Source organism: Mesorhizobium sp. WSM4830 (assembly GCF_055811495.1).
In genome coordinates this window covers 1-56,790 of record NZ_JBVVQI010000010.1, presented here as the reverse complement: position 1 = coordinate 56,790, position 56,790 = coordinate 1, and the positions used below count along the sequence as shown (strand labels likewise).

The following is a 56,790-nucleotide window of genomic DNA, read 5'->3' as shown; positions in this document are numbered from 1 at the left end:
TTCCCGCCGCCAGCCAGCGGCCGATGATCGCTTTCTGCTGGTTGCCGCCGCTGAACAGCCGAATTGGCCGATCGAGCAGGAACGGCCTGAGATTGACGCGTTTCATTTTCTCGGCAGCCACGCGCTTCAGCCGGCGATGATCGATGACGCCGCGCGGCGCGAACACGCCCATCGAGGCCAGCGCCATGTTGCTGGAGATCGACCGCAACGGCACGATGCCTTCGCGCTTGCGCTCCTCCGGCACCAGGCCGATGCCGGCCGCAATCGCGTCGCGCGGACTGGAAAGCTTTACCGCCTTGCCGTCGATCTCTATTGCGCCTGATGAGGCCCGGTCGGCACCGGCCAGCAGCCGCAGCAGTTCGGTGCGGCCCGACCCGACCAGGCCGGCAATGCCCAACACCTCGCCGCGATGCAGCTCGAACGAAACGTCATGGACCTTGGTCGCCGAGGCAAGGCCACGCACACTCAGCCTGATCTCGGCGGAAGCATGCGAGCGGTGCTGTTCCTGGGCAAGCTCGCGGCCGACCATCATCGAAACGACGGATTTTTCCGAGACCTGTGCGAGATCGACGGACCCGACCACTGCGCCGTCGCGCATGATGGTGGCGCGCTGGCAGATGCCGAACACCTCGTCCAGCTTGTGCGAGACGTAAACGACGGCGACACCGTCGCGCGCCAGACCGGCAATCACCTCGGCCAGTCGTTCGAACTCGCTCGGCGTCAGGCTCGACGTCGGCTCGTCCATCGCCACGATCCTGGCGCGGTCGAGCAGCGCCCGGGCTATCTCGACGACCTGCCGCTGCGCCACCTTCAGGCTGCCGAGCGGGGCTGCCGGATCGATGGTCGGGTCGATGGCGGCCAGGGCTTCCGCAGCACGGCGTTCCTGCTCGCGCCGTGCGACGAAGACGCCGCCGCGCGTCAGCGGATGGCCGAGAAACATGTTCTGGGCGACGCTGAGGCGCGGCACCTGCTGTAATTCCTGATGGATCATCGCCACGCCGGCGGCGCGCGCCGCGACCGGGGTGTTCAGCATGGCCGGCTTTCCGTCGATGAGCACGCTTCCCGCCGTCGGCCGGTAGACGCCTGACAGGATGCGCAGCAGCGTCGACTTGCCGGCACCGTTTTCGCCAAGCAGGCCATGGATTTCGCCGGCGCCGACCGAAAAGGACACATCGCTCAGCGCCCGCACGGCCGGAAACAGCTTGGAAATGCCCTCGAATTGCAGCCGCGCTGACATTGCTTCAATTCTCCCGGCAAGGGTGCCGACCCAAGGCCGGCACCCGCCGCCCCTGCTCTATTGGCCCGCTGCCGCATCCTCGAGCAGCGCTTTGCGCACGGCATCGCCGACGCCGGAGTAACGGTCGGCATTGTCCTTGGTGATCAGCGCCTGCGGCGTGGCGACGACGCGCGGCAGCTTCTGCCCGGCCACCAGCCGCAGCGCCGATTCCAGCGCCACCTCGCCGGTCAGCACCGGGAACGAATCGACGGTACCGGTCAGCTCGCCGGCGCGGATCGAGGCATAGGCGTCGGAAATCCCGTCAGTGCCGAAGACGGCGACCTTGTCCTGCAGGCCGACGGCCTTGACCGCTTCGACGATGCCCAGCGCCATGCCGTCATTGTTGGCATAGAAGCCGATCAGGTCTGGGTGCTGCTGCAGGATGTTGGTGGCCGCGTCGTAGGAGGTCTGACGATCCCAGTTGCCGGGGACGCTGGCGACGACCTCGAACTTGCCGGCTTCGGTGATGGTGGTCTTGAAGCCGTCGGTGCGCTGGACGGCGGCGTAGACGCCGGCCTGGCCTTCGACGATGGCGACCTTGCCGCCATCCGGCCGGTTCTTGATGAACCATTTGGCGACACGCACGCCATTGTCGCGCTGGACATTACCAATATAGTGCTCGGCCTGCGGGATGACCGCGTCATTGACGTTGACCACCGGCACATTGGCTGCCTTGGCCTGTTCCATGATCGGCTGCAGGTTGGAGTCGGTCTGCGGCGAGACGAGAAGCACGTTGTAGCCTTGCGTGACCAGGCCTTCGGCGATGGTGAGCTGGCCGAGCTGGTCGCCCTCGCTTTGCGCCGCCTGGTAGACGACGGGCACGCCGGTGCGGTCGCCGAACGACTTGTAGCCCTCTCCCAGCGAGCGCCAGTATTCGTTGGTCAGCGTCTTGGAGACCGCACCCGCCTTGGTGCCCTCGGGCAGCTTGGGGAAAGCGCCGAATTTGGCCTCGAGCTGCGACCAGTCGATGCGATCCTTCTCGGTGTCGGAATTGAGCGGCGCGAGGTCCGCGGAAAACGACGACCCTATGGACAGCGCCATCAGGGCGGCGGTAGCGGTGGCAAGCAGAAATTTCATGGTCTTTCCTCCCTTGTTGAAAACAGTGATGGCCCCGGCCTCAGCTGTCCGGCCCGAGCATGGCTTCCTGGATGATGGCCTGCGAGGCAACCGCGTCCTGACGGTCGACGGCAATGGACAGGCGATTGTCCCTGTCCAGCCGATCGACGACGCGCAGCATGCGCTTGACGGTGGCGATGTTGACTTGGCATTCGTGGACCGGGTCGAGCCCGGTCATGTCGGGGAACGTGTCGAAGTAGATTGCCCCGGTATAGCCGTCGCGGCGGATCTGCCTGAGCAGCTCGATCGTCTGCAGCGTGTGCACTGCGCCAACCATCAGGCCGTCGTCGCGCTTGGCGTAGCCGTCGTTGAGATGCACGCCGAGCAGCTTGCTATGGCGCGCCACGAGTGCTGCGGCAAAGGCCGGCTGCTCGTCGGCATACAGCACATGCGCGAAATCGAGCGTCACGCCGAGATTGGGCAGGCCGATCTCGCGGATCGCCAGCAAAGTCGTCGCCGCATCGGGCATCAGGCTGTAGGAGCGCGGCTCGTTGGGTTTGTATTCAAGGCTGATCTGACAGCCCGGGTCATGCGCCGCTACTTCACGAATGCCATCGATTTCGTGTTGCCAGAGTGTTGCGTAGTTAGCCTGGAAGGCGTAGTCGAAGCCATCCTGCCCCAACCACAATGTCATCAGGCTAGCGCCGGCCTCGCGCGCGGCATCGATGCCGGCCTTGGTCAGGTCGATGGCCTCGCGACGAACGGAAGAATCCGGGTTGGTGAAGGCGCCGAGCTTGAAAGCCGGGTTAGAGTAGTAGCGCATGGCGAAGCCATTGATCGAAAGCCCGAAATCGCCGAGTTTGCGCGCCATTTCCGCAGGTTTTTCATCGACATGGTCGGGAAAGTTGAGGTCGAGATCGGTCAACTCCGCAACCTTCGCCGCACGTGCCGCCATTTGCAGCATGGACGGTTTGCCGACAAGATCGGGCCACTCGGACTGTGGCCGCGAGGCAAAGGAATTGAGGCGGGTGGCGAAACGATAGGCGGTCATCGGGGTCCTTTCATTGTCATAACTTTACACAAGAATGATTATTTGTAAAGTTGTTAATTGCTCGCTCGGCGACGGCGAATTCGCCATACCCAGGCCAGTTGCGACCACGGGGGGACAAGCAAGCGCGGCACTGTCACGCAAGTATCATGTTCGCGTCCTAGATCGCTTCTCCGAAGGCTTTCGCGGCATCCTTGATGCGACGCGACGCTTTTTCAGATCCCGGCAGCTTTGTCTCAAAGAGGATATCCATGAAAAACCTGCACCGAACCGCGTCCCTCGCCGTCGCGCTGGCGATGTTCACCGCCTTGACGCCGGCCTTGGCTGAAAACGCCGCGACCGTCGACGGCGTCAGCTTCGTCAACAAGGGCCTGGTCGGTGTCGGCCGCATCCCGGCCAGCCAGAAGGACAAGTTCGGCGAGACGTTTGGCTCCGGCTCGGGCATGGCGATCGACGCTGCCGGCTGGACGCATGGCGCCGATGGCTACAAGGGCTCGCTGTGGCTGCTGCCCGATCGCGGCTACAATGTCGTCGGCACCACCGATTACCGGCCGCGCCTGAACACGATCGCCCTCGAGTTCACCCCGATCGCGCCGGGTGCGGCACCGGCCACCGGCCAGGAACAGTCGGGCCTCAAGGCAACGCTAGCCGACACCATGCTTTTGACCGACGACAAGGGCGCCGACGCAACCGGCCTCGATCCGCTCAACGGCGTGCGCGCCGCGACCGACGACATGCCGATCCTGCCCGAAGCCAACGGCAAGCTCGCGCTCGACAACGAAGCGATCGCGCGGCTGCCCGACGGCACGATGTTCATCTCGGACGAATACGGTCCGAACATCTACCGCTTCTCCGCCGATGGGCGTCTGATGTCGGCAACGCAGCCGCCGGCGGCGCTTGTCCCGACGCGTCACGGGACGCCAAACTTTGCTTCCAACAATCCGGGACCTGGCGCGGCAGACCCAGATCCGAAGGATCCCGAAACCGGCCGCCAGAACAACCAGGGCCTCGAAGGCATGGCACTGACGCCCGACGGCAAGTTCCTGATCGCCGTGCTGCAGTCGGCACCCAGACAAGATGGCGGCGATTCGCCCTCGACGCGCCGGAACACGCGCGCGCTGGTCTACGATGCCTCGGATCCCGGCCAGCTCAAGCTCGCGCATGAATATGTCGTGCCGCTGCCCGTGTTCACCGATGCCAAGGGCAAAACCAAGATCGCCGCGCAGAGCGAAATCGTGGCGCTGTCGGACAAGACCTTCCTGATGCTGGCGCGCGACAGCGGCAACGGCCAAGGGCTGAAGGGCGACACTTCGCTCCATCGCGAGATCAGCGTCGTCGATGTGTCGGCGGCAACCGATATCGCCGGCACAGAGTTCGACAAGGACAAGCCGGTTGCGCCCAAGGGTGAGCTCGATGCATCGGTGACGCCGGCCAAGCTGACGCCGTTCATTGACATCAACGACAAGAGCGAGCTCGGCCGTTTCGGGCTGCACAATGGCGCGCCAAACGACCGCAACAACCTCTCGGAGAAGTGGGAGGCGATGTCGGTGGTGAGCGTCCTCGATCCAAAGCTGCCCGACGACTATTTCCTGTTCGTCGCCAATGACAACGACTTCCTCACGCAGGACGGCTTCCAGGTAGGCGCGGCCTACAAGGCCGAGGATGGCGCCGATGTCGAAACCATGTTCCTGGTCTATCAGGTCACGCTCCCAGGGCTCGCCAAGAAGTAGTGGCACCCATACAGGCGGACGCGCCGAACGCGTCCGCCTGAGCTGGCGCGATTGAACGGTCGCGTTTCTTCAGTTGCGGCGCGCCCGCGCAAGGGCGGTGCCCTAGTGTGCTGCAAAACCTGCGACTGACGATCCAGTCGAAGGCACTTACCTCAACATCTCCGCGTCCTTTGGGACGCCAGCATCGATCGGCTCGGCTGTCCTGCTCGAAACGGCGGCGATCTTCCCGGCGGCCGACAGGTTCGGGCGCACGAAGACCGGCGCGACGCCGTCGACGCGGCTGTAGAGGTCGATAATGTCCTGATTCATGAAGCGCACACAGCCGGATGAAGCGTTCTTCCCAATGGAATCCCACTCCGGTGTGCCGTGCAGCCGGTACATCGTGTCCTTGCCGTCGCGGAAGAGATACAGCGCGCGGGCACCAAGCGGGCTCTGCGGGCCGGGCGGCATGCCGTCCTTGTATTTCGCCAGTTCCGGCCGGCGCTGGATCATTTCCGGCGGCGGCGTCCACGCCGGCCACTTCTTTCTCGCCTGAACCACGGCACTGCCGGTCCATCCGAAACCGGCCTTGCCTAGGCTGACGCCGTAGCGAATTGCCTTGCCGCCGTCGCGCACCAGGTAGAGAAAGTGCTCGGAGGTATCGACGACGATCGTGCCGGGTTTCTCTCCGGTCGGGTCGGACACGATTTGGCGGACGAATTTAGGATCGATCTTGGCTACCGGGATTGCCGGCAGTTGATAGCCCTCGTCGACGCCCGCCGCATACATGCCTGCGGCATCGCCGAAAGCCGGCTCGCTTGGCGCCGCTGTCACCGGCGGCGCCGCCACGTCCGTCGTGGTGCACGCCGAAAGAGCCACGGAGGCCGCGCCCAGAGCCGATGCACCGAGAAAGGCGCGCCGGTTCAGGCGCTCAAAAAACAACGGAATATCGGACATGAGCACCCCGGCTTGCCCATGAGATCCAGGAAATGCGGCCCCACAAGGCCAGGATGAATATCCGATTCCGCCCGCTTTGAGAAATGATTAGATCAAGGCACGCCAGGCGGAATTTGCAGCACCGCATCGACCTGTTCCGTTAAATCGGCAATCATTGCGGACTCAAGACAAGCCTTCGCCGAGTTGCCTGCCATGGACGACAACATGCCCCCGCGCCGGCGGACCGGCGACCTCACCAGTGGGCCTATCCCGCGCACCCTTTTGCTGTTTGCCCTGCCGGTGCTCGGCTCCAATGTGCTGCAGTCGCTCAACGGCTCGATCAATGCCGTGTGGGTCGGCCGTTTCCTCGGTGAAGCGGCGCTGACCGCCACGTCCAATGCAAACCTCGTGCTGTTTCTCATCCTCGGCACGGTGTTCGGCATCGGCATGGCGGCGACCATCCTGGTCGCGCAATCCGTCGGCGCTCGTGACCTGCCCGAAGCCCGGCGCGTCGTCGGCACCAGCGCCACCTTCTTCTTCATCGTCTCGGTGGTGTTCGCGGTCTGCGGCTGGATCTGGGTCGATGCGATCCTCGATACGCTCGGCACGCCGGCCGATGCTTTGCCGCTGGCGCGCTCCTATCTGCGCATCATCTTCCTGGCCGTGCCGATGATGAACCTGCTGTCCTTCGTCATGACGGTGCTGCGCGGCGCCGGCGATTCGCGCACGCCTTTCCTTTTCATGGCGCTGGCCGTCGTGCTCGACGTCGTTTTGAACCCGTTGCTCATTCTCGGCATCGGGCCGTTCCCCGAACTTGGCATCGCCGGCTCGGCCGCCTCGACGCTGATCGGCCAGACGGTAAGCGTGGTTGCCATCCTGGTCGTGCTTTATGCGCGCAAGCACCCGCTGCGGCTGGCCGGCGCCAATCTTGCTCTGCTGCGGCCGGATCCGGCGCTGCTGCGCATCGTCGTCTTCAAGGGCGTGCCGATGGGCCTGCAGATGATCGTCGTCTCGGCCGCGGCGCTGACGGTGATGGGCATGGTCAACTCGTACGGCTCGCAGGTTGCGGCTGCCTACGGCATAGCCGCACAGCTCTGGACCTACATCCAGATGCCGGCGCTCGCCATCGGCGCCGCGGTGTCGTCCATGGCGGCGCAAAATGTCGGCGCCGGGCGCTGGGACCGGATCGGCCGCATCGCCGCCTCCGGCGTCGGCTTCAACCTTGTGCTCACCGGCGTGCTCGTCGCGCTGCTGTTCGTATTCGATCGCGCGGTGCTCAGCCTCTTCCTCGGCAGCGACAGTGCAGCAATCGACATCGCCACTCACATCAACAAGATCGCGTCGTGGTCCTTCATCCTGTTCGGCATCACCATCGTGCTCTTCGCCACCGTGCGTGCCACCGGCGCGGTGATGCCGCCGCTGATCATCCTGGTGATCTCGGTGCTGCTGGTGCGCACCAGCTTCGCCTATTTCTTCCGAAGCGTGATAGGCGAGGAAGCTCTGTGGTGGAGCTTTCCGGCCGGCTCGATAACCTCGCTCGTGCTGGCCGCGGCCTATTATCGCTTCGGCCGCTGGCGCAGCCTGCACATGATCGAGAGCCGGCCGGCTGCCGGCGAACCACCGGATACCGGCCTCGGCGTACCGCGCCAGCGCGCCCATCTTTCGCCCGAGACGTCGAACGGCTGAAAGGCCGGCTCAGCGCGCGTATTTCGCGCCAAAGCCGAGCGCCACCAGGGAAAAGACGACAATCATGCCGGCAAAGGCCAGGCTTGCCACGGTCGCGCTTGTCATGGTCGACAGGACGCCGATGCCGATCACCGGCAGCGCGTTGCCGCAAAAACAGCAGATGAAGAAGGCCGAGACGACTTCCGCGCGCCGGTCCGCCGGCGCGATCTCGTTCACCACTTGCAAGCCGCCGCGATAGCCAAGCGCTGCCGCCACGCCGCACAAGGCGGTCCCGGCAATCATTATGGCCATCGATGCGAAGACCTGCGCCGCAACAATCAGCGCGACGGTTGGGATCATCAGCGCAAGCGCCACGAACATCGCGGCTCGGCTCGAAAGTCGTGCCGTCGCTACAATGGTGGCGGCCGTCACGATCGCCAATTCAAAGAACAGAGCGCCGGCTTCGGCATGATTGGTTACCTGCAGCTGCTGCGCCAAAATGCTCGGTGCAAGTGCTGCATAAAAGCCGACCAGCGCCATTGCGCCGAAGCCGGTCACCGCCGGCGCAACGAAACCCGCGCGGATGTCATCGGGCACGGAAAGCCGCGGCCGCATCGAAACGTCAGCCAGTTTCCCCCGCCGCGAAACGGTTTCCCGCGTGCGCCAGACCAGCAGGGTTACAGTCGCGAGCATCGCAAGGTAGGCGACGAATGTCAGCCTGAGCGGCCAAGGCGCGTATTCGGCGAGCAACCCGGCTCCCAGCGCACCAAGGCCGAGGCCGAGAAAATTGGTGCTGGTGGCAATCGTCGCCGCCTGTGACTTGTCGTCGGTCGGGAGCAATTCGGCGAGCCAGGCGGTGCCGGTACCCGCGCCGACCCCGATTCCCAGTCCGCTCAGAATTCGGGCGACGTCGAGCCAGGCGACATTTTCGGCGAACAGGAAAACCACCGCGCTGACAACGGCCACCGCCATCCCGGCCAATGCCATTGGACGGCGCCCGATGACATCGGACACACGCCCCAACATCAGCAGCGCCGCCAGATTGCCGATGACATAGACGGCGTAGACCAGCGTCAAAGTGATCTGCGAGAAGCCGAAGACCTGCTTGTAGATGATGTAAAGCGGCGTCAGCGCCGTGCTGCCGGCGAAAAGAGCCGCGATCATGGCGGCCACGGCGGCCGCTGCAGCGCGGCCGCCGAGTTCGTGATCGCGCGTCATGACTCGAGCGTGAGCTGTCATTTTTTTCGACCTTTTGCTGTTCGGGATCTGACGTCCTAACGCCTTTTTCGCGTCAGCCGTTCCCCCTCCCCGGCTTGCTCCTGACAAGTTTGGCAGCTTTGCCGATGGCGCTGAGCGAAATCATCTTTTAACTTCAGCGGATTGTCAGGGGAGATTCATGGGCAAGGGACGGGTCGAGGCATTCACCGATGGCGTGGTCGCCATCATCATCACCATCATGGTGCTGGAATTGAAGGTGCCGCATGGCGAGGATTTTTCCGCGCTTGCACCACTCTGGCCGATATTCCTCAGCTATGTGCTGTCCTTCATCTATGTCGGCATCTACTGGAACAATTTGCACAACATGTTCCATGCCGTTCAGCGGGTCGACGGCCGCGTGCTGTGGGCGAACCTCAACCTGTTGTTCTGGCTGTCGCTGATGCCGGCGACGACAGCCTTCATGGGCGAGAACCATTTCGCGCCGGTGCCGGTCGCCGTCTATGGCATCGGCCTGGCGCTCTGCGCCGTCGGCTTCAACATCCTCACCATGGCCCTGCATCGGCTGCACGGCAGCGAGACCCTTTTCGCCAGGGCGTTGGGCAATGACCTCAAGGGAAAGATCTCGCTAGCCCTCTATATCTCCGGCGTCGCACTGACCTTCGTCAATCACTGGATCGGTGTCTCGATCTACGTTCTCGTGGCGCTGATCTGGTTAGTGCCGGACAGGCGCTTCGAGCGGCTAATCGAGAAATAGGACTCGTTTAGCCCCGCATTTCTTTCAGCTTTTCCGCTACTGATGCGGCAAGGTCGGCGTAGCGCTCCTCCAGCCGCTCGGCCGCCTTGATCACTGAAAAATCATGGCCGAATTTTTCCAGCGCCATACGCAGCTTTTCGACGAACTCCGCCTGTTTTTCGAGCGCCGAAAACAGCGTTTTCACTTGCGCTTCGCTGATGTCGGGATTGGCAAGCATTTGCGGCACTTCGCGGCTCATCTGGTCGCCGGTTGCGGTCTGTTCTTTCAGGATCTCGATCCAGTCGGTCAATCGTCAGTCTCCTTTTTCGATATCAGCATGCGCAGCGCCCGCCGACGCGGTCAACCCGAAGATGCCGGCATCGGCTTGCGCGAGCCTCGTTCCGCGCTAAGTTCGCCGCGGCCAGAACAGGAGAAATTCATGACCACCGACGCCGAGATCCAGACCGCCCTGCCCGCACTTGCCTCCGGTAATGTCGCCGTCATCACCGGCGCAGCCAGCGGCATCGGCCTTGCTGCGGCCAAACGGCTGGCGGCGATGGGCATGAAGATCGTGCTGGCCGATATCGGCGGCGCACGCCTCGATGAGGCCCGACACGCCATCGCCGCCATCGCCGGCGACAGCGCCGTGCTTGCCGTGGCCACCGATGTCTCGAAAGCCGACGACCTCGACCGGCTGGCCAAAAGGACATCCGCCACTTTCGGCGACGTGTCGCTGCTGATGAACAATGCCGGCGTCGGCAACAACCCCGGCAAGCCCTGGGAGAACCGCGACGCCTGGAAGCGGCTGCTGGAAATCAATTTCTGGGGTGTCGTGCATGGTGTCGAGGCCTTCGCGCCGCGCATGCTGGCGGCGGGAAGGCCGGGCCTGATCGTCAACACTGGCTCCAAGCAAGGTATCACCACGCCGCCCGGAAACCTCGCCTACAACGTCTCCAAGGCTGGCGTGAAGACCTATACCGAGGGTCTTGCACACGCTCTGCGCAACGAGCCCGGCGCCAACGTCGCGGCGCATTTGCTCATTCCGGGGTTCACTTTTACCGGCCTGACCGAAGGTGCGACCGAAAAGCCGGCCGGCGCCTGGACCGGCGAGCAGGTCATCGACTTCATGCTCGCCTCGCTGCGGCGCGGCGATTTCTACATCCTGTGTCCCGATAACGAGGCGACCCGGTCCATGGACGAAAAGCGCATGGCCTGGGCGATTGGCGACATCATCGAGAACCGCCCTGCCCTGTCGCGCTGGCACCCGGACTACAAGGAAGCCTTTGCGGCATTCATGAAATGATCCCGCGACCGTTCGCGTAAGCTCTGTTGGGAAGCCGAACAACAAGCTCGCTCACGCCGCCGTATGCTTCTTAGTGTTGCGCTTCTTAGCAACGGCTTTTGCTGCGGCCATGTCGGCGATCTGTTCGTCGTGCCGCTTCGCCGCTCGTTCACATTTGGCGCGGATTTCCTCGACTTCGGATTCGGTCAGGTGTTCGATGCCGATAAAGGTATTCTTGGCTTTGCTGACGCGGATCAACTCGTCGAGCTTGGCCTGGATCGCCGCACTGTCGCGGTTCTGGGTGTTCTGGATGAGAAACACCATCAGGAAGGTGACGATCGTGGTGCCGGTATTGATGACGAGCTGCCACGTGTCGGAAAAGCCGAAGACCGGACCGCTTACCGCCCAGACCACAATGATCAGGAAACAGACGGCAAACGTCGGTGGCAGACCGGCAAGATGGGCGACATAGTTGGCGATCCTGGTGAACAGCTTCTCGATCATGGCAGGGAGAAACAATCGGCAGCTGCCTCAAGTTCCCTGCGGGGGTGGAATTCACGGTCAAACCGCGGGCCGCGCTTGCAAAGATCAGGTGGCGTCGTTTTCCCAGCGGTCGAGGAAAGCTTCGATGGGCAAAACCTGCATGTCGGGGACTGCCCTGGCCAGTTTCTCGACCGGCCAGTCCCACCAGGCGAGACGTTCGATCCGGGCCGCAGTTTCCGCGCTGAAGCGCTGCCGCAATGGCCGGGCCGGAACGCTGGCGACGATTGCATAGGCCGGCACGTCTCGCGTCACCACCGCATTGGCACCGACGATCGCGCCATTGCCGATCACTACGCCAGGCATGATCACGGCGCCATGGCCGATCCAGACATCATGGCCGATGCTGACGGCTTTCGCCCGCCGCCGGTCGCGGAACGCCTGATCGACACCCAGCCAGCGGAAATATTCGTTGGGCCGATAGCTGATCTTGTGCTGCGTCAGCCGCTCGACCGGATGCTCCAGCGCATTGATGCGGCTGTTGGCGGCGATCGAGCAGAATTTGCCGATCGTCGTATAGATCGCCTCGGCCTGGCGCTCGAAGTAGGAGAAGTCGCCGACCGTCACCTCGCGCAGGATGACCCGCTCGCCGATCGACGCATAGCGTCCAAGCTTGCACGCCTTCAACTCCGCCGTCGGATGGATGCGCGGCTCGGGATCTTTCAGGACAAGGTGTTCGGGACGGTCCATGCGGACGCTTTACGCCCGCGCGCATAGTCTCGCAAGCCGAGTACAGCGCCGCGCATCCGTCTGGACGCGCCAAGGACCCTGTAGCACCTTCAGTCTCTATTTCGGCTTGCCGCTGGTCCACACCACGTTCTGGCCGTAGAGCGGCACGGTGGTGACCGACATTTTTGCCGAGCCATCCTGCACCTGGCGCGAATGCGAGAGGTAGATCAGCGTCTCGTTGGCCTTGTCGTAGATGCGGTTCACCACCTGCTTTTTCCAGATCAGGCTGATGCCTTGCTTGAACACCTCCTCGCCGGCCTCGCTCATGTCGATGTCGCCAATGGTGATCGGCCCGGTCTGGCGGCAGGAGATCGAGGAATCGGACGGGTCCTCGAACCAGTTGCCTTTCTGCAGGCGGTCGATCACGCCGCGGTCGAAATAGGAGACGTGGCAGGTCACGCCCTCGACCTTCGGATCCTTGATCGCCTCGACGATGATGTCGTTGCCGAGCCAATCGACGCCGACCTTGCCGACTTCCTCGGCGACGGCCGAGCCGGCACCAATGACCAGGCATGCGGCCAACGCGCCGCCAATCAGTTTTCGCAAAGAGGCCTCCTGCGGTTCGAATTTTGCCGACCTCAGGTGGGACGAACGGCAGCGCTTTGCAAGCAGATCGCCTCCCACAGCATTGCCGGTTGCGGCAACGCGACATCTTTGCGTCGGCGCGACCGAACCGCTAAGAGTGTTCGCCAAGCCAGGGCTTCGCGGCGCCAACCCGGCGCCCGATGGAAATAACGACGGACTTCACTGATGATGCGTTCAATTCTGGTCGGTATTCTCGTCCTGATGGCCGCAGGAATCGGTTGGCTCACCTTCGACTGGTACCGCGGACATTATGGCGGCGAGCCGTTCGGAGCACCTTTCACGCTGGTCGACCAGAAGGGCGCGCCGGTCACCGAAGCCGCCTTTCGCGGCCACCCCAGCGTCGTCTTCTTCGGCTTCACGCACTGTCCGGAAGTCTGCCCGACCACGCTTTTCGAGTTGGCCGGCTGGCTGAAGACGATGGGCGACGACGGCAAGAACCTGCGCGCCTATTTCGTTACGGTCGACCCCGAGCGCGACACGCCCGAAATCATGAACACCTATGTCAGCAATTTCTCCGATCGCATCCTCGGCATATCAGGCGATCCGGACAAGGTCCACGCCATGGCCAAGTCCTTCGGCATCTACTGGAAGAAAGTCGACACGAACGACGGCGACTATACGATGGACCACACCGCTTCGGTGCTGCTGCTCAATGCCAAGGGCGATTTTGCCGGCACCATTGCCTATGGCGAAAGCCCGGACGCCGCGATCGCCAAGCTCAAACGGCTGGCGGCGAAAGGTTGACATATCCGGTAATGACGCAGACGCGTTTGTATTTCACCGCGGGCAAGATCGAGGCTGATCGCATCTTCGCGGCGCTCGGTGCGGCGTTCGACGATGAGGGCCTGCCGATTGCGGTGCTCGAGGTCGACGAGGACCGCGACATCCACGAAGTATCGCTCTATGCCGACGACGACGTCGACGCGGTCGAGGCGCGGCTCAGGGACATCCTTGCCGGGCTGTCGCTGTCGAAACCGATAGCGCGCGAAGCGCTGCCCGACATCGACTGGGTGGCGCGCTCGCTGGAGGGATTGAAGCCGGTGCGGGCCGGGCGCTTCTTCGTCCATGGCGCGCATGACCGCAGGAAGCGCCACAGCGGCGAGCTCGCCATCGAGATCGAGGCCGGCCTTGCCTTCGGCACCGGCCATCACGGCACCACCGCCGGCTGCCTCGAAATGTTGGAGCAGGTCATACGGCGCGAGCATCCGCGCAACGCGCTCGACCTTGGCACCGGCAGCGCGGTGCTCGCCATCGCGGTGGCCAAGCTCGCGCATATTCGGGTGCTGGCGACCGACATCGACCCGGTCGCCGTCAAGGTGGCCGCCGCCAATGCGCGGCTGAACCAGGTCAAGGCGCTCGTCGAAACGGTGGCGGCGCCCGGTTTCCATCATCCGATCTTTGCCGCGCGCGCCCCCTTCGACCTGATCGTCGCCAATATATTGGCGCGGCCGCTGATGCGTCTGGCGCCGCAAATGGCCGGGCATATCGCGCTGGGTGGCTCGATCGTGTTGTCGGGCATCCTCGAGCGTCAGCGCGACGCGGTAATCGCGGCCTATGTCGGCCAGAAACTCCGGCACGTCCGCACCTTGCACCGCGAGGGCTGGGTGACGATTCACCTCAAGCGCTGAAGCGCGACGCTTTCAAGCGAAGCCGGAATTCGCCCAGATTTAGCGCGAGTTCGCCGCTTTCTTCAGCTCTTCGCGATCGTAGCCGTGAGCTTTCAGCGTTTCGTCATCAAAGCCAAGCAGAACGCCGCTCACATACCTGCTCGCCTCGCGCTGGCGAGCTTCGATCAGCGCGTTCACAGCGTTTCTGAAAAATCCGCGTCTGGCTGAAATCGTGGACATGACAGTCTCCTTTGCAGAGCAATAGGACTCTTCCTCCACGTGAAGAAGGTAAGCCCTGCTGACGCTTTTTGAAATCGCCGATTCTGCATGGCGTCCATGCGCAAAGAGACACGCAGCAACCGGGAATGATCGTTCCGAAAATCGATTCCGATTTTCGAAGTCATGCGCTACGGTCGCGCCAGCATTCGAGGAGAGCCGACATGTTCCAGACCTTCGATTCCGCTGGCGATCCGGCCGTTGGCAAGCCGCGCGTGGCAATGCTGCGCCAATGGTTGGCGGCGAACGGGCTGGATGGCTTCATCGTGCCCCGTGCCGACGAGCACCAGGGCGAATATGTCGCCGACCGCTCTGCACGGCTGAAATGGCTGACCGGCTTCAGCGGCTCGGCCGGAGTCGCCATTGTGCTTGGCGAGCGCGCCGTCATGTTTGTCGACGGGCGCTACACGCTGCAGGCGCGCCAGGAGGTCGATCTCGACATCTTTTCGATCGAGAGCCTTGTCGACAACCCGCCGGCCAACTGGATCAAGGACAATCTCGGCAAGGGCGTGCGGTTGGGCTTCGATCCGTGGCTGCATACGATCAGCGACGTCAAGGCCCTGAAGGCCTCGGCCGAGAAGTCCGGCGCGATACTGGTGTCGCTCGAAGAGAATCCGATCGACGCGATCTGGCAGGACCAGCCCGGGCCGCCACTGGCGCCGGTCGAGATCCACCCGATCGGCTTTCCCGGCGAACTGGCCAAGGACAAGCTGGTGCGGCTGGCGGCGGCCATCGAGAAGGACGGCGCCACCCATGCCGTGCTGACCGACCCCTCTTCCATCGCCTGGGCCTTCGACATTCGTGGCGGCGACGTACCGCACACACCGCTGGCGCTCGGCTTTGCCGTGCTTGCCGCTGACGGGTCGAATCTGCTTTTCATGGACCAGCGCAAGTTTTCGCGCACCGCCGCGGCCTACCTGACGCAGCTCGCCGAATTGCATGAACCCGGTGAATTCGAAACGGCAATCGTCACCCTGGCCAAGGGCGGCGCAAAAATCGCGCTGGACCCGGTTCTAGCGGCGGACAAGCTCAGGATGCTGGTCGAGGATAATGGCGGCACCGTCATTGCCGTGCCCGATCCGGCCCGCATTCCACGCGCAACAAAGAACAAAGCCGAGATCGCCGGCGCACGCGCCGCGCATCGCCGCGACGGCGCCGCGGTCGCCAAGCTGCTGTGCTGGCTCGACCGCCAGAAGCCCGGGACGCTCGACGAAATCGCCGTTGTCACCAGGCTTGAGGAGACGCGCCGTCAGACCGGCGAAGAAACACAGATGCCGCTGCGCGACGTATCGTTCGACACCATCTCCGGCGCTGGTCCTAACGGCGCCATCATGCACTACCGCGTCTCCCGCGCCACCAATCGCAAGCTGGGGGATGGCGAGCTGTTCCTGCTCGATTCCGGCGGGCAGTACCAGGACGGCACCACCGACATCACCCGCACGGTGCCGATTGGCGCGCCTACGGAAGAGATGCGCGAACGCTTCACGCTGGTGCTGAAAGGCATGATCGGCATCTCCATGCTGCGCTTCCCCAAGGGCACGCGCGGCTCCGAAATCGATGCCGTGGCCCGCCTGGCGCTGTGGAGACACGGATGCGACTTCGCCCATGGCACCGGACACGGTGTCGGCTCCTATCTTGCCGTGCATGAGGGCCCGCAGCGTATCGCCAAGACCGGCACCGAAAAGCTGCTGGCCGGCATGATCGTCTCCAACGAGCCCGGCTATTACAAGGAAGGTTCCTACGGCATCCGCATCGAAAATCTTGTCTTGGTGACGCCGGCTGAGACGATCGAGGGCGGCGACATCGCCATGCACGGCTTCGAGACACTGACGCTGGCCCCGATCGACAAGCGGCTGGTCCGGTCGGACCTTTTAACCCGCGACGAGTTGCATTGGCTCGACGAATACCACGCGCGGGTGCTGGCCGAGATCGGACCGATGCTCGACGGCGAGACGCTGGCCTGGCTGGAAAAGGCAACCGCCCCGCTGCCGCACGACCTCAAGCAATAGTCGCGGCCGCAACGCCGGTTGACAGGCTTTGCTCCGCAAGCAGTTCCTGCAAAGCCGTGACGTTGGGAGAGCCGGCTCCCTTGCGCCAGAACAACACCGTGACGGCGTTGTCTTCGTCAGCGGGCAGTTCGTGCAGCTTTAGCCAGCGGCTCTCCGGGAAACCCGAAAGCACGCTTTTCGGCATCAGCGCTATGCCCATGCCAGCCACCACGCAACCAAGGATGGCATGGTATGAACCAAGCTCGATGGTTTTCTCGGCCATGAACCCTCTGCGCGCATACCATTGTTCCAGCCGCTTTCGGTGCGGGCAGCCATGCTCGAAGGCTATCATGGTTTTGGGCATGTCCAGGCGGTCATCGATCGAAACGCGCGATGCCGCCGAGACAATGACCAGCTGCTCCTGGAATGCTGACTGCTTTTCGAACGGAGCGTCGGCGATCGGCTCGGCGGCGAAGGCTGCATCGAGTTCGCCGGCAAGCATGGCGGTCGCGAGAACCTGCGGATTGCCGGTGCGCAACTGGATTTCCACTTCGGGATAACGTGCGTGATAATCGGCGAGCAGACTTGGAAGCCGGGCCGCGGCGGTGCTCTCCATGGCACCTAGGCGAAGCGTGCCGCGCGGGCGTGGATCGAGCATCGCCATTCGCGCCTCCTCCGCCAGCGCCAGCAGCCGATCCGCATAGCCGACCAATTTGTGACCGGCCGGCGATACGTGCAGGCGCTTGCCCTCCCGGATAAACAGCTGCACGCCGAGATCCTCCTCGAGCTGCCGGATGCGTGTGGTCACGTTCGACTGCACGCGAAACAGTTTTTCCGCTGCCCTGGTGATTCCGCCCTCGCGCACCACCGTGCGGAAGATGCGCAGATCGGCCAAATCCATACATCTCTCCTGGAGAACATAACGATCTTAATTATTCATTTTAGCTGATTATGCCTTTCCCGTAAATCGCCGGTGTAGCTGCCGATCAACACGGCAAACCAGGGGAGATGGAAATGTCGCGTGAGCCCTTCGGCATCCAGCCGATCGATCTAAGCGCATTGACGCCGAAGCAGCGCGAAGCGCTCTATAGCGACGCCGTGCGTTGCGCCCGCCAGGAGAGAGCGGAGGCGATCCGGCTGAGCCTGTTGCGGGTCGGCGCGGCAGTAGTCGCTACGGCAAAGCGCATGTGTGCTCTCGCCGCCAAGGCAAGAGTCGATCAGCCGACGAGCTGCCGCGCGAGGATCAGCACGGCAGCACCCGCCAGGAACATCGCCATCAGCCCGCCGCGCAGCGAGACCAGGCCGGCAACGATCAAGGCTGCCCATTCCGCCGGTCCGGCGCTGAGCGCCGCCGGCGCCACCAGCGTGGTCAGCACCGCCGCCGGCACGGCGTTGAGCCCGGCCTCGACGCGCGGATGGATATGATCGAAGCGCGAGATCACCAGATGACCGCCGATGCGGGTCAGATAGGTCGCGATCGCAGCGGCGATGATGATCCACAAGGTCGTGCTCATGGCCGTGCCTCGACACCACTGTGGCGAGGCGGCAGGAGGACGGCGAGCAGCACGCCGGCCAGTGCACCTATGGAGACATGCCAGGGCGAGCCGACCGTCTTGTAGGCAATGATGGAGGCGGCAGCGCTGGTGACGACCACCGGCAGCCACAGCGGCCGCTTGCGGAAGCTCATGACAAGGCCAAGAAAATAGATCGGCAGCAGGAAGTCGATGCCCAGCGCATGGGTGTCGGGAATAAGCTTGCCGAACATCGCGCCGAGCGCGCTTTCGATGACCCAGAACACATAGACCGGCAGCCCAAGGCCCATATACCAGGCGAAGCCGAAGGTCTCGCCGGCCTCCGCCTTGCGCTCGGCCACCGCGAACTGCGGATCGGTGAGCACGAAATAGCCGATCGCCTGCTGGATCAGCGGCCAATGCGCGATGCGCCGGCCGATGCCGGCCGAATAGAGCACATGGCGAAAATTCACGGCGAAGATCGACAGCACGATCAGCCACGGCGCGACATGCTGGCCGAACAGCTCGATGCCGACCATCTGGCTGGCGCCGCCGAACACCGTTGCGCTCATCAGGAACACTTCGAGCACGGAAAACCCGTTGTCGACTGCGAGCGCCCCGAACAGCAACGCAAACGGCGCCGACGCGACCACGACGGGCATGCTGAGCCGCACGCCGTCCCAGAAATCGCTTTTCGCACTTTCGGAGATTGCTTCCGCCGACATCGACCGCTCCTTGGGAGGCCGTATGTAGGGAGGGCGGTCCGGCTTGTCACACCAATTCGCTTGACGCAAACGATCAGCGGAAGTGATGGCTGAGGCGTCGCGGCAAGGGCGCTTCCGTGCCTAGCGCGGCGAAGCCTTGCCTTCGATCGCCCTGCCCCAGTCGAGCAGCGGTTTTGCCCGCATGACGAAGTCGACGAGTTCGTCGACCAATCCAGCTCCGTAGATATCCGCGGGCTCGATTGCGTGCCGGACGGCAAAATGGCGGTTGCGGATCGCGGCAGCGAGATCGGGCTCGGCGATATGCTCGAAGCCACGCGGCGTGCGCTTCATGCAGCCGTCCGGGTCGAGCTCGAGGCCGTTCTTCTTCAGCGCCGCGACGAGGGCGCGGAATTCAGCGGGCCGTTTCGCGATCGCGTTGCGCAGCGCCAGCAATAGCTCGGGTCCGGGCTGCCACCAGGCAACGGCGGCAAAGCAGCGCTCGAGCCCGATATGGACGTAAAACACGCCCTGTTCCATCTTGGTGCCGTCTGGCGAAAGGATCGCCGACAAATGCCGGTTATAAGGCCGTTTGTCCTTGGCGAAACGCACATCGCGATTAATTCGGAACAGCGATTTCTTGCGGTCGCCGCGCAGGCCGAGCCCCGCGGCCGTGAAGCGCTCGGAGAGCGTTTCCACCAGATCGCCGAAGGGATCGCGCAGGTCGCGTTCGAAAAGGTCGCGGTTTTCCAAAAACCACTCCCGGCTCTGATGAAAATCCAGCGCCTTGAGGAAGGGAATGGCCTTTTGCCCAAAACCGTTGAACGCAGCCGCCATCACCCGCCCTTGCCGATCCGCTGCAGCCAGGTGTCCTCGTCGATCACCTCGATGCCGAATTTGGTCGCATCTTTCAGCTTGGAACCGGCGCCTGGCCCTGCCACGAGGAGATCGGTCTTCGCGGAAACCGAGCCGGCGACCTTCGCGCCTAGACGTTCGGCCATCGCCTTAGCCTCGGGGCGCGTCATCTTTTCCAACGTGCCTGTAAACACGATGGTCTTGCCGGCGACCGCACTATCGGCTGAGACGTTCACGATGTACGGCTTCGGGTGGACCTGTGTGAGCAGCGCTTCAAGCACGGCGTCGTTGCGTTCATTGCCGAAGAAATCGCGAAGCGCGCCTATCACGGTATCGCCGATGCCGTTGATCGAAGGAAAAACGGTGTGTGGATCGGCTGCCGCTGCTGTCTCCTTGCCAATGCGGATCAACTCCTCGATCGTCGAGAAGGTTCGGGCCAGCACAGCGGCCGTCGTTTCGCCGATATGGCGGATGCCCAGCGCAAAGATGAAGCGATCGAGTTCCGGTTCGCGGCGAGCGTCGATGGCAGCGAAGAGCTTGTCGAGGCCGTCGTAGTTGCGTTCCTCGACACTGCGTACATTCTTGCGCGTCTTGCCCGATGCGGCCTCACGCTGCCTGGCCTGCTCTTCCCGCCGCTCCGCCAGCGCCTTGGTGACGGCGGGACGGCGGTCCCTGAGAGTGAAGATATCGGCGGCTGTCCTGATCAACCCGGCATTGAAGAACAGGTCTATGTTTTCCGCGCCCAGGCCTTCGATATCCAGAGCGCCGCGCGACACAAAGTGGCGCAATCCTTCGATGGCCTGCGCAGGGCAGATCAGTTCGCCGGTGCAACGTCGGCGGGAATCTTCCTTGCCGGTCTTCTCGTTGATCTCGCGCGTCGCGGGTGAGCCGCAGATCGGACATTTGTGCGGGAATTCGTAGGGCATGGCATCTGGCGGACGCTTGTCGGCTACGACGCTCACGATCTGCGGAATGACGTCCCCTGCCCGCTGGATGACCACTGTGTCGCCGATACGCACGTCATAGCCGTCGCGGATCGGCTGGCCGTTGCTGTCCAGACCCTTGATGTAATCTTCGTTATGAAGCGTGACATTTTCGACCACGACGCCGCCGACCGTGACGGGCGCAAGCCGGGCAACGGGCGCCAGCGTACCGGTACGGCCGACCTGAATGTCGATCCTCAGCACGGTCGTCATCGCCTGTTCGGCCGGAAATTTGTGGGCGATGGCCCAGCGTGGTTCGCCGGTGACGAAGCCCCATCTGCGCTGCAATTCCAACTGGTCCACCTTGTAGACGACGCCGTCGATGTCGTAGCCCAGCGATGAGCGCTGGGTCTCGATTAGGTGATAATGCGCGACCAGTTCCTCGACCGACTTTGCCCGGACCATCAGCGGACTGACCTTGAATCCCCACTCCGCGAATTTCTGCACGGAATCGTATTGGGTCGGAGCCGGATCCTTTGTGGTATAGCCCCAGGCGTAGGCAAAGAATTTGAGATTGCGGCTGGCGGTAACGGACGGGTCCTTCTGACGGAGCGACCCGGCCGCCGTATTGCGCGGATTGACGTAATCCTGGCCGCCGATCGCCGCCGAACGTTGCTTCAGCGCCTCGAATTCCGCGTAGGTCATGTAGACCTCACCGCGTATTTCGATGACCTCGGGCCAGTCCGATCCCTTCAAGGTCTTGGGAATATCGGCGATGGTCTTGAGATTGGCGGTGATGTCCTCGCCGACGAAACCGTCGCCGCGCGTTGCCCCCTGTACGAACGCACCGCCTTCATACCGCAGGGAAGCCGATAGCCCGTCGATCTTCGGCTCAGCCGTGAAGGCGATGTTCAGATCCTTGTCGCGGTCAAAGAACCGCCGGCCCCGTTCTATGAAGTCCGCCACGTCCTGGTCGGTATAGGCCTTGGCGAGGCTGAGCATCGGCACCGCGTGGCGCACCTTGGCAAAACCTTCCGCCGGCGGCGCGCCGACCCTGCGTGAGGGCGAATCCTCGCGCACGAGATGCGGAAACCGCTGCTCGATGGCGAGATTGCGCCGGGTCAGCGCGTCATATTCCGCATCCGTGATTATCGGCGCGTCCTCGCCATGGTAGCGCCGGTCGTGCTCGGCGATCTCCTGCGCCAACCGCTTCAACTCGCTTGCCGCCTCGCTTTCGCTGAGCGAATCGACTGGTTTTTCGTCCATGCACTGCTCCCTCCACGGTGGCGCGACACAATAGAACAGGATTCTTTCATGAGGGAGAGACCAAACACGGAAAATCATTCCTGAACAGCAGGATGGCGCCAGACCCTGACTCAGGTCGCGAGCGCCGGAAACGAACTCGTCTAGAGCAATTCCAGGAAAAGTGTGAAACGGTTTTCCGTCCGGAATTGCGCAGAACGAAGAAATAGAGCGGTTCGGCGTTTCCGTGAAACGGTAAACCACTCTAGGCTGCCGCGGTGTTCTCCCGCAGCAGCCGCTCGGCCGCCGCGCGCGCCTCGTCGGTGATGGTGGCGCCGGCGAGCATGCGTGCGATCTCTTCCTGCCGCGCCGCCCGGTCCATCTCGGCGATGCCGGTCGAGACCCGGTCGGCCCCGCCCGATTTGGAGATCAGGAAATGCGTCGCCGCGCGCGCCGCCACTTGCGGTGCATGCGTGACCGAAAGCACCTGCACGCGTTTTGCCAGCCGCGCCAGCCGCTGGCCGATGGCGTCGGCAACCGCGCCGCCGACGCCGGTGTCAATCTCATCAAAGACCAAGGTCGGCGCCGAGCCCCGGTCAGCGAGTGCTACCTTCAACGCCAGCAGGAAGCGCGAAAGCTCGCCGCCGGAAGCGACCTTCATCATTGGGCCGGGCCTGGTGCCGGGATTGGTGCGCACCCAGAACTCGACCTGGTCGATGCCTTCTTCGGTGCGGCTTTCGGCATCGCTTGCGATCTCGACGATGAACTCGGCCCGTTCGAGTTTTAGCGCCGGCAGTTCGGCCACTACCGCCTTGGTCAGCCCCACGGCCGCCGCATGGCGAAGCGACGACAGCTGGGCCGCCGTAATGTCATAGGCCTGGCGCGCCGCTGCAGCCTGTTTCTCCAGCGCATGCAGGCGTTCCTCGCCGGCATCGAGATCGGCAAGGTCGGCAGCCATGGTGTCACGCAATTGCGCCAGGTCATCGACGGCGACGCTGTGCTTGCGCGAGGCGGCACGCAGCGAAAACAGCCGCTCCTCAGCCTTTTCCAGCCGCTGCGGATCATATTCGGTGGCGCGAAGTGCTGCTTCCACGCCCGACTGCGCCGCGTCGAGCGACAGCATCGCCTCGTCGAGCGATTTGACGACATCCTCGAGCAGCCCGGGCGCTTCGGTCACCTTGCGCTGCAGCCGCCTGAGCAGGCTGGCCAATTGCGGCAAGGGCGAGGACGGACCCGAGAGCACATCCTGCGCATCGTGGATTTCCGAGGCGATCTTTTCGGCTCGCATCATCGCGGCGCGCAGTTCGGCCAGCTCCGTCTCTTCGCCCGGCTGCGGATCGAGCCTGGTCAACTCGGCGACCGCTGCACGCAGATAATCGGCCTCGCGGGCAGCTGCTTCGACTTTGGCCCGGTGTCGTGAAAATTCCTGCTCGCAGGTACGCCAATGCCGCCACGCCTCGCCGGTTGCCCGAGCAGCGCCGAGATGGCCGCCGAAACTGTCGAGCAACTCGCGATGGGCGCCGGGATCGACCAAAGCGCGCTCGTCATGCTGGCCGTGGATCTCGACCAGCGCACGGCCGATGTCGCGCATCAGCGTCACGCTGGACGGCTGGTCGTTGACGAACACACGCGTACGGCCGTCCGCCGTCTGGACGCGGCGCAGGATGATGTCGCCGTCGTCCTCGATGGCATTCTCGGCAAGCAGCATGCGAGCCACGTGGTTGCGCGGCACGTCGAACACGGCGATGATCTGGCCCTGTGCCGCGCCATGCCGCACCAGCGACGCGTCGCCGCGGGCGCCAAGCGCCAGCGACAAAGCGTCGAGCAGGATGGACTTTCCGGCGCCGGTTTCGCCGGTAAGGACCGAAAGGCCGGACGAGAAGTCGATGTCCAGCTTCTCGATCAGAACGATATCGCGGATCGACAGCCTGGAGAGCATGGTGACGCGCCGCTCAGGCGCCGGTGATCAGCTTCCCGGCCTTGGAGATCCACGATCCGGCATTCTCGCGCGGCTCGAGCCCACCACTCTGCAGGAGCTTGTAGGAGTCCTTGTACCACTGGCTGTCGGGATAGTTGGTGCCGAGCACGGCCGCAGCGGTCTGCGCTTCCGACGTCAGCCCCATCGCATAGTAGCTCTCGGTAAGGCGCGCCAGCGCCTCCTCGACATGGCGGGTGTTGGAATAGTTCTCCACGACGTTGCGGAACCGTTTGACGGCCGCGATGTATTCGCGGCGCTCGAGATAGTAGCGGCCGATCTGCATCTCCTTGCCGGCGAGCTGATCGTTGGCGAAGCGGATCTTCTCCTTGGCATCGTCGACATATTCGGAAGTCGGCCAGCGCGTCACCAGGTCCTGCATCGTCTGCGCGGTAAGACGCGCTTCCTTCTGGTCCTGGGTGACGTCCTTGATCTGGCGGTAGTAGCTCAGCCCGATAATATACTGGGCATAGGCTGCATCGTCGGTCGACGGGTAAAGGGTCAGGTAGCGCTTGGCCGAACCGATCGCCTCATCGTAATTGCCCTGACGGTAGTCGGCAAAGGCACCCATCACCATCGATTTGCGGGCGAATTCGGAATAGGGATGCTGGCGGTCGACGGCATCGAACTTGCGGCTGGCCTCCTGCAGGCGCCCGGCATTCAGATTGGCGAGACCCTGATTGTAGAGCACGTCGGCCGGCTCGGTCTGATCGACATAGGTCGATAGATCGAGGTCCTTCTCGGACGACATGCAGGCCGACAGAAACAGCGATGGAACGACCACCGAAAGCGCCAGGAAAACAGCCCGCCGCAGCGCCTTCGATTGACCAACTCGCTTGAAAAACATGTTTGGATTCCGCCCTTTCGGCGTCATTTCAGTCAACGGCAGCAGCCATAAACCATAATTGCCTTGCCCGGCAACGCTATCCCCGGCCAATCGCACATTTTTGTGGCGGTTTGGCGCCACCTGGAAAGCTCTGTAATTTGGCCGGCCGGTGATGCATCCATGCAACACAGCTTGACCGCAACGTAGGCCGTAGGACCTTAAGAATCAGATCATCCAGGGCGCATAGAGGGGTGCGTTGACGGCGCTCATCTCGGCGGTACGCCCGCGCTCGCGGCGCGTCGTCTCGACGATCTCGAAAGCCGAACGATCCGACAAGAGACGGCGCAGCGCAGCGGCGTTCAGCCTGTGGCCACCACGATAGGAGCGGAAGCAGCCGATGAACCGGGCACCGGCGAGCGCCAGGTCGCCCATCGCATCCATCGTCTTGTGGCGCGCGAACTCGTTGGGATAGCGCACGCCGCCCATGTTGATTACGCGGTTGTCGTCGCCGATCACCAGGGAGTTTTCCAACGAGGAGCCGAGCGCATAGCCGGCCGCCCATAGCCGCTCGACGTCCTTCATGAAACCGAACGTGCGAGCCCGCGCGACGTCGCGGCGGAAAATGTCGGCATTCATGTCGGATGCAAAAAGCTGGCGCCCGATCGCCGGGCTTTCGAAATCGATCTCGATCTCGAAGCGCGTGCCGTCATAGGGCCTGAACTCCGCCCAGCAGGCGCCGTTCTCGATACGAACCGGCTTGACCACCCTGATGTAGCGACGCTTGACCGGCAGCGTTTCGATGCCTGCCTGGTCAATGGCCTCGACGAACATCACTGCGCTGCCGTCGAGGATAGGCACCTCATGGCCGTCGATTTCGATGACGAGATTGTCGATCCCAAGCCCGAAAAGCGTCGCCATCAGATGCTCCACCGTGGCAATGTGCTCACCTTGCGGATCGCCAAGCATGGTGGAGAGGTCGGTGGCGCCGACCTCGGAAACGAGCGCGCGAAATTCGTGGCTTCCGCTCGCATTCGAAAGCTGGAAGACGACACCCGTATCGGCATCTGCCGGCAGGAAATGGACGGTGACCGGATTGCCACTGTGGACGCCGATGCCGGTCAGCGTCGCACGCGATTTAAGTGTCGTCTGATAGTCGTGCAAAACAATCCCCATAGCCCGTACTGCCTAGGTCCGCTTCATCTGCCCTGAGGGCGCGGCTCTTGATTGATCGGCAGGCAGGGCCACTTCCCCGAGACTCCCAGCAAACCGACTTTGGTCGGTGGCGAAGATAATGGTCCCGCAAGGAGACTCCAAATCACGGTTTCTTACTCGTTGTAACCGCGGTCCAGCGCGGGATTGCCCCATAAGTCTTTGTTTTAAAATTGCTTTTAATATTAACAGGCGAACAGCTTCCTGCTCGCCTGTTAACAACTGTTACGAACCGTTAACAGATCAATTGGCCTGTCGGCGCAGGAAGGCGGGAATCTCCAACTGATCGTCTTCCTGGACAGCCCGGCTCTGCGGCGTCAGGCGGCCCTGCTCGTCCAGCTGGCCGCGGCGCGGTGCGTAAAGCTGCGGATCCTGGCTGGCTAGGCGGCGCACTTCCGCCGGCGCCTGGCGCAGTTTCGGTTCGCGCGGCTGCGCCGGCTGCAACCGTGCAGGCTCCTCTTCGCGGCGGGTCAAGCCGTTGGTCAGGCGCTTGAGCAAGCCCATGGGGCCGCTGTTCTCGTGGTCGGCCGGGCGGGCCTTGGCTTCCACTTCGGCCTTCACCTGCGGCGGGAAATCCTCGACCCGCGGCATGCGCTGGGGTGCCGCGGCAACCGGCTGCGGCATTTCACGATGCGGAGCGGGCTGCATCGCTTGCTGAACCGCTGGCTGCATCATCGGCTGCGGCTGAGCGGGAGGCGCCTGGAAAATCTTGCTCTGCGGACGGAAGTCTTCCGCATGGGCGACCGGTGCCGGGCGGGTCTGCGCCATCGCTGCCGCATTCGCCTCGGCGAGCTGAATGGCCTCGGCGACCGGATCGGCAGCACGTGGTTCATAGATCGGTTGCTGGACAGGCGCCGGGCGCATTTCCGTGACCTGGGCCGCCGGGCGGCTGACCGGCTTCGGCGGAGCCGCGCGGATGGCGATCGGCGCGGCAGCGATTTCGGCCGCCGATTTGTCGATGCCGGTGGCGACCACCGACACGCGGATAACGCCTTCGAGTTCCTCGTCGAAGGTAGCGCCCAGAATGATGTTGGCGTCCTGGTCGACCTCTTCGCGAATGCGGGTTGCCGCCTCATCGACTTCGAACAGGGTCAGGTCGCGGCCGCCGGTGATCGAGATCAGCAGGCCCTTGGCGCCCTTCATCGAGGTCTCGTCGAGCAGCGGGTTGGCGATGGCGGCTTCAGCCGCGGCCATTGCGCGGCCCTCGCCCGAAGCCTCGCCGGTTCCCATCATCGCCTTGCCCATTTCGCGCATGACCGAGCGGACGTCGGCGAAGTCGAGATTGATCAGGCCTTCCTTGACCATCAGGTCGGTGATGCAGGCAACGCCCGAATAGAGCACCTGGTCGGCCATGGCGAAGGCATCGGCGAAGGTGGTCTTGTCATTGGCCAGCCGGAACAGGTTCTGGTTGGGAATGACGATCAGGGTATCGACGCATTTCTGCAGTTCCTCGATACCCATGTCGGCCGTCTTCATGCGGCGCTGGCCTTCGAAGTGGAACGGCTTGGTGACGACGCCGACGGTGAGGATGCCCTTTTCGCGGGCAGCGCGGGCAACGACGGGGGCCGCCCCGGTACCGGTGCCGCCGCCCATGCCGGCAGTGACGAAGCACATATGCGTGTTGGAGAGATGATCGATGATCTCGTCGATGCACTCTTCCGCCGCCGCGCGCCCGACTTCAGGCTGCGATCCGGCGCCGAGACCCTCGGTGACATGCGCGCCGAGCTGGATCAGCCGCTCGGCCTTCGACATCGTCAATGCCTGCGCGTCGGTGTTGGCCACCACGAACTCGACGCCGCGCAAGCCGGCGGTGATCATGTTGTTGACGGCATTGCCGCCGCCGCCGCCGACACCGAACACGGTGATGCGCGGCTTGAGCTCGGTGATGTCCGGCTTCTGCAGATTGATGGTCATTGTCTTCGTCCTTTGCCTTTCCCGCCGCTTCGCCGCCGCGGCCGCCTATGGGGCTGTCCCCGTCAAATTAAAAACTGTCTCTCAACCACTGACTCATTCGATGCAGTTTTCCGCCTGTTCCGGTCATCCGAAGACCGGAAATTCCCTTCGCCGGGCGGCTCTCGAAGCTCGCCATCTGCGGGTAGATCAGAAGCCCGACGGGCGTCGAGAAAGCCGGCCCCTTGGCCGCCTCGGGCAGGCCTGCCACGCCAAGCGGGCGGCCAATGCGCACATTGCGGCCGAGAATGCGGCGTGCTGCTTCGGGCAGGCCGGCAAGCTGGCTGGCGCCGCCGGTCAGCACCACACGCTTGCCAACCGCGTTGCCGTAGCCGGATTTGTTCAGCCGGTCGCGCAGCAATTCCAGCGTCTCGTCGATGCGGGCGCGGATGATGCGCGTCATCACCGAACGCGGGATCTGCAACGGCACCTCGCCGTCCTCGCCGATCGGATGGATGGAAACCAGGTCGCGGTCGTCGGCACTGCCAGGCAGCGCCGAGCCATGCATCACTTTCAGCCTTTCGGCGGCATCGAGCGAGGTCGACAGGCCCTTGGCCATATCCAGCGTGACGTGGTTACCGCCGATCGCGATGGCGTCGCCATGGACGAACTTGCCTTCCGAAAACACCGAGATCGTCGTCGTGCCGCCGCCCATGTCGATGCAGGCCGCGCCCATTTCGAGCTCGTCGTCGACCAGCGCGGCAAGCCCGCTGGCATAGGGCGTCGCCACCATGCGCTCGACCGACAGGTGCGAGCGGTTGATGCAGAGCTCGAGATTGCGCAAGGGCGCTGCATCGCCTGTCAGCACGTGCATGTCGACGCCAAGCTGGTCGCCAACCATGCCACGCGGATCGCGCACACCGCGCTCGGCATCCAGCGAAAAGGCAACGGGAAGCGAATGGATCACCTCGCGCTCGGCCCGCAGCGCCTGCTTGGCACCGGCGGCAAGCACGCGCTTGATGTCGGCCTCGTCGGCCTCATGGCCGCCGAGATTGATGGTGGCCGAAAAAGCCTCGCTCTTCAGCCGACCGGCAGTCATGTTGACGATCAGCGAATCGACCGTCAGTCCCGCCATGCGTTCGGCGGCGTCGACGGCCAGACGGATGGCGTGCTCGGCGCGGTCGAGATCGATGACGACGCCCGATTTCACGCCTTGCGATTTCTGGTGGCCGATGCCGATCACCTGGACGCGATGCGAGCGTCCGCGCAGCAGCTTGCCATCATCGCGCGGCTTGAGTTTGGCCACCACGCAGCAGACCTTGCTGGAGCCGACATCCAGCACCGTCAGGATACCGGACCGGCGCGACGAGGCATCGCTATTGCCGCCAAGCCAGCTCATATCTTCGTCTCCGGCTTGCGCTTCAGCATCTTGGGCTTTTCGTCGAACGCGGCCTGGCGCTGTGTCGCCGCTTCCGGCGTCAACTGGACGACCAGACGATCAGAAAGGCGCATGTCGACGGCGGCGATGTCGCGCGTCAAAAGCCCGTTCTCGTGGTCCATCCTGACCAGGTCGGCAATCGCCTGGTCCTCACCGTCTTCGGGAAGCTTGATCGTGATGCCGTTTTCAAGCTTGAGATCCCAGCGCCGTTCGCCGATGCGGATATAGCCCTTGATCCGCGCGGCAAGCTCCGGATAATTCTTGATCTTGGCGAGGAAATCCGGCGCTTTAGCCGGTGCGCCGGTGCCGATGATCAGCGGCAGCAATATCTGCTTGCCGCCGGAGAACGGCGCAATGACGGTGCCGGATTTCTCGATGACCGAAAGCGCGCTGCCTTGCTGCCACAGCGCGAACGGCTCGCGCTCCTCGACGCGCACTTCCAGCGTATGCGGGTAGACCTTGCGCACTGCCGCGGCTTCGACCCAGGGTAGCGTGGTGATGCGTTCGCGCGCGGCTTCGGCATCGAAGCCGATCAGCGAGGTCCAGCCGTCGAGCTCCAGCCTGTCGAGAATATCGATCTCGGACGTTTCGCGGTTGCCGACGACCTTGACTTGGTCGACGGCAAAGCCGGTGCGGGCGGTGACACTCTGGACGATGGCGTCGGAATATCCGCCGAGATAGGCGCCATAGGCACTGCTCGAAACAAGCAGTGCCGCCGACAGCATGGCAGCGCAATAGGGAGGCGCTTCGAAGTCGCCTTCGCCGAGGCGCGCCAGCACGCGCACCGGCCGGCGGAGCAGGCGCGGCAGCACGAAATGGTCGAACGACAACGGCATGCCGAACAGCGCCGGCCCGGCCGCGCCCTTCCCCTTGCCCTGTCCCCACTTCAACGCAGACACGAAGCGTCCTCCACCATCCAACTCAACAAATCGCCGAACGAGTGTCCCGCTTGCGCGGCGATTTCCGGCACCAAAGACGTCGGCGTCATGCCCGGCTGGGTGTTGACCTCGAGCCAGACAATTTCGCCGTTTTCGGAGTGACGATCGTCATAACGGAAGTCCGACCGGGAAACGCCCCGACAGCCGATAGCTTGGTGAGCCTTGAGCGTCAGTGTCTGTATTTTTTGGTAAATATTCGGTGAAAGTTTTGCCGGGCATTCGTGTTTTGATCCTCCCGCGACGTATTTAGAATCGTAGTCGTAGAAGGAATGGCCGGTCGGGATGATCTCGCAGACACCGAGCGCCACATCGCCCATCACCGCGCACGTCAATTCCCGCCCGTGCACATAACGCTCGACCATCACCGTATCGCCATATCTCCACTCGGACGAGCCGATGATCTGCGGTGGATGCGACTGGCCTTCATGGACGATGACGACACCGAAGCTCGACCCTTCGCTGACCGGCTTGACGACATAGGGCGGCTTCATCGGGTGCTTGTTCTGGATGGCGAAGCGATTGGCCACCTTCGATTCCGCCACCGGAATGCCGGCCGCCTTGGCGACCTTCTTGGCCTGTTCCTTGTTCATCGCGAGCGCCGAGGCAAGCACGCCGGAATGGGTGTACGGAATGGCGAGGTACTCGAGGATACCCTGGATGGTGCCGTCCTCGCCGAAGGGGCCGTGCAGCGCATTGAAGACGACGTCAGGCTTGAGCGCGCTCAGCACCGAGCCGATGTCGCGCGAGACGTCGACACGGGTGACCTGGTAGCCCTCTCCCTCGAGCGCATCGGCGCAGGCTTTACCCGACGACAGGGACACGGGCCGCTCGGACGAGAATCCCCCCAGTAGGACGGCCACATGCTTGCTTGTCATTCCCCGTCATTTCCTCTCACAGCAGGCCTGCACCATCGTGCATGCCCCGAAAAGCATCGCGCGCACTCAAATGCGCCCGACCAACTTCGCTCCCTTGTTTCCGCAACATTGAGTCCGAGTCTCCCGGCAGGTTGCCCCCCAGACGGAAACGCGAGTAACGCGTCGAAACGACTCAAATCAGGAAACGCTTCAGGGCAGAGAATCAGAGAGTTGATTCGCTGGCAAGTGCTTACGATTCCGATGGATTCACTTTCCGCAAAAACGGCAGCAAAATGTGAATTCATGAGTCCGAGAGGCAACGGCGGTCGGCTTGCCTAAAGCAACTGCCCGAGAAATTCCTGGACGGCATGGCCCGGCCGAAAATTACCGATGCGCTTGATCTCCCACTGCAGCCGGATGCCCGATTTTTCGAGCACACGCGCGCGCACCGTCTCACCGAGATATTCAAGCTCGTAGCCTGTGGCCGTTCCGGTGTTGATCATGAAGTTGCAATGCATCGGCGACATCTGCGCCCCGCCGACCATCAGGCCGCGGCAGCCGGCCTTGTCGATTTCCTTCCAGGCCGAGGTGCCCTCGGGATTCTTGAAGGTCGAGCCACCGGTTTTTTCGCGGATCGGCTGCACGGTCTCGCGATGGTTCTGGACAGCATCCATCGCGGCCTTGATCGCCGCCTTGTCCTCGGGAACGCCTTCGAACAGCGCCGACGTGAAGATCAGCCCGGACGGCGCCGATGAATGGCGATAGGCATAGCCCATATCGGCATTGCTCAGCGTATGAACATTGCCCTTGCGGTCGAGTGCCCGCACCTCGACCACGCGCTCGCGCGTCTCGACGCCATTGGCGCCGGCGTTCATCCTCAGCGCTCCGCCAATGGCGCCGGGAATGCCGTGGTAGAAATGAAAGCCACCGATGCCGGCCTCGTAGGCGACGGCCGCAAGGCGCTTGTCGGGTGTCGCGGCGCCCGCCTTGATCGTGGTCGGCGCAATCACTTCGGTCTCGCCAAAGCCTTTGGCCGAAAGCCGGATGACAAAGCCCGCAATGCCGCCGTCACGGACAAGCAGGTTCGAGCCGACGCCGATGATGGTCAGCGGAATTTCCTCCGGCACCGCCTTCAGGAACGTGGCAAGATCGTCCTCGTCGGCCGGCTGAAACAATGCGTCCGCGAGCCCGCCGGCTCGAAACCAGGTGATCTTGTCCATCTCGGCATTGGGCGTGATGCGGCCGCGCAGTCCGGCAAGCCGGTCGCCAAGCTTCTCGATCAACGCCTGGCCGCGCATCATGAGATGGTCCCGCCGAGTTCCTTGGGCAGCGCATAGGCCCATTGGGTGATGTTGCCGGCGCCGAGGAAGACGACGAAATCGCCCGGCTTCGCCACCTCGCGCACGATCGGCGCTATCGCCGCCGGACCTTCGATGTACCGTGCGTCGCGATGGCCGCCGGAGCGGATGCGCGACACCAGTGCGTCGGACGTAACGCCATCGATCGGTTCCTCGCCGGCCGCATAGACGGGCGCCACCATTACCGTGTCGGCGTCGTTGAAGCAGACGGAAAACTCGTCGAACAGATCGCGCAGCCGGGTGAAGCGGTGCGGTTGGGTAACGGCGATGATGCGGCCCTTAGTAGCGCTGCGCGCCGCCTTCAGCACCGCCGTGATCTCGACCGGGTGATGGCCGTAATCATCGAAGATATCGACACCGTTCCACGAGCCGATGCGGGTGAAGCGCCGCTTGACGCCGGCGAAGGACGACAGGCCCTTCTTGATTGCCTCAGCCGAAAGGCCGAGCTCATGCGCGACTGCAATCGCCGCCGTCGCATTGGAGACATTGTGGCGCCCGGGCATGGGCAGCCGCAGACCTGATATCGTTATCTGGCCGTGCGTCTTGCGGTCGCGGATCACCACGTCGAATTCCGAGGTCGGGCCGTCCATGCGGTGATTGGTGAAGCGCACGTCGGCCTGCGCATTTTCGCCATAGGTAATGACGCGCCGGTCCTCGATGCGCCCGACCAGCGCCTGCACCTCGGGATGGTCGGTGCACATCACGCCGAAGCCGTAGAACGGCACATTCTCGACGAACTGGCGAAACGCCTCGCGCACTTTGTCGAAGGAGCCGTAATGGTCGAGATGCTCGGGGTCGATATTGGTGACGACGGCAATCTCGGCCGGCAGCTTGAGGAAGGTGCCGTCGCTCTCGTCGGCCTCGACCACCATCCATTCGCCGTCGCCCATGCGGGCATTGGTGCCATAGGCATTGATGATGCCGCCATTGATCACCGTCGGGTCGAGCCCGCCGGCTTCGAGCAGCGTCGCCACCATCGAAGTCGTCGTCGTCTTGCCATGCGTGCCGCCGATCGCGACCGCCTGCCGGAAGCGCATCAGCTCGGCCAGCATTTCGGCGCGCCGCACGATCGGCAGCAACTTCTCTCTCGCCGCCTTCAGCTCCGGGTTTGATTTCTTGATTGCGGTGGAGACGACGACCACTTCGGCCTCGCCGAGGTTCTCGGCCTGATGGCCGACGAAGCATTCGATGCCCTTGTCGCGCAGCCGCTGCACATTGGCGCTGTCGGCCTGATCGGATCCCTGCACCTTGTAGCCGAGATTGTGCAGCACCTCGGCGATGCCGCTCATGCCGATGCCGCCAATACCTATGAAATGCACGAGGCCGATCGTCTGTGGCATCTTCATGCGTGCGTCTCCTTCCTGAATTCCGAAACGGATTTCCTGGACGCAATAGCCTCTGTCAGATCGGCGAGCAACCGCGCGGCATCCGGTTTACCGGACGATTTCGCCGCCGCAGCCATTGTCGCCGCCCTGCCTGGATCATCCATCAGCCCGCCGACAAGCGCAGCGATCCGCTCCGCCGAAAGCGTGGATTGCGGATGCACCTCGGCGCCACCCGCTGCGGCAAGGGCCGCCGCATTCGCCGCCTGGTCGTGGTCGAGCGCGTGCGGATAAGGCACCAGCAGCGCCGGCCTGCCGATCACCGCGATTTCCGATACGGTCGACGCGCCGGAGCGCGACATCACCAGATGCGCCGCCGCGAGCCGCGCCGCCATGTCGGTGAAGAAGGGCGACACCTCGGCCTCGATGCCAAGCGCGGCATAGGCGGCTTTCACCCGCGCCACATCGTCGGCGCGGGCCTGCTGCGTGATCGCCAGTCGCCCACGCTGGGCATCGGAAAACCGGGCGATCGCCGCCGGCACCGCGTCGGAAAAGAACTGCGCGCCCTGGCTGCCTCCAAATACCAGAAACCGGAACGGCTCTTCGCCGGCCGAAGCAGCATAGGGTGTATTCGCGGCCTCTAATACTTGCGGCCTGACCGGATTGCCGGTGGTCACCGTCTTTGCGCCAGTGGCACTGATGTCTTCCGGCAGGAACCCGCCGGCAACGGCGTCGACGCGGCCGGCGAGCGCCCGGTTGGCGCGGCCCATGACCGCATTCTGCTCGTGGATCAGCGTCGGCACCTTGCGCCGGGTCGCCGCGTAAAGCGGCGGCAGTGTCGGATAGCCGCCGAAGCCGACCACGATGGCGGGCTTGATGCTTGCGATGACGGCCGATGCCTGCCTAACCCCACGCCAGATTTTCCAAAACGCGGTGAGCATAGCAAAGGGATTCTTCGAGCCCATCGTCGCCGACTGGATCGGATGGATGGCGGCCGCCGGGAACTGCCCGGCAAAGCGCTCGGCGCGGTCGTCCGTCGCCAGATGCACCGTCCAGCCGCGCTTGGTCAGTTCATGTGCCAGCGCCTCGGCCGGGAACAGATGTCCGCCCGTTCCGCCTGCCGCCAGAAGGATAACCCCCTTCGCCATCTCACTCCGCCGGCATCGCACGCGGCGACGGCATGAAGCCCAGCTGCTTGCGCTTTTCCGGGCGCTTGCGCGTCAGCGCCAGCACCATGCCCATCGAGATGGCGATCGCGATCTGCGAAGAGCCGCCGTAGGAGATGAACGGCAGCGTCATGCCCTTGGCCGGCATCAGCTGCAGATTGACGGCCATGTTGATGACCGACTGCAGGCCGAAGACCGTAACCAGGCCGCCCACCGCGTAGCGGGTGAAATCGTCCTGCTCCCTGAGTGCCGTGTTGAGACCGCGCAGCACGATGAAACCGAAGATGGACATGATGAAGAAACACATGATCAGCCCGAATTCCTCGCCGGCGACGGAGAAGACAAAATCGGCGTGGCTGTCGGGGATGACCCGCTTGACGGTACCCTCGCCCGGCCCGACGCCGAACCAGCCGCCATTGATCAGCGCCTCGCGGCCCATGTCGACCTGGAACGTGTCGCCCTCGCCGGTCATGAAGCGGTCGATACGGCCGGCAACGTGCGGGAATACCGCATAGGCGGCGAACACGCCGCCGACGCCTGCAGCACCCAGCGCGACGATCCACAGCCACGGCAACCCGGCCATGAAGAACATCACCCCCCAGGTGCCGAGCACCAGCATGGTCTGCCCAAGGTCAGGCTGCGCCACCAGCAGCGAGATGACCAGTGCAAGCAGCAACATGGCGAACAGATTGCCCGGAATGTCGGGCTGGCGCTTGTGCTCGGCGAACAGCCAGGCGCAGATGATGACAAAGGCCGGTTTCAGGAACTCGGACGGCTGGATCGACAGGCCGGCTAGCGACACCCAGCGCCGCGCGCCCTTCACCTCGACGCCGATATAGAGCACTGCCACCATCAGAAACAGCATGATGCACAACATGACCAGCGCCATGCGCCGGATCTGCCTGGATTCAAGGAACGAGACGGCCAGCATTACCCCAAGCGCCGGAATGGTGAAGATAATCTGGCGTGTGGCGAAATGGAAACTGTCTAGCCCGATGCGCTCGGCCACCGCCGGGCTTGCGGCGAAAGACAAAACGATGCCGAGCCCCATCAGCGACAGGAACGCCGCCAGGAACCAGCGATCGATCGTCCACCACCAGGTCGCCACAGGGCTTTTGTCGAGACGGCTTTGCATTATCGTGTCCCTCCGATGGGCTTCACGCCATCAATGGCGGTTGCGGCTTGCCTGAACGCCTCGCCGCGGACTTCGAAATTCTTGAACTGGTCGAAACTGGCGCAGGCCGGCGACAGCAGCACCACTGCCTCGCCGCTATTATCCCTGGCCGCATCGAGGGCGGCGTGTTCGACCGCCGCAGCCAACGTGCCTGATATCTCGTAAGGCACCGCTTCGCCCAGCGTCGCCGAAAAGGCCGGTGCGGCTTCGCCGATCAGATAGGCCTTGGCGATGCGCGGGAAGAAGCCGCGTAACGGCTCGATGCCGCCCTCTTTCGGCAGGCCGCCGGCAATCCAGTAGATACGCGCAAAGCTCGACAGCGCCGGTGCAGCCGCATCGGCATTGGTCGCCTTGGAATCGTTGACGAACAGCACATGACCTTTGCGGCCGACCTGCTCCATGCGGTGCGCCAGCCCCGGGAAACTCTCCAGTCCGGATTGGATCTCGCCGAGTTCGAGCCCGACCTTGAGACAGGCGGCGGCGGCAGCCAGTGCATTCTGCGCATTGTGCTGGCCGCGCAACGAGCCGATGCCTTCGAGGAAGGCGACACGGCTGTAGCGGCCGTGCACGGCTTCCATCAGGTTGGTGCCGTCGGCGAAATAGCCGTCGGTCAGCGGCAGGCGCTTGGAAATCCGAATGACCTGCCGGCCGGCTCGCTCCAGCCGATCGGCGATCTGGGCGCACCAGGAATCGTCGACACCGATGATTGCCGTCTCGCTGCCGGCCACCAGCCGCTCCTTGATCGAGGCGTAGTGTTGCATCGTGCCATGGCGGTCGAGATGGTCCGGCGTCAGATTGAGCAGCACACCGGCCGTCGGATTGATCGAGGGGGCAAGATCGATCTGGTAGGAAGAGCACTCAACCACATAGTGCCGCTCCGGCTGCGGCGGATCGAGCGTCATCACCGCGCGGCCGATATTGCCGCCCATCTGCGTGTCGCGACCGGTCGATTTCAGGATATGCGCGGTCAGCGCCGTCGTCGTCGATTTGCCGTTGGTGCCGGTGATGGCGATGAACGGCGCTGCCGGCGACAGCAAGGTCCGCTCGCGGCAGAAAAGCTCGACGTCGCCGATGATCTCGACGCCCGAGCCCCGCGCGAGCTCGACGGTCCAGTGCGGCTTGGGATGCGTCAGCGGCACGCCGGGCGACAGCACGAAGGCGGAAAACCTCGCCCAGTCCGCGCCGCGCAGATCCGCTGTCGTGATGCCGACCGCGCCGGCCTTGGCGACGCTGTCGGGATTGTCGTCCCAGGCCAGCACATCCGCGCCGCCCTCGATCAGCGCGCGCGCCGTAGCGATCCCCGAGCCGCCGAGCCCGAAGAGCGAAACGCGCTTGCCTGAAAAGGATGCGGCGGGGATCAAGCGGCCTCCTATCTGAGCTTCAGGGTCGACAGGCCGACCAGCGCCAGGATGACGGCGATGATCCAGAAGCGGATCACCACCTGGCTTTCGGTCCAGCCGAGCTTTTCGAAATGATGGTGGATCGGCGCCATCAGGAAGACGCGCTTGCCGGTCATCTTGAAGTAGCCGACCTGGATGATGACCGAGAATATCTCGACGACGAACAGGCCGCCGACTATGACCAGCACGATCTCGTGCTTGGTTGCCACCGCGACCGTGCCGATCAGCCCACCCAGTGCCAGCGAGCCGGTGTCGCCCATGAAGATCGCCGCCGGCGGCGCATTGAACCAGAGGAAGCCAAGCCCGGCGCCGATCACCGCTCCAAGGACCACTGCAAGTTCACCGGTGCCGGGCACGAAATGGATCTGCAGATATTCGGCGAACACCGCATTGCCGGAGAGATAGGCGATGACGCCGAAGGATGCGGCGGCGATCATGATCGGCACGATCGCCAGCCCGTCAAGGCCGTCGGTCAGGTTCACCGCATTGCCGGCGCCGACGATGACGAAGCACGAGAATGGGATGAAGAACCAGCCGAGATTGACGAGAAACTCCTTGGCGAAAGGGAATGTCAACGATGACGAGAAGGGCGCCTGGCCGTTATGCATGATCACCCAGGCGGCGATGCCTGCGATGACGAATTCGAGCCCCAGCCGCGCCTTGCCGGAAAAGCCGAGATGCGATTGCTTGGTTACTTTGAGATAATCGTCGTAAAAGCCGATTGAGCCGAACCCCAGCGTCACCAGCAGCACCACCCAGACGTAGATACTCGACAGGTTCGCCCACAGCAGCGACGAACCGACAATGCCGGACAGGATCATCAGTCCGCCCATGGTCGGCGTTCCCGCCTTCTTGAAATGCGTCTGCGGCCCGTCGGCACGGATCGGCTGGCCCTTGCCTTGCCGCAGCCTCAGCGAATTGATGATGGTCGGTCCGAAGATGAACACGATCAGCGCCGCTGTGATCAGCGCTCCGCCGGTGCGGAAAGTTATGTAGCGGAAGACGTTGAAGACCGAGATCTTGTCCGCAAATTCGACGAGCAGTGTTAGCATGCGCTTGCGTCCCCCGGACCGATCCTAGGTCTGTCTGCTGGTTGCGGCTTCCGCCGGAAACTTGCCGAGCAACGCCTCGACCAGCTTTGAAAAGCCTATGCCCTTCGACGATTTGATCATGACCACGTCGCCGGGCTTCAATTCCGATAGAAGAACCGGCTTCAGATCTTCCGCGCCGGCGCGGTACTCCGTCCTGATCTCGCCGGGCAAAACGTCGGCCAGCGCCCGCATTTCCGGGCCACCGAGAAAGACCGTGCGCGTGTCGGTGCCGACGATCAGGTCGGCAAGCGCGGCATGCAATTTCGCCGAATGGCTGCCGAGCTCGAGCATATCGCCGAGCACGGCAATGCGCCTGCCTTCGCCCGACACCGGCGTCGTGTTGAGCAGTGCCATTGCTGCGCTCATCGACGCCGGATTGGCGTTGTAGCTCTCGTCGATCAGCGTGATCGGCCCCTTGGGATGACGCAACACATAGCGCTTGCCGCGTCCGCGTTCGGGCGAAAGATCGGCCAGCGCCTGCGCAACCCTGGTGACGTCGGCGCCGACCAGATGCGCGGCGCCAAGCACCGCGAGCACATTCTGCACCATATGGCGGCCCGGCGCGCCGATCCTGGCGACAATCTCGTGCCCGCCAATCTTGGCGGTGATGACCGAGTGATCGGCATTGAGCTCGCATTTGATCAGTTTGAAGGTCGCCCGGGCATTCTCGCCGAACCCGTAGACATGCTCGACGCCGGCCTCTTTCGCCATCTTCTCCAGCAGCTTCCAGCGCTGGTCGTCGCGGTTGAGAAGGGCGGCGCCACCGGGCTCCAGTCCCTCGAAAACCTCTGCCTTGGCCTTGGCGATCTCATCCAGGTTGCGGAAGAAGCCGAGGTGAGCGGCCGCGATCAGCGTAACGATGGCGACATGCGGCCGGACCATCTTGACCAGAGGCCGGATCTCGTCCGGATGGTTCATGCCGATCTCGAAGACGGCATAGTCGCAATCCTGCGGCATGCGCGCCAGCGTCAGCGGCACGCCCCAGTGATTGTTGAACGACTGGGCCGATGCATGCACCGTACCGACTGCGGACAGAGCGTGGCGTAGCGCTTCCTTGGTGGTGGTTTTGCCCGCCGACCCGGTCACGGCAATCACCCTCGCCTTTGAGCGTGCGCGCGCGGCAACGCCAAGCTTTTCCAGAGCGACAAGCACGTCCTCCACGACGATCATCGGTGCCGTCAGCCGCCCCAGCGACGGCAGCTTGCCCTCGGCGACGACCAGCACGCCGGCACCCGCCTTGATGGCGGCGGTGACGAAATCATGGCCGTCCATGGCCTCGCCCTTGATGGCGAAGAAAGCGTCTCCCGGCTGCAGGCTGCGGCTGTCGATGGAAATGCCGGCGATGCCTTCAGGCATCGGACCGAGCGGCCGGCCATCCATGGCGGCAACCAGCGCCTCGGAGGTCCACAGATAGCTCACGCTGCTTGCTCCCTGAGCGCCGAGCGAACTTCCTCATGATCGGAAAAATGCAGCGTCTCGGTGCCGATGGTCTGGCCTTCCTCATGGCCCTTGCCGGCCACGATCAGCGTGTCGCCAGCGTGAAGCATCCCCACTGCCTCGTGAATGGCCTTGCGCCGGTCGCCGACCTCGATCGCACCCGGTGCGGCCGCCAGAATCGCGGCGCGGATCGTCTCGGGTACTTCCGAGCGGGGATTGTCGTCGGTGACGATGACGACGTCGGCCAGTCTTGTGGCGATCTCGCCCATGATCGGCCGCTTGCCCCGGTCCCGGTCGCCGCCGCAACCGAATACGACGATGACGCGGCCGGTGGTAAAGGGGCGCACCGAAGCCAGCACGTTTTCCAGCGCATCCGGCTTGTGCGCGTAGTCGACATAGACCGGCGCGCCATTGGCGGCCGTCCCAACGAGGTCGAGCCGCCCCGGTGCACCCTTCAATTTCTCCAGCGCCATCAGCGCTTTGGCAACAGATGTTCCAGTCGAAATGGCGAGGCCGGCCGACACCAGCGCATTTGCAATCTGGAAGTCGCCGGCCAGCGGCAAGTCGACTTCATGGAGAACGCCGTCCGCTTCGACCTCGGCGCGCTGGCGGTGGCGCTCGTGCTCGACCCGCTTCAGCCGCAGGAAATCGCCGTGGCGTCCGACCGTCAGCACGTTCAGTCCCGCTGCATGCGCCGCCTTGATCGTCGGCTCCGACCACGGGTCGTCGGCAAAGATGATGGCCGGCGCGCCCTTCGGCAGCAGCGCGTCGAACAGACGCAATTTGGCGCGATGATAGTCCTCGACCGTCGGATGATAGTCCATATGATCGCGGCCGAGATTGGTGAAGCCGCCGGCCGCAAGCTTGACGCCGTCGAGCCGGCGCTGGTCGAGGCCATGGCTGGACGCTTCCATCGAGGCGTGGGTGACGCCGGCCTCCGCCAACTCCTTGAGCAGCCTGTGCAGTGCCACCGGATCCGGCGTGGTCAGCGAGCCATATTCGTTGCGGCCCGGCGCCACCACGCCGGTCGTGCCGATCGAAGCGGCGGCGAGGCCCGCCTGCTCCCATATCTGCCGGGTGAATGCGGCGACCGAGGTCTTGCCGCTGGTTCCGGTCACCGCGACCATGGTTTGCGGTTGCTTGCCGAAATAACGGGCCGCACTCAGCGCAAGCGCAAGGCGCGGATCGTCTACGACAAGAACCGGAACTGGCAGCCCGGCGACCGTACTGCCCTTGCCGACCACGATCGCTGCAGCGCCGCGGCTCGCGGCCTCGGCTGCGTAGGCTGCGCCATCCGCCTTGGAGCCGGTCAGCGCGAAAAAGACGACCCCCCGTGTTACCTGGCGGGAATCCGACGAAATCCCTGTAACCTCCATGTCGAAGGAAGCTGTCCCCTCGACAGGCAGGATACCGGCTAGATTTTTCAGCTTCATCGAACCCCGTTCATCGCAACAAAATAGCGCGCAGTTGCCGGCGCGCCCCAAGAATCACTGATAGGAAACCAGCGTTGCACCATTTTCATGGCTGAAATCTGGCTTCACGCCAAGCATGGAAGCCGCACGTCGGATGATGTTTGCAGCCATGATGCCCGCGTTCGAGGCGGCCGTAGCACCCATGCCGGGCTTTTCCGGCTTCGGTTCGTCGGCGATCGTAAGCACTATGTATTGCGGATCGTCCATCGGGAAAGCCGCGACGAAGGCGTTGAAATTCTTTTCCTTCGAGTAACGGCCGTTGACGACCTTCTCCGCCGTTCCCGTCTTGCCGCCCACCCGGTATCCTGGCACCCGTGCATTGCGGCCGGATCCCTTTTCGGCATTGAGTGCATAGAGATAGCGCATGCCCTCGACAGTCTTGTCGTTGACCACTTTCTTGGCCACCGCCATCGCCTGCTGCTGCGTGCGCGGCAGGAAGGTCGGGTCCATCAGATAGCCGCCATTCATCAGCGCGGCGCAGCCGACCGCCGTCTGCAGCGGCGTCGTCGACACACCGTGGCCGAAGGCGATGGTGATCGAATTGACCTGCTTCCAGACCTTGGGCTCGGTCGGCCGGGCGACTTCCGGCAGTTCGGTTTGCATCTTCTCGAGGATTCCCAGGCGATGCAGGAATTCGCGGTGTCCGTCGATGCCAACCGCTTCGGCTTCCTTGGCTGAGCCGATATTGGACGAGTAGATGAACACTTCCGGCACCGACAGTACCCGGCCCTTGCCATGGAAATCATGGATCGTTTGATGGCCGATCCTGATCGGGCGCGACGCATCGAAACGGCTTTGCAGCGTTATCTTGCCGGAATCGAGCGCCATTGCGGTGGTGAAGCTCTTGAAGGTCGACCCCATTTCGTAGAGGCCAGCCGACATGCGGTTGAGCCGGTCCTTGTCCTGCGCGTTATAGGGGTTGTTCGGATCGAAATCCGGAACCGAGGCCATCGCCAGCACCTCGCCGGTCTTGACGTTGAGCACGACGGCGCCCGCGGCGATAGCGTGGTATTTTTCCATGCCGGTGGCGACCTCGTCGCGCACGATATGCTGGACGCGCAGGTCGATCGAGAGCTGCACCGGCTTCAAATCCTTGGCCACCGCCAGGCCCGACGCCTGAAGGTCGCTCAAACCCTGTTCGTCGATGTATTTCTCCATGCCGGAGATGCCCTGATTGTCGATGTTGGTGAGGCCGACAATGTAGGACGAGGTTTCGCCGGCCGGATAGAACCGGCGCTTCTCGGTGCGGAAGCCGAAGCCGGGGATGCCGAGCTGCATGATGTCGGCCTGCTGCTTCGGCGTCAGTTGCCGCTGCAGCCAGACGAAGCCAGCGCCGCTCTTCAGCTTGTTATATGTCTGCTCGTAGTCGATCTCGGGAAGCACCGTCGACAGCTTTTCGATCGCCTCGTCGGCATCGACGATACGGCGCGGCTCGGCAAACAGCGACGCCGTCTTGATGTCGGTCGCCAGCACTTCGCCGTTACGGTCGACGATGTCTGGTCGCGACGCCGTCACCCGGCTCTGTGGCCCGCCCGACAGGTCGGGATTCTGGAAACCCAGATAGACCAGCCGCCCGGCAATGGTCGAATAGATGCCGAAGAACACCGCCATCGTCATGACGATGCGGGTCCGGCCCTTGCCACCGGTCGCCTTGCGGGCGCCTTCGACCACGATCGATCCGCCCGCATTCGGCTTCGAGCCGCGCTTCAGCAGCCTCACAATCTTTGGAAATCTGGCGGCGATTGGAAATCCGGTGATCATTGGACGATGCCTCCGGTCACCACGGGATCCTTGCCGCCGACATCGGCCATGCCGCCCAGCCGCTGCGATGAAAGGTCCTCGATGTTGACGGGTTTCGCCGGCAGATCGTCCAGCCCAACGATCTGCCGCGCATTGACCGGCTCGAGTCCGAGTTGCGATTTGTAGATTTCGGTGAGCTTCTGCAGGCGCGACGGCTGGGTAAGCAGGCTCCAGTCCGCCTTGAGCAGGTCGATCGTGTCGTCTTCATAACGGATCTGCGCCTGGATCTTGTGCACTGCCGCCAGTTGCTCCTCGGCCTCGCGCTTGGTCTTGTAGGTCAGGGCAGCCGCCGAAACCATGACGGCGATCAGGACTATGTCGCTGGTACGAAACACGTGCTCACCTCTCTCCCGGTCGATCGGCGCCGGGAAGCTTTGGGCCAGGCAGTTTTGGCAGGCCGAAAATCGAAAAATCGCCGGCACGCGCCGGCGCCTCTGTACGGATCGCAGCGCGCAGCCTTGCCGAGCGCGCTCGCGGATTTGCCGATATCTCGGCATCGCCAGGCGTCACGCCGCCGCCCTTCTTGGTGAAGGTGGCGGCGCGCGCCTGCGCCTCGGGCAGATGCCGCGATCCGGTCGCTGAATCGGCCCTGTCTGCGATGAAGCGCTTAACGATGCGGTCCTCGAGGGAATGGAAGGTCACCACGGCAAGCCGGCCGCCCGGTTTCAGCACGCGCTCGGCGGCAAACAGTGCCTTGGCAAGTTCGCCGAGTTCATCATTGACGAAGATGCGCAGCGCCTGGAAAACGCGGGTAGCCGGATGGATTTTGTCTTTCGGCGCGCGGCCGATATGCGTCTCGATGGCATCGGCAAGGTCGAGCGTGCGCTCGAAGGGGCGTTTTTCGCGACGGCTCTCGATCATTCGGGCGATGCGCCCGGCATGGCGTTCCTCGCCGAGAAAGCCGAAGATGCGGGCAAGATCGCCCACCTTGAAGGTGTTGACGACGTCGGCGGCGCTCAGGCCCGCCTGCGCCATGCGCATGTCGAGCGGTCCATCGGCCCGGAACGAAAAGCCGCGCTCCGGCTGGTCGATCTGCATGGAGGAGATGCCGATGTCGAGCACGACGCCATCGGCACTTTCAACCTGCTCGTCGAGCGTCGAGAACGGTGCCTGGACAAGCCTGAGCTTGCCGCCGAACTGCTGTTCAAGGGCCCGCCCCGCCACGATCGCATCCGGATCGCGGTCGATGGCGACGACCGAGGCTCCGCTTGCCAGAATGGCCTTGGTGTAGCCGCCGGCACCGAACGTGCCGTCGACGATCACCTCGCCTTTTGTCGGCGCCAGCGCCTCCAGAACTTCGGCAAGGAGGACCGGAATGTGACGGGCTGGTCCGCCAACGGCATGAACTTCATCGCCGTCGCCCGCCATCATTCCGGCCGCTCCCCGGGCTTCGTCCGCTGCCGAAGCTGCAAAAGCCGGGCGCGTGCTTCCGTCCCATAGGCGCTGAGCCGTCCCGGCTCCCAGATCTGAAAGAAATTGCCGCGGCCAACGAAGGCCACTTCCGCTGAAATGCCAGTATGCTCGCGAATGAAATCGCTCATCGTGATACGGCCGTCCTGGTCGAGCTTCAGAAACGTTCCATCGCCATGGCAGAAGAACGACATGTCGTCCGCCGTCTGCAGGAACGGGTCTTCCTGGGCGATACGCTGCTCGTAGCGATCGAGCAGGTCGAGCCCACCGACATCCATCGCCGGGCGATCCAGGCAGCGTAGCGCATAAAGTTCCGAATAGCCGCGTTTCTGCACAACGGCACGGAAATGCGCCGGCACGGACACCCGTCCCTTCGCATCGATCCTGTTCACCGCGTTCGACAGAAACCGGTCCATTACGCGTTACGGCCGCTTGCGCCGCCGCACCCCTCTGCATCTTCCTGTCCGCGCCGCCCCGGCCCGGTCGACGTCCAAAACCCGCTTCATCATGACGGGCGAACGCAGGCAAACGCGCAGCCGCCGCGGCTGCCCGATTGGCGTACGCTTCACCCTGACACGGAACGAAGGCTTGAGTATCGGAATGGGATATCATGGGGTGTTATGGGCGTCAACGGGAACAGTCTTCAAAACGCGCCTGCCACGACTGGGGAGAGCAGCTTTGACGGCACTCCGGTCTTTATCCTCCATTAAGCCTAACGAAGCGTTTAGGGCCGTGTGGTCCAACCGGAGGCGGCTTGCTGCGGATCGCTGCCGCGCTTAGCCTCGGCATCTTCTTTTCCGGTCAGCAACGAGGTTTGAAACCATGTCCGAAACAGCCAAGTCGCGCGCCGCGGCACTTCCCCATCTGCGTCGCGGCAGGCTTGCCAAGGGCGACCCGATCCCCTTGCCCCTGACCATGGCCGCCATTTTCCACGCGCCGGGTGACGCCACCGGATTCGATCAATATGGCCGCTTCAGCAATCCGACCTGGGATGCGGTCGAGCACATGCTGGCGCATCTGGAAGACGCCCCATGCGTCGCCTTTCCCTCGGGGATGGCTGCCATCTCGGCGGTATTTTTCGGCCTGCTCAAAGCCGGCGACCGTATCCTGCTGCCCTCCGACGGTTACCATACGACACGAGCGCTGGCAGAGCGCTTCCTGAAATCCTTCGGCGTCGCTTATGATGTCCGGCCGACATCGAGCTTCCTCGACGGCGGCTTCGACGGATATCGGCTTGCCTTCGTCGAAACGCCCGCCAACCCGGGACTGGATATATGTGACATCGCAGCCGTCGCCGAGGCCGTGCATAGAGCAGGTGCGGTGCTTGTGGTCGACAACACGACGATGACACCTTTCGGCCAGCGCCCGCTCGATCTCGGCGCCGATATCGTCATTGCTGCCGACACCAAGGCGCCAAATGGCCATTCCGATGTGCTGTTCGGCCATGTCGCCAGCCGCGACGCGGACATCATCTCGAGGGTGACCGACTGGCGCGAGACGTCAGGCGCCATCCCCGGGCCGTTCGAGGCATGGCTGGTGCATCGCGGCCTCGAAACGCTGGACGTGCGCTTCGACCGCATGTGCACCTCCGCCGAAATGATAGCGCGACGGCTGAAAAACCATCGCGCGATCAGCGGCTTGCGCTTTCCGGGACTGGAGAGCGATCCATCGCACAATCTTGCCTGCGCCCAGATGGAGCGCTTCGGATTTCTCATCTCGTTCGTGCTCGCCTCGGAGGACAAGGCCGAGGATTTCATCAACAACTGCGACTTGATGCAGGCAGCGACATCGTTCGGCGGCGTACACACCTCGGCCGAACGGCGATCAAAAAGGGGAGACGCCGTTCCGCCCGGCTTCGTTCGCCTGTCGGTCGGCTGCGAGCCGGTGGAAGAGCTTTGGCAGGCGATCGAGGCGTCGCTAGACGCAATCGGTGGCTGAATCGGCAATCACGAATTCAGATCGCCGGCGTCGATCTTGCGCCGGCCGTGCAGCACGCGAACGATTTCGATCGCCTCTTCCCTGACATGGTACAAAGTGAGGTATTCGCCGACGATCAGGTGACGGATGCCCGGCGCGATGTCTTCGCGCGGTGCACCTGAGAAGGGATAAGTGGCCACTTGCTGCCAGCGGGCTTCGATCCGATCGAGCAACCGATCCGCTGCAGCCTCGCTGTCTTGCGCAACGTAAAGCCAGATCGCGATCAAATCCTCTTCTGCATGTGCAGTTCGGATGATGGGCAGCAAATTCATGCCGCGCTGTCGGGTTTCAATCGTCTCCGCGCTTCGGCCTTTATTTCGTCGATCGACGCAAACCGCCCCGGCCCGCTGTCGATCCCCTCCTGCACCAGTCTGCGCAACTCCTCGACGGTGTAGCCGAGCAGGTCGCGCCGATCCTTCCATTGCCGCAGCGCGTCGCGGATCACTTCGCTCGCCGAGGCATATTCGCCGGCGGCCACCACGTCGTCGACCGCCGCGGCCAGTTCCGGCGACAGCGTGATGCTGCGTTTATCGACCTGTCCCATGAGGCTCTCCTGATAGTCTTGTCCAAATGGTACGATTTAATCGCACCATTTTCAAGGAAATGCCGCGCTCGATTGCGGGTCGAAAAGTGAATCAATGGCTGCGCCCGAAGGCGCAGCCTACTGATTTCAAAGATTTTTCTTCGATATGGGAAACTGCCAGCTGGCCTGTAAGCCGGGTTCTGTATGGCCCTCGCCCCTTGCGGGGCGAGAACGTGGCGGCCATTCATCTTGGGCGCATGTTGCCATGCGCCTCACGCAACCTACCCGGACGGTGAGCCGGAAACAGCCCTCGAGGGTTTCCCCTCGCACCGCCCCTATTCGGTCTTGCTCCCGGTGGGGTTTACCGTGCCGCTCCTGTTGCCAGTCGCGCGGTGGGCTCTTACCCCACCCTTTCACCCTTGCCACGATTGGATCGTGGCGGTTTGCTTTCTGTGGCACTTTCCCTGGGGTCGCCCCCGCCGGCCATTAACCGGCACCGTGTCTCCATGGAGCCCGGACTTTCCTCACCCGCAGCCTTTCGGCTTCGCGGGTGCGGCCGCCCGGCCAGCTGGCAAGGCGTATAAAGGGGTTCAGGCCCGAAAAAGCAAGTTATCCCTTGTCAGGCGGGCGCTCCAAGTGCTGCCAGTTGCACCTTGACCTTGCCGCAATAGGCTGCGGACACCGGGTTCATCCGTGTGGCGCCGTGGCCGGCATTGTATTTCAGGATCGTGCCACAGGTCGTGCCGCCGCCGAGATCCTGCGCCATGGCAAGGTACTTCATGCCGTATTTGATGTTGGTATCGGGATCGTAGAGACCCTGAACCGAACCGCTATAGCCCATCATTCTTGCCGTCGCCGGCTTGATCTGCATCAGGCCGATCTCGCCGGCGCTGCCGACCTGGTTCGGCTGGTAGTTGCTCTCGATCTTGATGACGGCGTTGGCGAGCGATATCGGCACGCCATAGCTGGCGGCGTAACGCGCAATGATCGCCGAGTACTGTCCGTTGCCGCCGACAACCGCCGCCTGGGGCACTGGCCTGCTCTTCGGAGCGACTGACGCCGTTACCATGTGGTCGATGCGTTTGCGGTTACGCTTCACATGCTGTTTGGCGATTGTCTTTCTGGCAGCGGTTGGCTTTCTGGCGGAGGCTGGCTTTTTCGACTTTACCACGGCCGCTTTTTCCACTTTTGCGGTGGCGGTCTTCTCTACTTTTGCACCACCTTTCGGCACGGCGGTTTTGCCGGCTGCAGCACTGAAGCCTTGATCGGCCCGCTGGCTCAGCGGTGCGCTGTTCGCCGCACTGAAGGCAAAAGTCATTACGCCGGCAGCAATGGCTGCCGTTAAAACGGTCAATTTCTGCATGTGATCCTGTTCTGTTTGATCTGCACAAAGAACTTCGCGCAGATACCCTCAATCAACATCGGAACATCTGGGGGATAGAGGTCCGACAATCTGTACGGATCGCCTTTGACGACGGAATTGGCGCCAAAGAAGGCGACGCAAGTCACTTTGGGTAACAGATTGTAACTTTGAAGCTTGGGAAAGACTATTTGAGAGAGGCTATCCTTGCGGAAGCGAGCAGCCTTTCCAGCGTGCGGATCGTCGATCCGTCAGCCATGCCATCGACCAGGCGCTGCCGGAAATGCCGCTGAAATGCCTCGACCACGATTTCGGTCTGCCGGTCGAAAGCGCCGGTGATCTCGACGCCATAACCATAGAGCGCCAGCATCGACTGCAGCGCCTCGACCTCGGCTCCGGTATCGCCTGGCTTCAGCACGGCGCCACGCCGGATCGGCGCTGCCGGCACAACATGGCCGACACCGGCGGCAAACAAGGCCTTCCATGGAAATTTCTCGCCCGGATCGACCTTGCGCCCCGGTGCCACGTCGGAATGCGCGAGCACCCGCTGCGCCGGAATGGAATGGCGCTCGACGATGCCCGCGCAGAGGCCGATCACCGCGTCGATCTGCGGTTTTGGAAAGTTGCGATAGCCGAGCGTATGCCCCGGATTGACGATCTCGATGCCGATCGAACAGGAGTTGATGTCGCTCTGTCCGAACCACGAACTCTTACCGGCATGCCAGGCGCGGTCGCTTTCCCTTACCATCTGAACAATGCGGCCGTCCTCATGGACCATGTAGTGCGACGAGACCTCGCTTGCCGGATCGCACAACCATGCCTCGGCACCGGCGCCGGTCGCCATGCCGGTGTAGTGCAGCACGATCATATCTGGTCCGAGCGTTCCGCGTCGTGGCCCGACATTCGGCGATACCCTGACCTCGGCGCTCGGCTCGTCGGGCGGAAAGCCGCTCATGCGTGCCGCAGGCCTCGCTCGATCATTTCATAGGCCGCGTTGATCGCCGCCAGCCTGGTCGTCGCGATCTTGATGAATTCCTGCGGCAGGCCGCGTGCGATCAGCCGGTCCGGATGATTGTCGGAGACCAGCTTGCGGTAGCGCCTGCGGACCTCCTCGAACGGCTTCCCACGCTCGATGCCGAGCACGACGTAAGGATCGGCGGCACCCAGATCGACATGCCGGGCCAGGATGCTCTGGTAATGCGCCTCATCGATGCGGAAGATCTCGGCGATGCGATGCAGGAACTGGCCCTCGCGCTCATGCACTAGCCCGTCGGCCTTGGCGATGTGGAACAGCCCGTCGAGTATGTCCTCGAGCATCAGGCAATTCGAATGACCCGAACCGCAAAGCTGCGCCATCCGCTCGGCATAGGTCTCGAAACCGGCGATGTCGCGTTTGGCCAAATCGTAGAGCCGCGCCACATTGCGCCTCTGTTCCTTCGGCACCTCGAATATTTCCTGGAAGGCGCGCACCTCGTCTTGCGTGACGATGCCGTCTGCCTTGGCCATCTTGGCCGACAGGGCGATCATCGCCACCGAGAAGGCGACGCGCCGGCGCAGATCGGCGTCGCCGGAGAAAACCGTGCGCACGGCCTCGACCACTTCGGCGACGCCTGACGACGCTGAAGATGAAACGCGTGTGACGAAGTCGCCGAGGCGGTCCCAAATCGACATGAGGGCTTCATAGGGCCAACCGCCCATCGCTATCAAGCCAAGACAGTGCCGCAGGGGCTGGCCCAATCGATTTGGCGCAATGCCTGAGGCGGCTGCCGCTAGTGCTTACGCATGGAAATCGGCCGATGGAAGCCGCTGCGAGCAAACCCGCGTCGTCGCACTCGGCCGCGAGGCGCGGATATCGCAAGCAGCAGAAAGGCCGGCGTGTGAGCCGGCCTTCCTTGGCTGTCACATTGACTACTGCGACTACTGCGCCGGGGCAGCCGGCGCAGGCGCCGGAGCCGGAGCCGGCTCGGCAGGCTTGTTGGCGTCAGGAGCAGCCGGCTTCATCGTCTGGTCGGATGCCGGCGGGTTGGTGCTCTGCGTCGTGGTGTTGTCGGTGCCACTGTTGCTGCAGGCGGCAAGGCCAAGCAACGCAAGCGCCGACACCGACGCAAGAATGAGTTTCTTCATGATATCTCTCCTCTAATCACGCCTCCGTTACCGGCGGCGGTCGAGGACACAATGCGTAAGCCGCGCATGAGTTTCGTAACGTTGCATTTCTGCCTGTAACATATTCCAATCACTTGACGATTGCCGGTCAGGGCCTCGCGAGCTAACAGATCGAACAGGGAAAATCCCGGGAGCCGCTGCCATGACCGCAAAATGGGATTTCTGGATCGACCGCGGCGGTACCTTCACCGACGTCATCGGCCATGACCCGGAAGGCGGGCTGCATCCCAGGAAACTCCTTTCGGAAAATCCCGAAGCCTATGCCGATGCTGCCATCCAGGGCATTCGCGAGCTGCTCGGCGTCCAGCCCGGCGCTCCAATCCCCTCCGCTCTGATCGGCGATGTCAAAATGGGCACCACGGTTGCCACCAATGCGCTTCTCGAGCGCAAGGGCGACCGTGTGCTGCTGCTCATCACCAAAGGGTTCCGCGATGCGCTGAGGATTGCCTATCAGGCCAGGCCCGATATCTTTGCCAAGCAGATCATCCTTCCCGAACAGCTCTATGAGCGTGTCGTCGAAATCGACGAAAGGGTTCGCGCCGACGGCAGTGTCGAGCACCTGCTCGACATTGCTTCCGTACGCCCGGCTATTGAGCAAGCCAAGGCGGACGGCATCGATGCGGTCGCGATCGTCTTCATGCATGCCTGGAAACATCCCGAGCACGAAAAGGCGGTCGCCAAAGTCTGTCGAAAGCTCGGATTTTCGCAGGTCTCGGTCAGTCACGAGGTCTCGCCGCTGATCAAGCTAGTCGGCCGCGGCGACACCACGGTGGTCGACGCCTATCTGTCGCCGATCCTGGCAAGGTATGTGCAGAAGGTGGCGGCGGAACTGGGTGCCGCGCCAATCTCCCCTCTCGAGGGGGAGATGGCTGCGCAGCTGCCAGAGGGGGGCGCTGTCCCGCCAACATCTCAGTCTGTCACGCCCCCCTCTGCCCTGCCGGGCATCTCCCCCACAAGGGGCGAGATTGGCCAATCCCCTCGCCTCATGTTCATGATGTCGTCGGGCGGCCTCACCGCTGCCGACATGTTCCAGGGCAAGGATGCGCTGTTGTCCGGCCCGGCCGGCGGTGTCGTCGGCATGGTCGAGACGGCAAAACTCGCCGGTTTCGGCAAGGTCATCGGCTTCGACATGGGCGGCACCTCCACCGATGTCGCCCATTACGATGGCGACTACGAGCGCGCCTTCGACACCGAGGTCGCCGGGGTGCGCATCCGCGCGCCGATGATGCGCATCCACACCGTCGCCGCCGGCGGTGGCTCGATCCTGCACTATGAGGCCGGCCGCTTCCGCGCCGGGCCGGATTCGGCCGGCGCCAATCCCGGCCCGGCCGCCTATAGGCGCGGCGGCCCGCTGGCCGTCACCGATGCCAATGTCATGCTGGGCAAGCTGCAGCCCGAGTTCTTCCCGGCCATTTTTGGGCCGGGCCAGGACGAACCGCTCGACGTGCAGACGGTTCGCGAAAAATTCACCGCACTTGCCGCCGAGATCGGCGACGGCCGCCCGCCGGAAACCGTCGCCGAAGGGTTCATCACCATCGCCGTCGAAAACATGGCCAATGCCATCAAGAAGATTTCGGTGCAGCGCGGCTACGACGTCACCGAATACCTCCTGAACTGTTTCGGCGGCGCCGGCGGCCAGCACGCTTGCCTGGTCGCCGATGCGCTCGGCGTGGAGGCGGTGCTGATCCATCCGTTCTCCGGCCTGCTGTCGGCATACGGCATAGGACTATCCTCGGTGTTTGCGTCACGCCAGCAGGCGCTGCTGAAGCCGCTGGCGGACAATTCCGGGCCAGCAATCGATGAACTCATCGCAACGCTGCGCAAAGCCGTCATCGACGAACTCGCCGCGCAAGGCATCAGCGAAGACGCGGTCGCCTCGAGACCGGTGCTGCAGATCCGCTACGACGGCACCGATACCGCACTGCCTGTGAACTTTGGGCACGGCTCGATCGCGCAGGCCAAGGCGGACTTCGAACTGGCGCACAAGGCGCAGTTCGGTTTCGTCTACGAAGACAAGCCGATGATCGTCGAATCGGTCGGCGTCGAAGGTACCGATACCGGCGGCACCGGCCGCGACGAAAGCGATTCAGTTGTTGAAGACGTGGCCGCAAGTCCTTCCGGGACCCGGAAAATCTTTGTCGACGGCGTCTGGCGCGACGCCGGCATTTTCCCTCGCGAAACGCTGAAGCCCGGTAACAAGATCGCCGGCCCCGCTTTGATCATCGAGCCTAACCAGACCATTGTCGTCGAGCCGGGCTGGCAGGCCGAGATCACCGCCAAGGAGCACGTATTGATGCGGCGCGTCGAGAAGAAGTACCGGCACGCCGCACTCGGCACCGAAGCCGATCCGGTGATGCTGGAGGTCTTCAACAACCTGTTCATGTCGATCGCCGAACAGATGGGCGTAACGCTGCAAAACACCGCCTATTCCGTCAACATCAAGGAACGGCTCGATTTCTCCTGCGCCGTTTTCGACCGGAACGGCGCGCTGGTCGCCAACGCGCCGCATATGCCGGTGCATCTCGGCTCCATGGACCGCTCGGTGGAGACCATCATCCGGCTCAATTCCGGCGACATTCACCCAGGCGATGTCTTTGCGCTGAACGCGCCTTACAATGGCGGCACGCATCTGCCTGATATCACAGTCGTGACGCCTGTCTTTTCCCTCCCCCTCGAGGGGAGGGTGGCCGCGGAGCGGCCGGGTGGGGTCCTCTCAGAAGGCACCGCAAGAACGTCGAGCACTGCCGCAGCGACCCCCTCCGCCGCCTTCGGCGGCACCTCCCCCTCAAGGGGGGAGGAAATCCTCTTTTACGTCGCCTCGCGTGGCCACCATGCCGACATCGGCGGCACCGCGCCCGGCTCGATGACGCCGCTTGCCACAACCGTCGACGAAGAAGGCGTGCTGTTCGATAATTTCCGCATCGTCGATCGCGGCCGGTTCCGCGAGAAGGACCTCGAGACGCTGCTCACCGACCATCCCTATCCGGCGCGCAATCCGCACCAGAACATCGCCGACCTCAAGGCGCAGATCGCCGCGAACGAAAAGGGCGTCGCCGAGCTGCGCAAGATGGTCGCGCATTTCGGCCTCGATGTGGTCGAAGCCTATATGGGTCACGTCCAGGACAATGCCGCCGAAAGCGTGCGCCGTGTGCTGGAGCGGCTGCCCGACAGTTCCGAATACGAATATCCGACCGACACCGGCCAAAAGATCAAGGTGAAGATGACTATCGACCGGGAGAAGCGCGAAGCGACCGTCGACTTCACCGGCACGTCGCCGGTGATGAAGAACAATTTCAATGCGCCGGAGCCAGTCGCCCGAGCCGCTGTGCTTTATGCCTTCCGCGTCATGGTCGAAGACAACATCCCGATGAATGCCGGATGTCTGCGGCCGATCAATATCATCATTCCCGACGGCTCGATGCTCAAGCCCGCCTATCCCGCGGCGGTTGTCGCCGGCAATGTCGAGACCTCGCAGCACGTCACCAACGCGCTGTTCGGGGCGATGAGGGCGATGGCCAACGCGCAAGGCACGATGAACAACCTCACCTTCGGCAACAAGCAGTACCAATATTACGAGACGATCTGCTCGGGCTCGCCGGCCGGCCGGATGAACGACGGCCGCGGCTTTGCCGGCACCTCCGGCGTCCACACCCATATGACCAATTCGCGCCTGACCGATCCCGAAGTGCTGGAACTGCGTTTCCCGGTACTGCTCGAGGATTTCCATATCCGCGAGGGCTCCGGCGGCAAAGGCAAATGGAATGCCGGCGACGGCACCAAGCGCACCGTCCGCTTCCTCGAAAAGATGGAATGCGCGATCCTGTCCTCGCATCGCAACCGCCCGCCGCAAGGCCTCGGCGGCGGCGGCGACGGCGAGGCCGGCTCGACTAAGGTCCGCCGCAAGGATGGCCGCGTCGAAATCCTGAAGGCCTGCGACCAGACGGTGCTCGACGCCGGCGAGGCGGTCATCGTGACGACGCCGACCCCTGGCGGATTTGGCCAGACATAGGAACCTGTCACCGGCCTGTCATGACCCTGCGCTACCCGCTTGCGGCAAAGCAAACGGGGAATCGCCTTGCCATGACGGACATTTCTGGGGAACTGGTTTTTCGCCGCGGCAAGGAGGTCGGCAAGGCCGTCTACCAGAACCGCCCGCTGTCGAAGGCTGGCATCTCCGAACGCTTGTTCGCCTTCCTGTTCTCCGGCCTCGTCTATCCGCAGATCTGGGAAGACCCCGAAATCGACATGGACGCGATGCAACTCGGCAAGGGCCACCGCATCGTCACCATTGCCTCCGGCGGCTGCAACATCCTCGCCTATCTCACCTGCTCGCCGGAAAGGATCGATGCCGTCGACCTCAACGCCGCCCATATCGCGCTGAACCGCATGAAGCTCGAAGCCGTGCGTCACCTGCCGTCGCAGGGCGACCTTTTCCGTTTCTTCGGCGCGGCAGAGACCGGGCACAATTCGCAGGCCTACGACCGCTTCATCGCGCCGCATCTCGATCCGGTCAGCCGTCATTATTGGGAGCGGCGCAACTGGCGCGGCCGTCGCCGCATCGCCGTCTTCGACCGCAATTTCTACCAGACCGGCCTGCTTGGTCTGTTCATCGCCATGGGCCACCGCACCGCAAAGCTCTTCGGCGTCGACCCGGCCGGCATCATGGACGCCAAGAGCATCGCCGATCAACGCCGTTTCTTCGATGAGGAGCTGGCGCCGGTCTTCGAAAAGCCGCTGCTGAAATGGGCAACTTCGCGAAAAGCTTCGCTGTTCGGCCTCGGCATTCCGCCGGCCCAGTACGATTCGCTGATCACCTCGGGCGACGGCACCATGGCCAGCGTGCTGAAGGCCCGGCTGGAAAAGCTCGCCTGCGATTTTCCGCTGAAGACCAACTATTTTGCCTGGCAGGCCTTTGCCCGCCGCTATCCCAACCCGGGCGAGGCCGCCCTGCCCGCCTATCTCGAAAAGCGCAACTACGAGACGATCCGCAACAATGTCGATCGCGTCGCCATCCACCACGCCAATCTGATCGAGTTCCTTGCCGGCAAGGATGCCGGTTCGGTCGACCGCTTCGTGCTGCTCGACGCACAGGACTGGATGACCGACGACCAGCTCAACGGGTTGTGGGCCGAGATCACCCGAACCGCCTCCACCGGCGCCCGCGTCATCTTCCGCACCGCAGCGGAACCCAGCCTGCTGCCCGGCCGCGTCTCGAATTCGCTGCTCGACCAGTGGCGCTACGAGAACGACGCCTCGCGCGAGTTTTCGGCGCGCGACCGCTCGGCCATCTATGGCGGCTTCCACCTCTATGTGAAGCGGGCCGCATGAGCACGACCGACTTGCCGGCCAGCCATGCCGAGCTGATGGACGGCGTCTATCGCTGGCAGCGTCATGTCTACGACCTGACCCGCAAATACTATCTGCTCGGCCGCGACCGGCTTATCGACGGACTGGATGTGCCGGCCGGCGGGACCGTGCTCGAGCTCGGCTGCGGCACCGGCCGCAACATCATCCTCGCCGCCCGCCGCTATCCCGGCGCGCGCTTCTTCGGCCTCGATATTTCGGCCGAGATGCTGGAGACGGCCACCGCCGCCCTTGCCCGCGAAAGCCTCTCCGGCCGCGTTACGCTGGCGCGCGGCGACGCCACCGATTTCGACGCGAAGGCGCTGTTCGGCGTCGAAAGTTTCGACCGGATATTCGTCTCGTATTCGCTGTCGATGATCCCCGGCTGGGAGAAGACAGTGTCCGCCGCACTTGCTGCCCTGTCACCGGGCGGCTCGCTGCATGTCGTCGATTTTGGCCAGCAGGAAGCCCTGCCCGGCTGGTTCCGCACGCTGTTGCGCAGCTGGCTGAAAAAATTCCATGTCGAGCCACCTCAATCGCTGCGCGCGGTTCTGGATTCGGAATCTGCAAGAGTTGGCGCAAGCTTCCGTTTCCAAACGCTTTATCGCGGCTATGCCTGGCTGGCCGTGATCAAAATCGCCTCCTAGTTCCCTTCACATCGTCATCCTGGGGCGGAGCAAGGAGCGCAGCGACGCGGCGCAGACCCCGGGATCCATATGTGGACGGCCCCCTGCTTGCAAGGTGTGGCTCAGGTCTGATCGGATCGCTTGCATCCATATGTCCG

51 protein-coding genes and 1 other RNA gene (1 of these 52 only partly in view) are annotated in these 56,790 nt (G+C 63.3%); 11 read left to right on the top strand and 41 right to left on the bottom strand.

Annotated features, from left to right (window positions below; translation table 11 throughout):
* The 3 genes in view from AC0L2Y_RS15005 to AC0L2Y_RS14995 are tightly spaced (at most 57 nt apart) and all read right to left on the bottom strand, a layout consistent with a single transcriptional unit that may run on beyond the window.
* A protein-coding gene (locus AC0L2Y_RS15005) for a sugar ABC transporter ATP-binding protein (protein ID WP_473557308.1) crosses the window boundary here: on the bottom strand, positions 1-1,237 show its 5' portion. 290 nt of this gene lie to the left of the window's left edge; the window shows 1,237 of its 1,527 coding nt (coding positions 1-1,237); its start codon is at positions 1,235-1,237; its stop codon lies off the left edge, out of view.
* Positions 1,238-1,294: 57 nt separating this feature from the next.
* The gene (locus AC0L2Y_RS15000) at positions 1,295-2,353 is read right to left on the bottom strand and encodes a sugar ABC transporter substrate-binding protein (RefSeq protein ID WP_473557305.1); all 1,059 of its coding nucleotides are present in this window, start codon (positions 2,351-2,353) and stop codon (positions 1,295-1,297) included.
* Positions 2,354-2,393: 40 nt separating this feature from the next.
* Entirely contained in the window at positions 2,394-3,383 is a 990-nt protein-coding gene (locus AC0L2Y_RS14995) for a TIM barrel protein (RefSeq protein ID WP_473557303.1), read from the bottom strand.
* Positions 3,384-3,631: 248 nt separating this feature from the next.
* Here AC0L2Y_RS14995 and AC0L2Y_RS14990 point away from each other — a divergent pair, with 248 nt between their 5' ends.
* A complete protein-coding gene (locus tag AC0L2Y_RS14990) occupies positions 3,632-5,110 on the top strand; it encodes an esterase-like activity of phytase family protein (RefSeq protein ID WP_473557301.1) in 1,479 nt (492 codons plus the stop codon).
* 147 nt (positions 5,111-5,257) lie between these two features.
* On the opposite strand, the gene AC0L2Y_RS14985 is transcribed toward AC0L2Y_RS14990, so the two are convergent.
* A complete protein-coding gene (locus AC0L2Y_RS14985; protein WP_473557299.1) occupies positions 5,258-6,046 on the bottom strand; it encodes a L,D-transpeptidase in 789 nt (262 codons plus the stop codon).
* A gap of 192 nt (positions 6,047-6,238) precedes the next feature.
* Here AC0L2Y_RS14985 and AC0L2Y_RS14980 point away from each other — a divergent pair, with 192 nt between their 5' ends.
* A complete protein-coding gene (locus tag AC0L2Y_RS14980; RefSeq protein WP_473557297.1) occupies positions 6,239-7,711 on the top strand; it encodes an MATE family efflux transporter in 1,473 nt (490 codons plus the stop codon).
* Positions 7,712-7,720: 9 nt separating this feature from the next.
* Here the strand turns inward: AC0L2Y_RS14980 and AC0L2Y_RS14975 are convergent, their stop codons facing one another.
* Positions 7,721-8,908: an MFS transporter gene (locus tag AC0L2Y_RS14975; protein WP_473557295.1), complete on the bottom strand. Its 1,188-nt coding sequence runs from the start codon at positions 8,906-8,908 to the stop codon at positions 7,721-7,723.
* 178 nt (positions 8,909-9,086) lie between these two features.
* On the opposite strand from AC0L2Y_RS14975, the gene AC0L2Y_RS14970 reads away from it, so the two are divergent.
* On the top strand, positions 9,087-9,662 hold the full coding sequence (locus tag AC0L2Y_RS14970) for a TMEM175 family protein (RefSeq protein WP_292663948.1): 576 nt from the start codon (positions 9,087-9,089) through the stop codon (positions 9,660-9,662).
* Between the two features lie 7 nt (positions 9,663-9,669).
* Here AC0L2Y_RS14970 and AC0L2Y_RS14965 read toward each other — a convergent pair whose 3' ends face one another.
* Positions 9,670-9,951: a hypothetical protein gene (locus AC0L2Y_RS14965; RefSeq protein ID WP_023721174.1), complete on the bottom strand. Its 282-nt coding sequence runs from the start codon at positions 9,949-9,951 to the stop codon at positions 9,670-9,672.
* A 129-nt stretch (positions 9,952-10,080) separates the two neighbouring features.
* On the opposite strand from AC0L2Y_RS14965, the gene AC0L2Y_RS14960 reads away from it, so the two are divergent.
* Positions 10,081-10,944 (top strand): SDR family NAD(P)-dependent oxidoreductase, encoded by an 864-nt coding sequence (locus AC0L2Y_RS14960; RefSeq protein ID WP_473557291.1) that lies wholly within the window; start codon positions 10,081-10,083, stop codon positions 10,942-10,944.
* Between the two features lie 51 nt (positions 10,945-10,995).
* On the opposite strand, the gene AC0L2Y_RS14955 is transcribed toward AC0L2Y_RS14960, so the two are convergent.
* The 3 genes from AC0L2Y_RS14955 to AC0L2Y_RS14945 all read right to left on the bottom strand — a co-directional run bounded on the left by AC0L2Y_RS14955 (position 10,996) and on the right by AC0L2Y_RS14945 (position 12,738).
* Entirely contained in the window at positions 10,996-11,427 is a 432-nt protein-coding gene (locus tag AC0L2Y_RS14955; protein ID WP_352490368.1) for a low affinity iron permease family protein, read from the bottom strand.
* A gap of 84 nt (positions 11,428-11,511) precedes the next feature.
* Positions 11,512-12,153: a DapH/DapD/GlmU-related protein gene (locus tag AC0L2Y_RS14950; protein WP_473557289.1), complete on the bottom strand. Its 642-nt coding sequence runs from the start codon at positions 12,151-12,153 to the stop codon at positions 11,512-11,514.
* A gap of 96 nt (positions 12,154-12,249) precedes the next feature.
* Complete coding sequence (locus tag AC0L2Y_RS14945; protein ID WP_352912770.1) at positions 12,250-12,738, bottom strand: CreA family protein; 489 nt, start codon at positions 12,736-12,738, stop codon at positions 12,250-12,252.
* A gap of 204 nt (positions 12,739-12,942) precedes the next feature.
* On the opposite strand from AC0L2Y_RS14945, the gene AC0L2Y_RS14940 reads away from it, so the two are divergent.
* Both AC0L2Y_RS14940 and AC0L2Y_RS14935 read left to right on the top strand, forming a co-directional pair.
* Positions 12,943-13,521, top strand: coding sequence for an SCO family protein (locus AC0L2Y_RS14940; protein ID WP_473557287.1), 579 nt, complete (start codon positions 12,943-12,945; stop codon positions 13,519-13,521).
* Positions 13,522-13,532: 11 nt separating this feature from the next.
* Positions 13,533-14,405 (top strand): 50S ribosomal protein L11 methyltransferase, encoded by an 873-nt coding sequence (locus tag AC0L2Y_RS14935; protein WP_473557285.1) that lies wholly within the window; start codon positions 13,533-13,535, stop codon positions 14,403-14,405.
* 39 nt (positions 14,406-14,444) lie between these two features.
* Here AC0L2Y_RS14935 and AC0L2Y_RS14930 read toward each other — a convergent pair whose 3' ends face one another.
* A complete protein-coding gene (locus AC0L2Y_RS14930) occupies positions 14,445-14,624 on the bottom strand; it encodes a hypothetical protein (protein ID WP_473557284.1) in 180 nt (59 codons plus the stop codon).
* Between the two features lie 200 nt (positions 14,625-14,824).
* On the opposite strand from AC0L2Y_RS14930, the gene AC0L2Y_RS14925 reads away from it, so the two are divergent.
* Positions 14,825-16,669, top strand: a complete 1,845-nt coding sequence (locus AC0L2Y_RS14925; protein ID WP_473557281.1) for an aminopeptidase P family protein — start codon at positions 14,825-14,827, stop codon at positions 16,667-16,669.
* Here AC0L2Y_RS14925 and AC0L2Y_RS14920 read toward each other — a convergent pair.
* The 24 genes from AC0L2Y_RS14920 to mraZ all read right to left on the bottom strand — a co-directional run bounded on the left by AC0L2Y_RS14920 (position 16,659) and on the right by mraZ (position 45,056).
* Positions 16,659-17,549, bottom strand: coding sequence for a LysR substrate-binding domain-containing protein (locus AC0L2Y_RS14920; protein ID WP_473557279.1), 891 nt, complete (start codon positions 17,547-17,549; stop codon positions 16,659-16,661). The genes AC0L2Y_RS14925 and AC0L2Y_RS14920 overlap by 11 nt on opposite strands.
* A gap of 316 nt (positions 17,550-17,865) precedes the next feature.
* Positions 17,866-18,162: an AzlD family protein gene (locus tag AC0L2Y_RS14915; RefSeq protein ID WP_473557277.1), complete on the bottom strand. Its 297-nt coding sequence runs from the start codon at positions 18,160-18,162 to the stop codon at positions 17,866-17,868.
* Positions 18,159-18,884, bottom strand: coding sequence for an AzlC family ABC transporter permease (locus tag AC0L2Y_RS14910; protein ID WP_473557274.1), 726 nt, complete (start codon positions 18,882-18,884; stop codon positions 18,159-18,161). Before AC0L2Y_RS14910 ends, AC0L2Y_RS14915 begins: the two co-directional genes overlap by 4 nt.
* 120 nt (positions 18,885-19,004) lie before the next feature.
* Positions 19,005-19,697 carry a DUF2461 domain-containing protein gene (locus tag AC0L2Y_RS14905; protein ID WP_473557272.1) on the bottom strand — a complete coding sequence of 231 codons (693 nt, stop codon included), beginning with the start codon at positions 19,695-19,697 and terminating at the stop codon, positions 19,005-19,007.
* The gene (gene ligA / locus AC0L2Y_RS14900; protein WP_473557270.1) at positions 19,697-21,904 is read right to left on the bottom strand and encodes an NAD-dependent DNA ligase LigA; all 2,208 of its coding nucleotides are present in this window, start codon (positions 21,902-21,904) and stop codon (positions 19,697-19,699) included. The genes AC0L2Y_RS14905 and ligA overlap by 1 nt, the downstream gene beginning before the upstream one ends.
* Positions 21,905-22,145: 241 nt before the next feature.
* Positions 22,146-23,819: a DNA repair protein RecN gene (gene recN / locus AC0L2Y_RS14895; RefSeq protein ID WP_473557268.1), complete on the bottom strand. Its 1,674-nt coding sequence runs from the start codon at positions 23,817-23,819 to the stop codon at positions 22,146-22,148.
* Between the two features lie 13 nt (positions 23,820-23,832).
* A complete protein-coding gene (locus AC0L2Y_RS14890; RefSeq protein WP_473557266.1) occupies positions 23,833-24,702 on the bottom strand; it encodes an outer membrane protein assembly factor BamD in 870 nt (289 codons plus the stop codon).
* Positions 24,703-24,906: 204 nt separating this feature from the next.
* A complete protein-coding gene (gene lpxC / locus AC0L2Y_RS14885) occupies positions 24,907-25,854 on the bottom strand; it encodes a UDP-3-O-acyl-N-acetylglucosamine deacetylase (RefSeq protein ID WP_352492693.1) in 948 nt (315 codons plus the stop codon).
* Between the two features lie 279 nt (positions 25,855-26,133).
* Complete coding sequence (gene ftsZ, locus AC0L2Y_RS14880; protein WP_352492694.1) at positions 26,134-27,804, bottom strand: cell division protein FtsZ; 1,671 nt, start codon at positions 27,802-27,804, stop codon at positions 26,134-26,136.
* Between the two features lie 67 nt (positions 27,805-27,871).
* The gene (gene ftsA, locus AC0L2Y_RS14875) at positions 27,872-29,179 is read right to left on the bottom strand and encodes a cell division protein FtsA (protein WP_023676759.1); all 1,308 of its coding nucleotides are present in this window, start codon (positions 29,177-29,179) and stop codon (positions 27,872-27,874) included.
* Positions 29,176-30,117 (bottom strand): cell division protein FtsQ/DivIB, encoded by a 942-nt coding sequence (locus tag AC0L2Y_RS14870; RefSeq protein WP_473557262.1) that lies wholly within the window; start codon positions 30,115-30,117, stop codon positions 29,176-29,178. Before AC0L2Y_RS14870 ends, ftsA begins: the two co-directional genes overlap by 4 nt.
* Positions 30,105-31,031 carry a D-alanine--D-alanine ligase gene (locus AC0L2Y_RS14865; RefSeq protein ID WP_473557260.1) on the bottom strand — a complete coding sequence of 309 codons (927 nt, stop codon included), beginning with the start codon at positions 31,029-31,031 and terminating at the stop codon, positions 30,105-30,107. The genes AC0L2Y_RS14870 and AC0L2Y_RS14865 overlap by 13 nt, the downstream gene beginning before the upstream one ends.
* Before the next feature lie 314 nt (positions 31,032-31,345).
* On the bottom strand, positions 31,346-32,311 hold the full coding sequence (murB, locus tag AC0L2Y_RS14860) for a UDP-N-acetylmuramate dehydrogenase (RefSeq protein WP_473557258.1): 966 nt from the start codon (positions 32,309-32,311) through the stop codon (positions 31,346-31,348).
* The gene (gene murC / locus AC0L2Y_RS14855) at positions 32,308-33,714 is read right to left on the bottom strand and encodes a UDP-N-acetylmuramate--L-alanine ligase (RefSeq protein ID WP_473557255.1); all 1,407 of its coding nucleotides are present in this window, start codon (positions 33,712-33,714) and stop codon (positions 32,308-32,310) included. Before murC ends, murB begins: the two co-directional genes overlap by 4 nt.
* Positions 33,711-34,838: an undecaprenyldiphospho-muramoylpentapeptide beta-N-acetylglucosaminyltransferase gene (gene murG, locus AC0L2Y_RS14850; RefSeq protein ID WP_473557253.1), complete on the bottom strand. Its 1,128-nt coding sequence runs from the start codon at positions 34,836-34,838 to the stop codon at positions 33,711-33,713. Before murG ends, murC begins: the two co-directional genes overlap by 4 nt.
* 1 nt (position 34,839) lies before the next feature.
* Positions 34,840-35,991 (bottom strand): putative lipid II flippase FtsW, encoded by a 1,152-nt coding sequence (ftsW, locus tag AC0L2Y_RS14845; RefSeq protein WP_352456168.1) that lies wholly within the window; start codon positions 35,989-35,991, stop codon positions 34,840-34,842.
* Entirely contained in the window at positions 35,991-37,391 is a 1,401-nt protein-coding gene (gene murD, locus AC0L2Y_RS14840; protein WP_473557251.1) for a UDP-N-acetylmuramoyl-L-alanine--D-glutamate ligase, read from the bottom strand. The genes ftsW and murD overlap by 1 nt, the downstream gene beginning before the upstream one ends.
* Before the next feature lie 8 nt (positions 37,392-37,399).
* Positions 37,400-38,482 (bottom strand): phospho-N-acetylmuramoyl-pentapeptide-transferase, encoded by a 1,083-nt coding sequence (gene mraY, locus AC0L2Y_RS14835; RefSeq protein WP_023676767.1) that lies wholly within the window; start codon positions 38,480-38,482, stop codon positions 37,400-37,402.
* A gap of 24 nt (positions 38,483-38,506) precedes the next feature.
* Positions 38,507-39,940: a UDP-N-acetylmuramoylalanyl-D-glutamyl-2,6-diaminopimelate--D-alanyl-D-alanine ligase gene (locus AC0L2Y_RS14830; protein WP_473557248.1), complete on the bottom strand. Its 1,434-nt coding sequence runs from the start codon at positions 39,938-39,940 to the stop codon at positions 38,507-38,509.
* A complete protein-coding gene (locus AC0L2Y_RS14825) occupies positions 39,937-41,391 on the bottom strand; it encodes a UDP-N-acetylmuramoyl-L-alanyl-D-glutamate--2,6-diaminopimelate ligase (protein WP_473557246.1) in 1,455 nt (484 codons plus the stop codon). Before AC0L2Y_RS14825 ends, AC0L2Y_RS14830 begins: the two co-directional genes overlap by 4 nt.
* A gap of 54 nt (positions 41,392-41,445) precedes the next feature.
* Positions 41,446-43,191: a peptidoglycan D,D-transpeptidase FtsI family protein gene (locus tag AC0L2Y_RS14820; protein ID WP_473557244.1), complete on the bottom strand. Its 1,746-nt coding sequence runs from the start codon at positions 43,189-43,191 to the stop codon at positions 41,446-41,448.
* Positions 43,188-43,565, bottom strand: a complete 378-nt coding sequence (ftsL, locus tag AC0L2Y_RS14815; RefSeq protein WP_473557241.1) for a cell division protein FtsL — start codon at positions 43,563-43,565, stop codon at positions 43,188-43,190. The genes AC0L2Y_RS14820 and ftsL overlap by 4 nt, the downstream gene beginning before the upstream one ends.
* Positions 43,566-43,569: 4 nt before the next feature.
* Positions 43,570-44,601 (bottom strand): 16S rRNA (cytosine(1402)-N(4))-methyltransferase RsmH, encoded by a 1,032-nt coding sequence (gene rsmH / locus AC0L2Y_RS14810; protein ID WP_473557239.1) that lies wholly within the window; start codon positions 44,599-44,601, stop codon positions 43,570-43,572.
* Complete coding sequence (mraZ, locus tag AC0L2Y_RS14805) at positions 44,598-45,056, bottom strand: division/cell wall cluster transcriptional repressor MraZ (protein WP_473557236.1); 459 nt, start codon at positions 45,054-45,056, stop codon at positions 44,598-44,600. Before mraZ ends, rsmH begins: the two co-directional genes overlap by 4 nt.
* Before the next feature lie 406 nt (positions 45,057-45,462).
* On the opposite strand from mraZ, the gene AC0L2Y_RS14800 reads away from it, so the two are divergent.
* Entirely contained in the window at positions 45,463-46,578 is a 1,116-nt protein-coding gene (locus tag AC0L2Y_RS14800) for a cystathionine gamma-lyase (protein WP_352709678.1), read from the top strand.
* A gap of 8 nt (positions 46,579-46,586) precedes the next feature.
* Here the strand turns inward: AC0L2Y_RS14800 and AC0L2Y_RS14795 are convergent, their stop codons facing one another.
* The 7 genes from AC0L2Y_RS14795 to AC0L2Y_RS14765 form a co-directional block, all read right to left on the bottom strand.
* On the bottom strand, positions 46,587-46,889 hold the full coding sequence (locus tag AC0L2Y_RS14795; protein ID WP_352492708.1) for a type II toxin-antitoxin system RelE/ParE family toxin: 303 nt from the start codon (positions 46,887-46,889) through the stop codon (positions 46,587-46,589).
* Entirely contained in the window at positions 46,886-47,161 is a 276-nt protein-coding gene (locus AC0L2Y_RS14790; RefSeq protein WP_352492709.1) for a type II toxin-antitoxin system ParD family antitoxin, read from the bottom strand. The genes AC0L2Y_RS14795 and AC0L2Y_RS14790 overlap by 4 nt, the downstream gene beginning before the upstream one ends.
* Positions 47,162-47,313: 152 nt before the next feature.
* Positions 47,314-47,712: RNase P RNA component class A (gene rnpB, locus AC0L2Y_RS14785), an RNA gene on the bottom strand.
* Positions 47,713-47,759: 47 nt separating this feature from the next.
* A complete protein-coding gene (locus AC0L2Y_RS14780) occupies positions 47,760-48,503 on the bottom strand; it encodes a lytic transglycosylase domain-containing protein (protein ID WP_352492710.1) in 744 nt (247 codons plus the stop codon).
* Between the two features lie 184 nt (positions 48,504-48,687).
* Positions 48,688-49,455, bottom strand: coding sequence for an N-acetylmuramoyl-L-alanine amidase (locus AC0L2Y_RS14775; protein ID WP_473557233.1), 768 nt, complete (start codon positions 49,453-49,455; stop codon positions 48,688-48,690).
* Positions 49,452-50,171, bottom strand: coding sequence for a DnaJ family molecular chaperone (locus AC0L2Y_RS14770; RefSeq protein WP_352453144.1), 720 nt, complete (start codon positions 50,169-50,171; stop codon positions 49,452-49,454). The genes AC0L2Y_RS14775 and AC0L2Y_RS14770 overlap by 4 nt, the downstream gene beginning before the upstream one ends.
* Before the next feature lie 246 nt (positions 50,172-50,417).
* On the bottom strand, positions 50,418-50,624 hold the full coding sequence (locus AC0L2Y_RS14765; protein ID WP_023676780.1) for a hypothetical protein: 207 nt from the start codon (positions 50,622-50,624) through the stop codon (positions 50,418-50,420).
* 181 nt (positions 50,625-50,805) lie between these two features.
* On the opposite strand from AC0L2Y_RS14765, the gene AC0L2Y_RS14760 reads away from it, so the two are divergent.
* The 3 genes from AC0L2Y_RS14760 to AC0L2Y_RS14750 are packed head-to-tail and all read left to right on the top strand — an operon-like array spanning position 50,806 to position 56,653.
* Positions 50,806-54,672, top strand: coding sequence for a hydantoinase B/oxoprolinase family protein (locus tag AC0L2Y_RS14760; RefSeq protein ID WP_473557230.1), 3,867 nt, complete (start codon positions 50,806-50,808; stop codon positions 54,670-54,672).
* A 20-nt stretch (positions 54,673-54,692) separates the two neighbouring features.
* Positions 54,693-55,991: a BtaA family protein gene (locus AC0L2Y_RS14755; RefSeq protein WP_473557228.1), complete on the top strand. Its 1,299-nt coding sequence runs from the start codon at positions 54,693-54,695 to the stop codon at positions 55,989-55,991.
* The gene (locus AC0L2Y_RS14750; protein ID WP_473557226.1) at positions 55,988-56,653 is read left to right on the top strand and encodes a class I SAM-dependent methyltransferase; all 666 of its coding nucleotides are present in this window, start codon (positions 55,988-55,990) and stop codon (positions 56,651-56,653) included. The genes AC0L2Y_RS14755 and AC0L2Y_RS14750 overlap by 4 nt, the downstream gene beginning before the upstream one ends.
* The last annotated feature ends 137 nt before the right edge of the window (positions 56,654-56,790 follow it).

Excerpts from the sequence above, each read along its gene's own strand:
- AC0L2Y_RS14790 (WP_352492709.1), bottom strand. The coding sequence starts at position 47,161 with ATGGGACAGGTCGATAAACGCAGCATCACGCTGTCGCCGGAACTGGCC.
- ftsW (WP_352456168.1), bottom strand. The coding sequence starts at position 35,991 with ATGCAAAGCCGTCTCGACAAAAGCCCTGTGGCGACCTGGTGGTGGACG.
- AC0L2Y_RS14760 (WP_473557230.1), top strand. The coding sequence starts at position 50,806 with ATGACCGCAAAATGGGATTTCTGGATCGACCGCGGCGGTACCTTCACC.
- AC0L2Y_RS14755 (WP_473557228.1), top strand. The coding sequence starts at position 54,693 with ATGACCCTGCGCTACCCGCTTGCGGCAAAGCAAACGGGGAATCGCCTT.
- mraZ (WP_473557236.1), bottom strand. The coding sequence starts at position 45,056 with ATGGACCGGTTTCTGTCGAACGCGGTGAACAGGATCGATGCGAAGGGA.
- AC0L2Y_RS14975 (WP_473557295.1), bottom strand. The coding sequence starts at position 8,908 with ATGACGCGCGATCACGAACTCGGCGGCCGCGCTGCAGCGGCCGCCGTG.
- AC0L2Y_RS14890 (WP_473557266.1), bottom strand. The coding sequence starts at position 24,702 with ATGTTTTTCAAGCGAGTTGGTCAATCGAAGGCGCTGCGGCGGGCTGTT.
- AC0L2Y_RS14940 (WP_473557287.1), top strand. The coding sequence starts at position 12,943 with ATGATGCGTTCAATTCTGGTCGGTATTCTCGTCCTGATGGCCGCAGGA.
- ligA (WP_473557270.1), bottom strand. The coding sequence starts at position 21,904 with ATGGACGAAAAACCAGTCGATTCGCTCAGCGAAAGCGAGGCGGCAAGC.
- AC0L2Y_RS14950 (WP_473557289.1), bottom strand. The coding sequence starts at position 12,153 with ATGGACCGTCCCGAACACCTTGTCCTGAAAGATCCCGAGCCGCGCATC.
- AC0L2Y_RS14980 (WP_473557297.1), top strand. The coding sequence starts at position 6,239 with ATGGACGACAACATGCCCCCGCGCCGGCGGACCGGCGACCTCACCAGT.
- AC0L2Y_RS14910 (WP_473557274.1), bottom strand. The coding sequence starts at position 18,884 with ATGTCGGCGGAAGCAATCTCCGAAAGTGCGAAAAGCGATTTCTGGGAC.
- AC0L2Y_RS14750 (WP_473557226.1), top strand. The coding sequence starts at position 55,988 with ATGAGCACGACCGACTTGCCGGCCAGCCATGCCGAGCTGATGGACGGC.
- AC0L2Y_RS14825 (WP_473557246.1), bottom strand. The coding sequence starts at position 41,391 with ATGAAGCTGAAAAATCTAGCCGGTATCCTGCCTGTCGAGGGGACAGCT.
- AC0L2Y_RS14915 (WP_473557277.1), bottom strand. The coding sequence starts at position 18,162 with ATGAGCACGACCTTGTGGATCATCATCGCCGCTGCGATCGCGACCTAT.
- AC0L2Y_RS14955 (WP_352490368.1), bottom strand. The coding sequence starts at position 11,427 with ATGATCGAGAAGCTGTTCACCAGGATCGCCAACTATGTCGCCCATCTT.
- rsmH (WP_473557239.1), bottom strand. The coding sequence starts at position 44,601 with ATGATGGCGGGCGACGGCGATGAAGTTCATGCCGTTGGCGGACCAGCC.
- AC0L2Y_RS14865 (WP_473557260.1), bottom strand. The coding sequence starts at position 31,031 with ATGACAAGCAAGCATGTGGCCGTCCTACTGGGGGGATTCTCGTCCGAG.
- mraY (WP_023676767.1), bottom strand. The coding sequence starts at position 38,482 with ATGCTAACACTGCTCGTCGAATTTGCGGACAAGATCTCGGTCTTCAAC.
- AC0L2Y_RS15000 (WP_473557305.1), bottom strand. The coding sequence starts at position 2,353 with ATGAAATTTCTGCTTGCCACCGCTACCGCCGCCCTGATGGCGCTGTCC.
- ftsA (WP_023676759.1), bottom strand. The coding sequence starts at position 29,179 with ATGAGCTGGCTTGGCGGCAATAGCGATGCCTCGTCGCGCCGGTCCGGT.
- AC0L2Y_RS14985 (WP_473557299.1), bottom strand. The coding sequence starts at position 6,046 with ATGTCCGATATTCCGTTGTTTTTTGAGCGCCTGAACCGGCGCGCCTTT.
- AC0L2Y_RS14960 (WP_473557291.1), top strand. The coding sequence starts at position 10,081 with ATGACCACCGACGCCGAGATCCAGACCGCCCTGCCCGCACTTGCCTCC.
- recN (WP_473557268.1), bottom strand. The coding sequence starts at position 23,819 with ATGCTCTCCAGGCTGTCGATCCGCGATATCGTTCTGATCGAGAAGCTG.
- lpxC (WP_352492693.1), bottom strand. The coding sequence starts at position 25,854 with ATGGGGATTGTTTTGCACGACTATCAGACGACACTTAAATCGCGTGCG.
- AC0L2Y_RS14780 (WP_352492710.1), bottom strand. The coding sequence starts at position 48,503 with ATGCAGAAATTGACCGTTTTAACGGCAGCCATTGCTGCCGGCGTAATG.
- murC (WP_473557255.1), bottom strand. The coding sequence starts at position 33,714 with ATGAAGATGCCACAGACGATCGGCCTCGTGCATTTCATAGGTATTGGC.
- murB (WP_473557258.1), bottom strand. The coding sequence starts at position 32,311 with ATGATGCGCGGCCAGGCGTTGATCGAGAAGCTTGGCGACCGGCTTGCC.
- AC0L2Y_RS14820 (WP_473557244.1), bottom strand. The coding sequence starts at position 43,191 with ATGATCACCGGATTTCCAATCGCCGCCAGATTTCCAAAGATTGTGAGG.
- AC0L2Y_RS14770 (WP_352453144.1), bottom strand. The coding sequence starts at position 50,171 with ATGTCGATTTGGGACCGCCTCGGCGACTTCGTCACACGCGTTTCATCT.
- murG (WP_473557253.1), bottom strand. The coding sequence starts at position 34,838 with ATGGCGAAGGGGGTTATCCTTCTGGCGGCAGGCGGAACGGGCGGACAT.
- AC0L2Y_RS14990 (WP_473557301.1), top strand. The coding sequence starts at position 3,632 with ATGAAAAACCTGCACCGAACCGCGTCCCTCGCCGTCGCGCTGGCGATG.
- AC0L2Y_RS14930 (WP_473557284.1), bottom strand. The coding sequence starts at position 14,624 with ATGTCCACGATTTCAGCCAGACGCGGATTTTTCAGAAACGCTGTGAAC.
- AC0L2Y_RS14920 (WP_473557279.1), bottom strand. The coding sequence starts at position 17,549 with ATGGATTTGGCCGATCTGCGCATCTTCCGCACGGTGGTGCGCGAGGGC.
- AC0L2Y_RS14775 (WP_473557233.1), bottom strand. The coding sequence starts at position 49,455 with ATGAGCGGCTTTCCGCCCGACGAGCCGAGCGCCGAGGTCAGGGTATCG.
- AC0L2Y_RS14905 (WP_473557272.1), bottom strand. The coding sequence starts at position 19,697 with ATGGCGGCTGCGTTCAACGGTTTTGGGCAAAAGGCCATTCCCTTCCTC.
- ftsZ (WP_352492694.1), bottom strand. The coding sequence starts at position 27,804 with ATGACCATCAATCTGCAGAAGCCGGACATCACCGAGCTCAAGCCGCGC.
- AC0L2Y_RS14765 (WP_023676780.1), bottom strand. The coding sequence starts at position 50,624 with ATGAAGAAACTCATTCTTGCGTCGGTGTCGGCGCTTGCGTTGCTTGGC.
- AC0L2Y_RS14795 (WP_352492708.1), bottom strand. The coding sequence starts at position 46,889 with ATGAATTTGCTGCCCATCATCCGAACTGCACATGCAGAAGAGGATTTG.
- AC0L2Y_RS14925 (WP_473557281.1), top strand. The coding sequence starts at position 14,825 with ATGTTCCAGACCTTCGATTCCGCTGGCGATCCGGCCGTTGGCAAGCCG.
- AC0L2Y_RS14935 (WP_473557285.1), top strand. The coding sequence starts at position 13,533 with ATGACGCAGACGCGTTTGTATTTCACCGCGGGCAAGATCGAGGCTGAT.
- AC0L2Y_RS14970 (WP_292663948.1), top strand. The coding sequence starts at position 9,087 with ATGGGCAAGGGACGGGTCGAGGCATTCACCGATGGCGTGGTCGCCATC.
- AC0L2Y_RS14995 (WP_473557303.1), bottom strand. The coding sequence starts at position 3,383 with ATGACCGCCTATCGTTTCGCCACCCGCCTCAATTCCTTTGCCTCGCGG.
- AC0L2Y_RS14800 (WP_352709678.1), top strand. The coding sequence starts at position 45,463 with ATGTCCGAAACAGCCAAGTCGCGCGCCGCGGCACTTCCCCATCTGCGT.